Annotated in this window: 55 protein-coding genes (1 of these 55 running past the window's edge); 34 read left to right on the top strand and 21 right to left on the bottom strand. The window is 40.1% G+C overall.

The genetic code is table 11. The features are described from left to right. From fldA to AN394_RS14060, 4 genes are all read right to left on the bottom strand, one after another. Positions 1–250, bottom strand: the 5' end (the start) of a protein-coding gene (fldA, locus tag AN394_RS14075; protein WP_054553928.1) for a flavodoxin FldA. 278 nt of this gene lie to the left of the window's left edge; 250 of the gene's 528 nt are visible here — the first part of the coding sequence; its start codon is at positions 248–250; its stop codon lies off the left edge, out of view. Positions 251–264: 14 nt separating this feature from the next. Next, positions 265–543, bottom strand: a complete 279-nt coding sequence (gene ybfE, locus AN394_RS14070) for a LexA regulated protein (protein WP_004586673.1) — start codon at positions 541–543, stop codon at positions 265–267. Positions 544–545: 2 nt separating this feature from the next. Next, entirely contained in the window at positions 546–767 is a 222-nt protein-coding gene (locus AN394_RS14065; RefSeq protein WP_036968243.1) for a DUF2788 domain-containing protein, read from the bottom strand. 99 nt (positions 768–866) lie between these two features. Beyond that, complete coding sequence (locus AN394_RS14060) at positions 867–1,631, bottom strand: alpha/beta fold hydrolase (protein ID WP_054561420.1); 765 nt, start codon at positions 1,629–1,631, stop codon at positions 867–869. Positions 1,632–1,762: 131 nt separating this feature from the next. On the opposite strand from AN394_RS14060, the gene seqA reads away from it, so the two are divergent. From seqA to AN394_RS14030, 6 genes are all read left to right on the top strand, one after another. Continuing rightward, positions 1,763–2,365: a replication initiation negative regulator SeqA gene (gene seqA / locus AN394_RS14055; RefSeq protein ID WP_054561421.1), complete on the top strand. Its 603-nt coding sequence runs from the start codon at positions 1,763–1,765 to the stop codon at positions 2,363–2,365. A 16-nt stretch (positions 2,366–2,381) separates the two neighbouring features. Then, a complete protein-coding gene (pgm, locus tag AN394_RS14050) occupies positions 2,382–4,019 on the top strand; it encodes a phosphoglucomutase (alpha-D-glucose-1,6-bisphosphate-dependent) (protein WP_054561422.1) in 1,638 nt (545 codons plus the stop codon). A gap of 79 nt (positions 4,020–4,098) precedes the next feature. Continuing rightward, positions 4,099–5,154, top strand: a complete 1,056-nt coding sequence (gene astE / locus AN394_RS14045) for a succinylglutamate desuccinylase (RefSeq protein ID WP_055021822.1) — start codon at positions 4,099–4,101, stop codon at positions 5,152–5,154. 270 nt (positions 5,155–5,424) lie between these two features. After that, a complete protein-coding gene (locus AN394_RS14040; RefSeq protein ID WP_054561424.1) occupies positions 5,425–6,639 on the top strand; it encodes a thiamine pyrophosphate-dependent dehydrogenase E1 component subunit alpha in 1,215 nt (404 codons plus the stop codon). Next, positions 6,639–7,616 (top strand): alpha-ketoacid dehydrogenase subunit beta, encoded by a 978-nt coding sequence (locus AN394_RS14035; RefSeq protein ID WP_055021821.1) that lies wholly within the window; start codon positions 6,639–6,641, stop codon positions 7,614–7,616. The genes AN394_RS14040 and AN394_RS14035 overlap by 1 nt, the downstream gene beginning before the upstream one ends. Positions 7,617–7,624: 8 nt before the next feature. Continuing rightward, positions 7,625–9,196 carry a dihydrolipoyllysine-residue acetyltransferase gene (locus tag AN394_RS14030; RefSeq protein WP_055021820.1) on the top strand — a complete coding sequence of 524 codons (1,572 nt, stop codon included), beginning with the start codon at positions 7,625–7,627 and terminating at the stop codon, positions 9,194–9,196. A gap of 61 nt (positions 9,197–9,257) precedes the next feature. Here the strand turns inward: AN394_RS14030 and AN394_RS14025 are convergent, their stop codons facing one another. Then, positions 9,258–10,430 carry a putative manganese transporter gene (locus tag AN394_RS14025; RefSeq protein ID WP_054561427.1) on the bottom strand — a complete coding sequence of 391 codons (1,173 nt, stop codon included), beginning with the start codon at positions 10,428–10,430 and terminating at the stop codon, positions 9,258–9,260. Positions 10,431–10,501: 71 nt separating this feature from the next. Beyond that, the gene (locus AN394_RS14020) at positions 10,502–12,127 is read right to left on the bottom strand and encodes a M28 family metallopeptidase (protein ID WP_055021819.1); all 1,626 of its coding nucleotides are present in this window, start codon (positions 12,125–12,127) and stop codon (positions 10,502–10,504) included. Between the two features lie 110 nt (positions 12,128–12,237). Here AN394_RS14020 and AN394_RS14015 point away from each other — a divergent pair, with 110 nt between their 5' ends. The 4 genes from AN394_RS14015 (at position 12,238) to AN394_RS14000 (ending at position 18,247) form a co-directional block, all read left to right on the top strand. Beyond that, a complete protein-coding gene (locus AN394_RS14015) occupies positions 12,238–13,050 on the top strand; it encodes a DUF3025 domain-containing protein (RefSeq protein WP_055021818.1) in 813 nt (270 codons plus the stop codon). After that, positions 13,047–13,835: an ABC transporter ATP-binding protein gene (locus AN394_RS14010; RefSeq protein ID WP_054561430.1), complete on the top strand. Its 789-nt coding sequence runs from the start codon at positions 13,047–13,049 to the stop codon at positions 13,833–13,835. Before AN394_RS14015 ends, AN394_RS14010 begins: the two co-directional genes overlap by 4 nt. Beyond that, positions 13,828–15,036 carry an ABC transporter permease subunit gene (locus tag AN394_RS14005; protein WP_054553916.1) on the top strand — a complete coding sequence of 403 codons (1,209 nt, stop codon included), beginning with the start codon at positions 13,828–13,830 and terminating at the stop codon, positions 15,034–15,036. Before AN394_RS14010 ends, AN394_RS14005 begins: the two co-directional genes overlap by 8 nt. Before the next feature lie 172 nt (positions 15,037–15,208). Next, positions 15,209–18,247, top strand: coding sequence for an ATP-binding protein (locus AN394_RS14000; protein WP_055021817.1), 3,039 nt, complete (start codon positions 15,209–15,211; stop codon positions 18,245–18,247). Here AN394_RS14000 and AN394_RS13995 read toward each other — a convergent pair. From AN394_RS13995 to AN394_RS13970, 6 genes are all read right to left on the bottom strand, one after another. After that, entirely contained in the window at positions 18,244–19,077 is an 834-nt protein-coding gene (locus AN394_RS13995) for a UDP-2,3-diacylglucosamine diphosphatase (RefSeq protein ID WP_055021816.1), read from the bottom strand. The two genes, AN394_RS14000 and AN394_RS13995, sit on opposite strands and share 4 nt — an antisense overlap. A 142-nt stretch (positions 19,078–19,219) precedes the next feature. Continuing rightward, entirely contained in the window at positions 19,220–20,944 is a 1,725-nt protein-coding gene (locus tag AN394_RS13990) for a proline--tRNA ligase (RefSeq protein ID WP_055021815.1), read from the bottom strand. Positions 20,945–21,057: 113 nt separating this feature from the next. Next, positions 21,058–21,762, bottom strand: coding sequence for a tRNA (N6-threonylcarbamoyladenosine(37)-N6)-methyltransferase TrmO (tsaA, locus tag AN394_RS13985; RefSeq protein WP_054561434.1), 705 nt, complete (start codon positions 21,760–21,762; stop codon positions 21,058–21,060). Between the two features lie 98 nt (positions 21,763–21,860). Beyond that, complete coding sequence (locus AN394_RS13980) at positions 21,861–22,433, bottom strand: outer membrane beta-barrel protein (RefSeq protein WP_054561435.1); 573 nt, start codon at positions 22,431–22,433, stop codon at positions 21,861–21,863. A 239-nt stretch (positions 22,434–22,672) separates the two neighbouring features. Beyond that, complete coding sequence (locus tag AN394_RS13975) at positions 22,673–23,137, bottom strand: acyl-CoA thioesterase (RefSeq protein WP_054561436.1); 465 nt, start codon at positions 23,135–23,137, stop codon at positions 22,673–22,675. Between the two features lie 103 nt (positions 23,138–23,240). Further along, positions 23,241–24,887 carry an electron transfer flavoprotein-ubiquinone oxidoreductase gene (locus AN394_RS13970; RefSeq protein ID WP_054561437.1) on the bottom strand — a complete coding sequence of 549 codons (1,647 nt, stop codon included), beginning with the start codon at positions 24,885–24,887 and terminating at the stop codon, positions 23,241–23,243. A gap of 193 nt (positions 24,888–25,080) precedes the next feature. On the opposite strand from AN394_RS13970, the gene AN394_RS13965 reads away from it, so the two are divergent. Together AN394_RS13965 and AN394_RS13960 are read left to right on the top strand one after the other, a co-directional pair. Further along, on the top strand, positions 25,081–25,830 hold the full coding sequence (locus AN394_RS13965) for an electron transfer flavoprotein subunit beta/FixA family protein (RefSeq protein WP_055021814.1): 750 nt from the start codon (positions 25,081–25,083) through the stop codon (positions 25,828–25,830). Further along, entirely contained in the window at positions 25,831–26,757 is a 927-nt protein-coding gene (locus AN394_RS13960; RefSeq protein WP_055021813.1) for an electron transfer flavoprotein subunit alpha/FixB family protein, read from the top strand. A gap of 237 nt (positions 26,758–26,994) precedes the next feature. Here AN394_RS13960 and AN394_RS13955 read toward each other — a convergent pair whose 3' ends face one another. Continuing rightward, positions 26,995–27,927 (bottom strand): substrate-binding domain-containing protein, encoded by a 933-nt coding sequence (locus tag AN394_RS13955; protein ID WP_082401560.1) that lies wholly within the window; start codon positions 27,925–27,927, stop codon positions 26,995–26,997. A gap of 155 nt (positions 27,928–28,082) precedes the next feature. Further along, positions 28,083–29,480, bottom strand: coding sequence for an asparagine--tRNA ligase (gene asnS / locus AN394_RS13950; RefSeq protein WP_054553906.1), 1,398 nt, complete (start codon positions 29,478–29,480; stop codon positions 28,083–28,085). A 271-nt stretch (positions 29,481–29,751) separates the two neighbouring features. Here asnS and AN394_RS13945 point away from each other — a divergent pair, with 271 nt between their 5' ends. Continuing rightward, positions 29,752–30,186 (top strand): ATP-binding protein, encoded by a 435-nt coding sequence (locus AN394_RS13945; RefSeq protein ID WP_054561441.1) that lies wholly within the window; start codon positions 29,752–29,754, stop codon positions 30,184–30,186. Between the two features lie 34 nt (positions 30,187–30,220). On the opposite strand, the gene bioA is transcribed toward AN394_RS13945, so the two are convergent. Then, entirely contained in the window at positions 30,221–31,513 is a 1,293-nt protein-coding gene (bioA, locus tag AN394_RS13940) for an adenosylmethionine--8-amino-7-oxononanoate transaminase (RefSeq protein ID WP_055021812.1), read from the bottom strand. 98 nt (positions 31,514–31,611) lie between these two features. Between bioA and bioB the strand changes: the two genes are divergently transcribed. The 5 genes from bioB to htpX all read left to right on the top strand — a co-directional run bounded on the left by bioB (position 31,612) and on the right by htpX (position 36,313). Further along, entirely contained in the window at positions 31,612–32,652 is a 1,041-nt protein-coding gene (gene bioB / locus AN394_RS13935) for a biotin synthase BioB (protein WP_054553903.1), read from the top strand. Between the two features lie 7 nt (positions 32,653–32,659). Further along, on the top strand, positions 32,660–33,793 hold the full coding sequence (locus AN394_RS13930; RefSeq protein ID WP_055021811.1) for an 8-amino-7-oxononanoate synthase: 1,134 nt from the start codon (positions 32,660–32,662) through the stop codon (positions 33,791–33,793). Then, the gene (locus tag AN394_RS13925) at positions 33,790–34,581 is read left to right on the top strand and encodes a methyltransferase domain-containing protein (RefSeq protein ID WP_055021810.1); all 792 of its coding nucleotides are present in this window, start codon (positions 33,790–33,792) and stop codon (positions 34,579–34,581) included. Before AN394_RS13930 ends, AN394_RS13925 begins: the two co-directional genes overlap by 4 nt. A gap of 13 nt (positions 34,582–34,594) precedes the next feature. Next, on the top strand, positions 34,595–35,278 hold the full coding sequence (bioD, locus tag AN394_RS13920; RefSeq protein ID WP_055021809.1) for a dethiobiotin synthase: 684 nt from the start codon (positions 34,595–34,597) through the stop codon (positions 35,276–35,278). Between the two features lie 174 nt (positions 35,279–35,452). Further along, positions 35,453–36,313 (top strand): protease HtpX, encoded by an 861-nt coding sequence (gene htpX, locus AN394_RS13915; protein WP_055021808.1) that lies wholly within the window; start codon positions 35,453–35,455, stop codon positions 36,311–36,313. Between the two features lie 38 nt (positions 36,314–36,351). On the opposite strand, the gene AN394_RS13910 is transcribed toward htpX, so the two are convergent. Next, a complete protein-coding gene (locus AN394_RS13910; RefSeq protein WP_054561447.1) occupies positions 36,352–36,555 on the bottom strand; it encodes a hypothetical protein in 204 nt (67 codons plus the stop codon). Positions 36,556–36,635: 80 nt separating this feature from the next. Here AN394_RS13910 and AN394_RS13905 point away from each other — a divergent pair, with 80 nt between their 5' ends. The 4 genes from AN394_RS13905 (at position 36,636) to AN394_RS13890 (ending at position 38,381) form a co-directional block, all read left to right on the top strand. Next, positions 36,636–37,115, top strand: a complete 480-nt coding sequence (locus AN394_RS13905; RefSeq protein ID WP_055021807.1) for a GNAT family N-acetyltransferase — start codon at positions 36,636–36,638, stop codon at positions 37,113–37,115. 82 nt (positions 37,116–37,197) lie between these two features. After that, positions 37,198–37,629, top strand: a complete 432-nt coding sequence (locus AN394_RS13900) for a DUF3859 domain-containing protein (RefSeq protein ID WP_054553896.1) — start codon at positions 37,198–37,200, stop codon at positions 37,627–37,629. A 21-nt stretch (positions 37,630–37,650) separates the two neighbouring features. Next, positions 37,651–38,061, top strand: a complete 411-nt coding sequence (locus AN394_RS13895; RefSeq protein WP_054561449.1) for a GFA family protein — start codon at positions 37,651–37,653, stop codon at positions 38,059–38,061. A gap of 5 nt (positions 38,062–38,066) precedes the next feature. Further along, positions 38,067–38,381, top strand: a complete 315-nt coding sequence (locus AN394_RS13890) for an antibiotic biosynthesis monooxygenase (protein WP_055021806.1) — start codon at positions 38,067–38,069, stop codon at positions 38,379–38,381. 531 nt (positions 38,382–38,912) lie between these two features. On the opposite strand, the gene AN394_RS13885 is transcribed toward AN394_RS13890, so the two are convergent. Together AN394_RS13885 and AN394_RS13880 are read right to left on the bottom strand one after the other, a co-directional pair. Further along, on the bottom strand, positions 38,913–40,121 hold the full coding sequence (locus tag AN394_RS13885) for a porin (protein ID WP_055021805.1): 1,209 nt from the start codon (positions 40,119–40,121) through the stop codon (positions 38,913–38,915). Between the two features lie 171 nt (positions 40,122–40,292). Beyond that, entirely contained in the window at positions 40,293–40,814 is a 522-nt protein-coding gene (locus tag AN394_RS13880) for a TetR/AcrR family transcriptional regulator (protein WP_055021804.1), read from the bottom strand. A gap of 206 nt (positions 40,815–41,020) precedes the next feature. On the opposite strand from AN394_RS13880, the gene AN394_RS13875 reads away from it, so the two are divergent. The 7 genes from AN394_RS13875 to AN394_RS13845 all read left to right on the top strand — a co-directional run bounded on the left by AN394_RS13875 (position 41,021) and on the right by AN394_RS13845 (position 49,573). Further along, the gene (locus AN394_RS13875) at positions 41,021–42,607 is read left to right on the top strand and encodes an ABC-F family ATPase (RefSeq protein WP_082422998.1); all 1,587 of its coding nucleotides are present in this window, start codon (positions 41,021–41,023) and stop codon (positions 42,605–42,607) included. A 261-nt stretch (positions 42,608–42,868) separates the two neighbouring features. Further along, a complete protein-coding gene (gene purE / locus AN394_RS13870; protein ID WP_054561454.1) occupies positions 42,869–43,351 on the top strand; it encodes a 5-(carboxyamino)imidazole ribonucleotide mutase in 483 nt (160 codons plus the stop codon). A gap of 1 nt (position 43,352) precedes the next feature. Then, on the top strand, positions 43,353–44,501 hold the full coding sequence (locus AN394_RS13865; protein WP_055021802.1) for a 5-(carboxyamino)imidazole ribonucleotide synthase: 1,149 nt from the start codon (positions 43,353–43,355) through the stop codon (positions 44,499–44,501). 154 nt (positions 44,502–44,655) lie between these two features. Then, complete coding sequence (locus AN394_RS13860) at positions 44,656–44,886, top strand: DUF2798 domain-containing protein (protein ID WP_055021801.1); 231 nt, start codon at positions 44,656–44,658, stop codon at positions 44,884–44,886. Next, complete coding sequence (locus AN394_RS13855) at positions 44,883–45,815, top strand: YeiH family protein (RefSeq protein ID WP_082422997.1); 933 nt, start codon at positions 44,883–44,885, stop codon at positions 45,813–45,815. Before AN394_RS13860 ends, AN394_RS13855 begins: the two co-directional genes overlap by 4 nt. Further along, a complete protein-coding gene (locus AN394_RS13850) occupies positions 45,812–46,975 on the top strand; it encodes an endonuclease/exonuclease/phosphatase family protein (RefSeq protein ID WP_055021799.1) in 1,164 nt (387 codons plus the stop codon). The genes AN394_RS13855 and AN394_RS13850 overlap by 4 nt, the downstream gene beginning before the upstream one ends. 105 nt (positions 46,976–47,080) lie before the next feature. Beyond that, positions 47,081–49,573 (top strand): prolyl oligopeptidase family serine peptidase, encoded by a 2,493-nt coding sequence (locus AN394_RS13845; protein WP_054561459.1) that lies wholly within the window; start codon positions 47,081–47,083, stop codon positions 49,571–49,573. Positions 49,574–49,646: 73 nt separating this feature from the next. Here the strand turns inward: AN394_RS13845 and AN394_RS13840 are convergent, their stop codons facing one another. Together AN394_RS13840 and rrtA are read right to left on the bottom strand one after the other, a co-directional pair. After that, entirely contained in the window at positions 49,647–50,240 is a 594-nt protein-coding gene (locus AN394_RS13840; RefSeq protein WP_055021798.1) for a hypothetical protein, read from the bottom strand. Between the two features lie 50 nt (positions 50,241–50,290). After that, complete coding sequence (gene rrtA / locus AN394_RS13835) at positions 50,291–50,875, bottom strand: rhombosortase (protein ID WP_055021797.1); 585 nt, start codon at positions 50,873–50,875, stop codon at positions 50,291–50,293. A gap of 85 nt (positions 50,876–50,960) precedes the next feature. On the opposite strand from rrtA, the gene ggt reads away from it, so the two are divergent. From ggt to AN394_RS13820, 3 genes are all read left to right on the top strand, one after another. Continuing rightward, a complete protein-coding gene (gene ggt, locus AN394_RS13830; protein ID WP_055021796.1) occupies positions 50,961–52,718 on the top strand; it encodes a gamma-glutamyltransferase in 1,758 nt (585 codons plus the stop codon). A 174-nt stretch (positions 52,719–52,892) separates the two neighbouring features. Next, the gene (locus AN394_RS13825) at positions 52,893–54,587 is read left to right on the top strand and encodes an NAD-dependent malic enzyme (protein ID WP_055021823.1); all 1,695 of its coding nucleotides are present in this window, start codon (positions 52,893–52,895) and stop codon (positions 54,585–54,587) included. Positions 54,588–54,722: 135 nt separating this feature from the next. After that, a complete protein-coding gene (locus AN394_RS13820; protein WP_054561463.1) occupies positions 54,723–55,439 on the top strand; it encodes an SIMPL domain-containing protein in 717 nt (238 codons plus the stop codon). A gap of 6 nt (positions 55,440–55,445) precedes the next feature. Here the strand turns inward: AN394_RS13820 and AN394_RS13815 are convergent, their stop codons facing one another. Further along, positions 55,446–56,798: a DUF2254 domain-containing protein gene (locus AN394_RS13815; protein ID WP_054561464.1), complete on the bottom strand. Its 1,353-nt coding sequence runs from the start codon at positions 56,796–56,798 to the stop codon at positions 55,446–55,448. A 119-nt stretch (positions 56,799–56,917) separates the two neighbouring features. On the opposite strand from AN394_RS13815, the gene AN394_RS13810 reads away from it, so the two are divergent. Together AN394_RS13810 and AN394_RS13805 are read left to right on the top strand one after the other, a co-directional pair. Further along, positions 56,918–57,292, top strand: a complete 375-nt coding sequence (locus AN394_RS13810; protein ID WP_054561465.1) for an MAPEG family protein — start codon at positions 56,918–56,920, stop codon at positions 57,290–57,292. Position 57,293: 1 nt separating this feature from the next. After that, complete coding sequence (locus AN394_RS13805) at positions 57,294–57,608, top strand: hypothetical protein (protein WP_055021795.1); 315 nt, start codon at positions 57,294–57,296, stop codon at positions 57,606–57,608. Positions 57,609–57,671 lie beyond the last annotated feature (63 nt).

Here is a 57,671-nt window from a genome sequence, read left to right as displayed (position 1 = left end):
CAACAAGTTTACCTTCGAAGTCAACTTCTTCTAATTCAGGGAAGAAATCATCCCAGTCACATTGAGCTTCACCGTAGTACCAAGTTGGAATACCGAATAACAATAAATCGAATTCAGCAATCTCTTCTTTAGAACTTTTTGCAATGTCGTGAACCGCTACAAGCTTTTTACCTAATTCTTTTTGAATCATTTTAGCTACGTGTTCAGTATTGCCTGTGTCACTTCCGAAAAAAATACCTACGCTTGACATGGATTTAAAACCTTCTATCTATCAATAGCCAATCTTTCTTGTAAAATTGTTTCAATCAACGCGCTACGGCTAATATTCTGCGCATCTGCCATATCGCTTAATGCTTGATATAACTGTGATGAAACCTTAAATTCTACACGCTTTAAACCACGTGCTTTATCTCGCTTTATTTGATTACGTTTATTTACTTTTAATTGCATATCGCGAGGTAGGGGATTTGTTTTCGGCCTACCTGGACGCTTTTCGTATTCAAATAAATCGGGTGTTGTTCTATCTGTTTCTGACTTTGCCATGTCTAGCCCACACCTGCGCCTTGCCAGAAGACTTGAATAAGTCCTTTCGCTATAAACCCAGAACAGCCTAAAAATAGCACTAACCAAACGATGTATCGGCCAAATCGTGGTACATCACCTTTTTTAAGGACGTCTTGAATTGCCATTCCAATAAAAAAGAAAATACCGGCTAAGCCAAAATACAACCCTAAGGTATCAAATTCGTTAATTAACTGACTGACCATCAACGTATAAACCTTTAAATTAAACGGCGCGTACTATAGCACACAAATTTGTAATAATTTAGTGCGCACGATCAAAAACAACGAATTTTATCAGCCCAATTAATGAGCTAAAAAATCGCTGATTGCTTTATTTACAGCAAGTGGTTTTTGGGCATGTAGCCAGTGACCTGCACCATGAATAATTTTTGCTTTTGCATTAGGGAATAACGCCATAATAGCAGGGCGGTGTTCTGCTAAAATGTAGTCAGAATCATTACCTTTAATGAATAAAGTATCACATAAACAAGAATCATTTTCACTAACTTGCGCTAAAATATTTTCATATTGCTGGTATAAAACAGCTAAATTAAAGCGCCATTGATAGTGACCTTGATCATTTTTAGCAAAGCTTTTTAATAAAAACTGACGTACGCCCATTTCATCAATGTGCTTGGTAAGTATTTCATCAGCCGCTTTTCTATCTGTGATATTAGACTGTGCAACTTCGTTTAGGCCTGCAAAAATAGCGCTGTGACGAGGGTTATTAGCAACAGGAGAAATATCTAACACTACAAGCTTATCGATAAGTGCAGAGTGATTAAGTGCTAATTGCATGGCCACTTTGCCACCCATTGAATGACCTATGATGTGCGCTTTACTAATATTTAGATGTTCAAGTAACTCACTGACATCTTCAGCCATAGCGTGATAATTCATGGTATTGCTATGGAATGATTTACCGTGGTTACGTAAATCAATATTCGTTACACGATAATTTTCAGCTAATGCTTTTGCGATTACATTGAGGTTTTCAAGTGAGCCAAACAAACCGTGGATCAATACAACGTCTGAACCTTGACCCATTTGTTGGTAGTTTAATAGCATTTTCAACTCCTAATTTTAATGGCAGTATTTTGCCTAGTGAAATTACAAAATGCAAAACATAGAGAATTGCTGCGAGCTTAGGTATAATCATTGAGAACTTTTAAAATGTGACCCGTAAAGACAGGAATAACATGAAAAAAATCGACATAGACGACGAGTTATATCAATACATTGCAAGCAACACGCAAAGTATTGGTGAAAGTGCATCAACCATTTTGCGTCGTTTATTAAACCTCTCTGATGGCGCCAATGCCCCAGTTGAAACAACTACTAAAACTGAACAAGAAACCCCAGTTGTTGAAGTACAAGAACAAGCAGAACAAGAAACAAGCCCTGAACCAAGCGACGAAAATGTTGAAGAGGCTGCACAAACTGTCACAGCATCGACACAAGTGAAAGGTAATGTGTTTAATGTATTAAACAAAGAAGAGCTAGCAATGCAAAAAGGTGTTGTTGGTCGATTCTTATTTATACTAGCTGCTTTATATAGAACGCATAAAAAAGATTTTGTTAACGTGCTTGAAATTAAAGGCCGTGACCGTGTTTATTTTGCCACTAGCAAAGAAGCGCTACTGGAAAGCGGTAGCAGCATGAATCCAAAAAATATCACTGATACTGAGTATTGGGTGATGACAAATTCAAATACAACCAGAAAAAAAATGATGCTTCACGAAGTTGCACTGTGCTTAGGTTACAGTGCGGATGAAGCAGAAAAAATTCGTGATTACTTATAATCCATAAGGAAATAATATGGCGATTCATCCAGATGCAGGTAAACCTGCTCCGCAATCAAGCTTAGTGAATGTACCAAAACTGATCTCGGCTTATTACTTAAATGAACCTGACCTAGAACAAAACCCAGAGCATTGTGTTGCTTTTGGTACGTCTGGCCATCGTGGTTGTTCGTTCGATGTAAAATTTAATGAATCGCATATTTTAGCGATCACTCAAGCAATTTGTGATTACCGTAAAGAAAATAATATTTTTGGTCCACTTTTCTTAGGTAAAGATACACATGCATTGAGTGAAGCGGCTTTTAACTCTGCTATTGAAGTACTTGTTGCAAACGAAGTGCAAGTCATTGCACAAGAAAATGACGATTACACGCCAACGCCGGTGATCAGTCATGCTGTTGTTTGCCATAACAAAGAAAACCCAAATGAACTTGCTGATGGTATTGTGGTAACTCCTTCACATAATCCGCCAGAAGACGGTGGTTTTAAATATAACCCGCCAAATGGTGGACCTGCAGATACTGATGTGACTAAGTGGATTGAAGACAGAGCAAATCAATTACTTTTAGAAGACTTAGTTGAAGTAGAGTTATTTCCATATGCTAAAGCATCACGTTCTGGTTTTATTAAGTACCAAGACTTAATTACCCCTTATGTTGATGACTTAGTTAATATCGTTAATCTAAAAGCAATTAGCGATGCGAAAATCAAAATTGGTGTTGATCCACTTGGTGGCTCTGGTATCAACTTTTGGCCAGTCATTGCAGAAAAATATAATTTAGACTTAACGGTCGTAAATGAGTCTGTTGACCCAACATTTTCGTTCATGCCTTTAGATAAAGACGGCAAAATCCGTATGGATTGCTCTTCTCCTTATGCAATGACAAACCTTATTGCATTAAAAGATGACTATGATATCGGTATTGGTAACGACCCTGATTATGACCGCCATGGTATTGTTACGCCTGACGGTTTAATGAATCCAAATCACTTTTTAGCAGTTGCGATTGACTACTTATTAAATAACCGCGAATGGTCAAAAGATGTCGCAATTGGTAAAACACTGGTATCAAGCGGCATGATTGATAAAGTTGTTGCACGTAATAACCGTGAAGTAAAAGAAGTACCGGTAGGCTTTAAATGGTTTGTAGAAGGTCTAAGCAAAGGTACCCTTGCTTTTGGTGGTGAAGAAAGTGCAGGGGCGTCATTCTTACGTTTTGATGGAACAGTTTGGAACACTGATAAAGATGGTTTCATCTTAGGTCTACTTGCTGCAGAGATTTTAGCTGTAACAGGTAAAACACCTTCACAGCTTTATAAAGAACTTGAACAAGAGTTCGGTGCGCCTATTTATAAACGTATTGATGCGCCAGCTAGTGCTGAGCAAAAATCACGTTTAAAAGCGTTATCAGCTGATGATGTAACTGCAAGTACATTAGCGGGTGATGCTATTACGCAAAAATTAACCCATGCCCCTGGTAATAACGCTGCTATCGGCGGTTTAAAAGTTGTTACTGAAAACGGTTGGTTTGCTGCACGCCCATCTGGCACTGAAGACATTTATAAAATTTACCTTGAATCATTCAAAGGTGAAGAACATCTAGCATTATTAGAAAAAGAAGCGAAAAAGCTGGTTGATTCAGTAATTAGCTAATTTCTTTTTTACCTATTAAAACGGCTGAGATTCTCAGCCGTTTTTGTATTCTACTCTCACGCATTTTTAGGATAGAACAATGAGCTATTCAACTCCTTCATATCTCGAAGAATTAAAAAGTACTGGCGACTTTTTAACCTTGACCCGCAACAATGAATTTTCACTAGAACCTTGTGCATTTACCCTTACAAACGGTACTGATGTCACTGTTCACGACACGGGTATCATTGAGTTTCAACCTGCACAGCAAACAAACAAAGATATTGTACTTTCAAGTGCGGTACATGGTAACGAAACTGCGCCAATTGAAATTTGCGATCAATTAATCAAGTCAATCATTACAGAACAACTTACCTTGAAGCAGCGTGTACTGTTTATTTATGGTAATCCTAAATCTATTAATATCGGTAAGCGTTTTGTTGATGAAAACTTAAACCGTTTGTTTAATGGTCATCATACTGTTGAAGGCATTGCTTCTAACCCTGAGCGAGTTCGTGCAAAGCTACTTGAAGACGTGGTTACTGATTTCTTTGCTAGAGGCAACCAAGACAGTGAGCGTTTTCATTATGATCTTCACACTGCAATTCGTGGCTCTAAAAATGAAAAGTTTGCAGTGTATCCTTTCTTACATGGTAAACCGTGGAAAAAATCACAACTGCAATTTTTACTTAGCTGTGGCGTAAACACGGTACTAATGATGAAATCAGCGGCAACTACCTTCAGTTACTACTCGTCGTTTGTACATGGAGCTGACTCATTTACGGTAGAACTTGGCCAAGTAAAACCATTTGGCGAAAATGACATGTCGCGATTTGAGAAAACCAAACAAACCTTAACTGCATTAATTAGTCAAGAATCTGTTGAATCTAAAGAATTCAATGCAGAGGATTTCGAGTTGTTTTCAGTATATAGAACAATAAACCGTACTTGCGAAGACTTTAGTTTTCCATTTGCTGATGATGTGGAAAATTTCACCGGTTTCGCAAAGGGTGAATTAATGGCAGTTGATGGTCAGACCAGATATGAAGCGGAAGTAGATGGTGAAGCTATTATCTTCCCAAACGCTGATGTAGCCTTAGGTCAGCGCGCTTTGCTTACAGTTATTCCAATGCAAGTTGATAGCAACTTTATTTAAAATCTCTGCATTAACACCCATCTATATTTAGTTAACTATATGACTATAAAGAACTTATCTTGTTGTATAGTTAACTTTCCATGCGTTTTTAGCCATTTGTCATCTATTCGTCTATGATTAGTTGAATAACAACTTACGTTAACGTAAAGTGACGGCAGTTTAATTTAATTAGATTGAATATTGCGCAAACTTTATCCTTACAGCTCATGCTGATTAAAAATATAATTAAGGGCAGTAGCGTAGGTTTCTGACAACGAAAGAAGGTAGGTTATGAGTAATCCAAATAACGTATCGCTAAACATTAATCATGAACTGTCATTTATTGATGGTCACGCATTAACGATCCCTACATTAAGTATTCTTAATGAGGAAGGCGACATCTACGAAGGTGCAACCGCACCTGATATCGACAAAGCAACGGCAATCCGTCTATATGAAACAATGCGTTTTATTAGAGCACTGGATGAGCGTATGCAAGCAGCACAGCGTCAAGGCCGTGTTAGCTTTTATATGCAATGTCTAGGTGAAGAAGCGGCTGTAACAGCATCAGCTGCAGCGCTTGATCAAAACGATATGATCATGGCCCAATACCGTGAGCAAGCAGCTTTACGTTATCGTGGTTTTAGCCTTGACCAATTCATGAATCAAATGTTCTCAAATGAAAAAGATTTGGGTAAAGGTCGTCAAATGCCAATTCACTATGGCTCACGCGAACTTAACTACATGACTATTTCATCACCGCTTGGTACACAAATTCCGCAAGCAACAGGTTATGCATATGGCCAAAAAGTTCGTCATATTGATGCCCAAACAGGTGAGTTAAACAGCACTATTGATAACATCACTATTTGTTACTTTGGTGAAGGCGCTGCATCTGAAGGTGATTTCCATGCTGGTTTAAATATGGCCGCAGTTCATGAAGCACCGGTAATTTTCTTTGCCCGTAACAATGGTTATGCGATTTCTACACCTGCTGACGAGCAATTTAAAGGTGATGGTATTGCATCACGTGGTGTTGGCTATGGCATTAAAACAATCCGTGTTGACGGTGCTGATGCACTTGCTGTTTATGCAGCAACGAAAAAAGCCCGTGAAATTGCGACTACCAAAGGTGAACCTGTTTTAATTGAATCGATTGCCTATCGTTTAGGCGCTCACTCAACCAGTGACGATCCAAGCGGTTACCGTACAAAAGATGAAGAAGCAAAACATAAAGGCTGTCCAATCGAGCGTTTCCGTAAGTGGCTATTAAAGCAAGGTTGGTTAGACGAAGCGCAAGACGCAAAAGACAAAGAAACTATTCGTGAAGAAATTTTAGCAGCCCTTAAACGCGCTGAAAAAGTTGAAAAGCCAGCATTAGAAGACCTTATTTCTGATGTTTATGATAAGCCAATCCCATCACTGCAAAAACAATATGAAGAACTAAAAGAGCACATTTTGCAGCATCCTGATGCTTATCCAACAACTGCAGGGAGATTAAAGTAATGGCTAAAATGAACATGCTTCATGCAATTAACTCTGCCCTTGATATCACCATGGCAGAGCATCCAAATGCATGTATTTTCGGTGAAGACGTTGGTTATTTTGGTGGTGTATTCCGTGCTACATCTGGCTTACAAGAAAAATATGGTAAGCATCGTGTGTTCAATACACCGTTAACTGAGCAAGGTATTTTAGGTTTTGCTAATGGTTTAGCGGCGTTTGGTGCGCCTGCATTAGCTGAAATTCAGTTTGCAGATTATATTTTCCCTGCATTTGACCAAATCGTGAATGAATCAGCTAAGTTCCGTTACCGTAGTGGTAATGAATTTAATGTTGGCAATCTAACAATTCGTACACCGTACGGTGGTGGTATTGCAGGCGGCTTATATCACTCACAATCACCAGAAGCTTATTTTGCTCACACACCGGGTTTAAAGTTGGTGGTGCCACGTAACCCATATCAAGCAAAAGGTTTGCTTCGTGCATCGATTAAAGATGATAACCCTGTTATTTTCTTTGAGCCGAAACGTTTGTACCGTGCATCAACAGGTGAAGTTCCAGAAGAAGATTACAGCATCGAGCTCGGTAAAGCTGAAATCGTGCAAGAAGGTACTGATGTCACTGTACTTGCTTGGGGTGCTCAGATGGAAATTATCGAAGACGCCGCTAAAAAAGCTGCAGAGCAAGGTATTAGTTGTGAAGTGATCGACTTACGTACCATTTTACCATGGGATGTTGAGACCATTGCTCAATCAGTGACTAAAACAGGCCGTTTAGTGGTAAGCCACGAGGCACCAATCACGAATGGTTTTGGTGCAGAAATCGTTGCAAAAATTCAACAAGAGTGTTTCTTACACCTTGAATCGCCAATTGCTCGCGTGTGTGGTTTAGATACGCCATACCCATTAGCACTTGAAAAAGAATATGTGCCGGATGCACTTAAAGTGCTTGCTGCGATTAAGCAATCAGTAGAGTTTTAGGAGTCAGTATGTCTAAAGATTTTATCTTGCCAGATATCGGCGAAGGCATCGTAGAGTGTGAAATTGTTGAATGGTTAGTTGCAGAAGGTGATTCTGTAAAAGAAGACCAGCCTATTTGTGATGTTATGACCGACAAGGCGCTTGTGCAAATTCCTGCTGTTCATGATGGTGTGATCAGTAAGCTTTATTATGCAAAAGGGGATATTGCGAAAGTACATGCACCATTATTTGCAATGGATGTTGATGGCGAAGCACCAACACAAAGCGAAGAAGTGCAAGCTCCTGCAACTCCAACTGAAGCATCATCTGAGGCGGGTGAGCACTTAGAAGATTTCATTTTACCAGATATCGGTGAAGGTATCGTTGAGTGTGAAATCGTTGAGTGGTTAGTGAGTGAAGGCGATGAAATCGTAGAAGACCAAGCTGTGTGTGATGTAATGACAGACAAAGCATTGGTGCAAATTCCGGCTAAATACACAGGTAAAGTTGAAAAGCTTTATTATCAAAAAGGTGATATTGCAGCGGTTCACAGCCCATTATTCCAAATGAGCATTGCAGGCCAAAGTGCAGAGCCAGATGTAAGTTCTGCGGTAGTTAAAGCACAAACAAATGCAGCAACTAAACCTTCGCAGAAGTCTGCGACTTCAGCAAACTCTAGCAAACAACTGAATAAGAAAGCTGTTGCTTCACCTGCTGTTCGTCGTAAAGCCCGCGAACTTGATGTTGATTTAACACAAGTGCCAGGCTCTGGTAAAAATGGCCGTATTTATAAGCAAGATATCGAAGATTTCTTGAATGAAACACCAAGCAAAGCAGCATCACAACAAGCTGCGCCAAAAGCGGCAGAGCCTGTCTCAACTGTGGCGTCTTCTAGTGGCAGTCGCGTAGAGCCTATTAAAGGCATTAAAGCGGCAATGGCTAAGCAAATGGTTGCTTCAGTTTCGACAATTCCTCACTTTACTTTCTGTGATGAAATTGACCTAACTAAACTAATTGCAATGCGCAGTGAGCTTAAAGAGCAGTATAAGCAACAGGGCGTTAAGCTCACTATGATGCCGTTCTTTATCAAAGCACTGTCGTTAGCGATTAAGCAATTCCCAGTACTAAACTCGCAAGTAAATGATGATTGCAGTGAGCTAACTTACTTTGATGATCATAACATCGGTATGGCGGTTGATTCTAAGATTGGTTTACTAGTACCAAACATTAAATCATGCCAGTCAAAGAGTATCGTAGATGTTGCAAACGAAGTGACTCGTTTAACTGAAGCAGCACGTGATGGTCGTGTTTCACCGGATGATTTGAAAGGCGGCACTATTAGCATTTCTAACATCGGTGCGATTGGCGGCACAATTGCAACCCCGATCATCAATAAACCTGAGGTAGCTATTGTTGCTTTAGGTAAACTGCAGCATTTACCTCGCTTTGATGCACAAGGCAATGTCGTTTCAGCTGCTATTATGCAAGTAAGCTGGTCTGGAGACCACCGAGTGATTGATGGCGGTACAATTGCCCGTTTCAATAACTTATGGAAGTCTTACTTAGAAGACCCTGCAAAAATGATGATGGCGATGAGCTAACATTAGTAAGCATTAAAAAACCAGCCTCGGCTGGTTTTTTTAATTGTAAATTTTGTATTTGCTATTTTCCGTAAAAATACAACCCATAACCGAGCAACAGCGCAGGTATTGATGAATACACCGTCGCGATTAAGGCCGCTTTTGGTGCTAATGCGATAGCTGGGAATAGGGCATCGCCGTCATTTGAAATTGCATTGGCTGTCATCGCACTAAATGGAATAATACCCTGAATATAGAGTGTCATTACGACGATTTGTGGCCCGCAGCCAGGTAATAAGCCAATAGCCACAGCCACCAGCGGTGCAAGATAAGCATACTCAGAAAACCAGGCTGTTAAATCAACACCGACTAGGTTAACGAGAATTTCAAACAGCATAAAACTGGCAACAACCCAGGCAGTAACAAAGTGTGTGTCCATTAATACTTTCGTGAGCTTTGAGGGAGGTGTGCAAGGCGCTTCTTCACTGGTTACTTGCTTATAACTGCTGCCTTTAGAAGACAGAGACCACACAACCACGGTGAATAGCGCCATGATTGAGCCAAACAGGGTGACGCCAGTATTAACGCTTTGACTAAATTCGCTAAGGTCAGAATTGGTAGCTATGACAGAAGCAATAATCAAGCTTGGTACTAGGGTAAACTTCCAAATAGGGCGGCTAAATTTCAAAGCGCTTGGTTGGCATTGTGGCTGCTCAGTATATTCACTTGCTTCGTCAGGTTGAAATTTATCTGGGCTATGAAATGTATTAACTATCTGACCGCTAATAATACCTACAGCAACACCGATTAACATCATTAATAAACCATCAAGCGGGCGGGTTGCTAACAGTAAAAAGGCGGCATCGCCCATGGTTGCGGTTAAGACAGCAACAACAGAGCCAAAGCTAGCCTGCTTTTTAGTAAATTGGGTTACCACAATAATGGCACCCCCACAGCCAGGCAAAGCACCTAAAATAGATGCAAAGCTCACCTCTAGAATGCCTGATTTAGCACGTAAATAGCTAAGCTGTAATTGAGGAAGTCGATCAATAAGGTAGTAATAGATTAATAAGGTGGCTGCAACAAATACAGATACTTGAAAAAAAGCATCACTCAGCGCTTGTAGGGTGAATTCTCGGCTTGCAGGTACCGCTAAAGAAATCAGTAATAAAAGGGGTAAAATTAAGCGTTTATTATCCGTAATGTAACACCTCGCTTTATTAGGAATAAACCTCGTTTGTGTTAGTGAGAGCATACAGTGCAACCTAAAAATTAATCAGGTTACACTGTATTACGATTTTAAATGAAAATCAATCTCATTTGTATCTATTTGCGTTGGAACTCAGAAGTTGCATTCCAGGTCGGCCACTCTTTACGTTCTGAGATATCAAAACCTACTTGATAGAATAACTGAAGGTCCTGAACGGCACCTGATAAATCCCATTCATCACGGTAACGGTCGCAAGGCTGATGATAACAACCACGAAGCACTAAGCTCATACGCTTACGGTAATTTGCCGTTTCTTCGTCAAGAGCTTCACTACCACCACCGGCATACATTGCTGGTACACCCATGTTTGCAAATGCAAAGTGATCAGAGCGGTAATAACCACCTGAAGACGGTTTAGGATCACCAGATACTGTACGGCCTTGTGCTTTAGCAGCTGTTTCTAGCAGGCTATCCATTTCTGATTTACCAATACCAACAACACTGATGTCTTTTACTTTACCTAATAGGTTTAAGCTATCCATATTTATGTTAGCAACCGTTTGTGCTGCTGGGATCACTGGGTTTGCAGCATAATATTTCGAGCCAAGTAAACCTTGTTCTTCAGCAGTAACTGCTAAGAAAGTCATTGAACGGCTAGGGTGCTCAGGTAAAGTAGCGAATGCTTCAGCAACTTCTATTAAACCAGCAGTACCCGTTGCATTATCATGGGCACCATTATAGATTTGGTCGCCTTTGCGGGTTTTATCAGTACCAAGGTGATCCCAGTGAGCTGAATAAATGATGTGCTCGTCTGGCTTTTCGCTACCCGGTAACGTCGCGATAAAGTTATACGAAATTGACTTTTTGATTGTGTTATTTACTTCAACACTTGCTGTTAGGTCGCCCATATCAACATGGTAAGCGCCTTTTGCCGCATTAGCTTTCATTGTATCGAAATCTAAGCCTGCTTTTGTGAAAAGCTCTTTAGCAACATCAGTTGTTACCCAGCCTTCAACAGCAACACGGTCCATGTTGTTATTTTCTTTTTGGAAACCAAATTGCTCACCGCTCCAAGAGTTTTCAACAACTGACCATGGGTAAGAAGCCGGTGCGGTTTCGTGAATGATAATCGCACCTGCTGCACCTTGACGGCTTGCTTCTTCATATTTGTATGTCCAACGACCGTAATAGGTCATGGCATCGCCGGTGAATAAATCAGGGTTTTTCGTCGCAAAACCAGGATCGTTTACCAGCATAACAACTGTTTTGCCTTTAACATCTAGGCCTTCGTAGTCGTTCCAGTTGTATTCTGGTGCATTAACACCGTAGCCAACGAATACTAATTCAGAATTTTTAATGCTTTGCTTAGCACTAATACGGCTGCTACCCATTACCATATCTTTTTTGTATTGGTAATCTTTGCCGCCAATGGTAAGTACCATGTCTGAATCAGCTTCTAGTGAAACAAGCGGTACTTCTTGTAAGAAGCTATCACCGTTACCCGGCTCAAAACCCAATGCTTTTAATTGGTCGGTTAAATAGGCAAGCGTTAGCTCTTCACCTTTAGATGATGGTGCACGGCCACCGAACTCATCAGAGGCAAGCACTTTAATATGCTCTGCTAATTGCTCTGAATTAATGCTTTGATAGGCTTTTTCGACATCACTTGATGTGATACTTGTTGAAGCACAGCCCGCAAGGATGGCACTTGCAAGGACTGTCATTGGAAAATAGCGTTTCATAATAGCTCTTTTTTTGTTTTATGGTGGTATTAGTATATGAGGTTCTATTAATGAGAACCAGTTTTTACGGTAAACTACCCACAATACATCAAGAAGTTAAAAAATAAGCAATGAAACGATTTACTGCTCCCGAGCAATGGTCAACACAATACCTGACAACGGGTGCTTTTAGTGACCTAGCGACGCTATTTAATTTAGATAAACTGTCAGATTGGCCATCTTGCCAGTGGTTTAATCAATATCTAAATGCGAAAACTACACAGGGCAAAGCCATAACCTTTGTTGAAGATGAAAAGTTTGCTGATGAAACCCGTTATTATGAGCAAATCATATTTGAGACAGGGCAAGTACCAACAAGACAACAAAATTGGCATGACCTTTTTGGTGGCTTTATTTGGTGTTTATTTCCAAAAACCAAAGCGCTGATTAATCATCAGCATATCGAAGAAATTAAACTGCATGGTCTAAAAGAGCGTAGTAAACACCGAAATGCGCTTACTTTATTTGACGAATGCGGTGTGGTACTGGCAATTACTGAGCAAAGCTGGCAGCAGCAATTACGCGACCACCAATGGCAGCAAGCCTTTGTAGAACAACGTGAACATTGGGGTAAAAGCATTAGGCCATTTATGTTTGGTCATGCTAACTACGAAATGCTCACTCAGCCGTATATTGGTTTAACGGGTAAAGCATTATTTGTAATTGTTCCTGATGACATATTTTGTAAAGATTTAAGCGAGCAATATGCGTATCTAGATCAACGTCTTTATGAGATGATAAAGCTTGATGATTGTTTGCGTGATAATAAAAACTTATCACCCTTACCCTTGTTAGGCGTACCAGGATGGTGGACTGACAATGAAGATCCAGAATTTTACAGTAACACTGATTACTTTAGACCGAAACGAAGGAAACGCACATGATTGAAGTGGCAGGGCTTAAAAAGAAGTTTAAGCTAACAAAAGATCATAAAAAAAATAAAACGGACAACGTAGACCCCCGTGAAGATAAAGAGTTTTTTCATTCTGTAAGAGACGTCAGCTTTCAATGTAACAAAGGTGAAGTACTCGGTTTACTCGGCCCAAATGGTGCCGGTAAAACAACCACCCTTAGAATGATTTCAACAGCCTTAAAACCAGATGAAGGCAGCATTACCATCTCTGGTCACGATATCGTTAAAAAGCCATTGGTTGGCCGCAAATCAATTGGATTTCTGTCAGGTAGTACCGGCTTATATGGGCGTTTAACAGTTAAAGAAAACGTTGAATACTTTGCCCGTTTACATGGCATGAGTAAAAAAGCGGTAGCCGCTCGTTGTGATGAGCTATTCACCTTACTTGATATGCACAGCTTTATTGATAAACGCGCCGAAAACCTTTCAACAGGTATGAAGCAAAAAGCCAATATTGCCCGTGCTGTTGTTCATCATCCTGATGTGGTTATTCTTGATGAGCCGACAACTGGTTTAGATATTATGACTACGCAAACCGTAATTAACTTTATTCGCGGCCTTAAAGAGCAGGGCACACCAGTTATTTTCTCAACGCACCATTTAGATGAAGTTGCCTTACTTTGTGACCGTGTTGCAGTGATAAACCAAGGAATTAGTTGCTTTGATGGCACCTTAGATGAGTTTAAACAAACAGGTCAAAGTGAAGAATTAAACCAAGCGTTTATGAATATTTTAACGGAGAGCCGTGATGTTTGAAGTATTTAAAAAGGAATTAAAAGAGCTATTACGTGACCGTAAAACATTGATATTCGTTGTTGCACTACCGGTTGCTATCTTCCCACTTTTATTTGCTGTTATGGCCTTTATTAGTTCACAAGCGGCGTTAGAGGCAGAACAAGAGGTCCATACTTACGCTATTATCAATGGTAATTACGCGCAAGATTTTACAGATAAGGTGTTTTACCATAAGAGCTTTGCTTTATATAAAGGCGACGAAACCTTTAATACGGTAGAAGATCTCACTAAAGCGGTAAAAGCAGGCACCATAGACATGGGTATCTATTTACCGTCAGACGCTAAGCAAACGTTAGATGATGCAAAGCAAAGCGAATGGCAAGTTGTGTATAACGACGCAAAAGCAATTAACTTCCTATTTGACCGTGTAAAAGAACTGGCAAAAGAATATGGCGATACGCTGCGTACAAACAAACTATTAAGCTTTGGTGTATCAGAAGAGCAACAAGCTGCCATTATCGAGCCTATTAAAGTTGTGAAGGTCGACACTGCAGATAAACGTGAAAATCTTGGCGAGAAAATAGGTGGGTTTATTCCTTATCTACTTATTCCTCTGGTATTGATGGGCGCAACGTATCCGGCGATTGATTTAGGAGCTGGGGAAAAAGAGCGCGGTACCCTCGAAACCCTTCTACTTACACCAATCACCCGTACACAGCTGGTGTTAGGTAAGTTTGTAACCTTACTTGCTTCTTCTATTGCAACAACCACCATTACTGTACTCAGTATGGGTGTATGGATATCAGTGGCCATTGCATTTGTAGATTTAGCAGTTGTTAAAAACGCATTTAGCTCTTTAACCGTATTAGATTTAGGGCTGATTTTTGTGTTGTTATTACCTATTGCCGCAATCTTCTCATCATTAGCGTTGGCTATTTCAATTTATGCGCGAACCTTTAAAGAAGCGCAAAACTACATGGCACCACTTAGCATGGGTGTAATTTTCCCAATTATGGTTGCCTTGATGCCAAATGTTGAACTGACGAGCAAAACTGCTTTTATTCCTGTTACAAATGTAGCTTTGGCAATCAAAGAAATTATTAAAGGTACAGTTGATTACACACTCGTGGGTTTAATTTTCTTAGCGACAGTGATTGTGGCAGGTGCATTACTCGCGTTTTGCGTTAAATGGTTTAATAAAGAAGATGTCTTATTTAGATAAGAGATACTGATTTTACCTAATAATAAAGCACCATTTTGGTGCTTTATTTGTTTGTAAGGCAAGCTAAGTACCTGCTAATCCTTATTAATTAATATATTTTCTGTATACTCCGCTTTTATTACTATTCTCTCCTATACTCTAAAGCAGAGTAGAAAAGAAGGCTTTCGATTCAATGGATTCTGGACATTCAGCGCATTTCTATCAACGTCACAAATTACCAATACTTGCTTTTTGTATTCTCTTGCTATTGGCTATTTTTGTAACTGTAAAGTATGAATACGACCTTAGAGAGGATGTGTTCAGCCGCACCTTTGAACAGATGCAAAGAGAGCTCGACACTAAAGAAAGTGTACTAAAAACAAGTTTAAGAGAGAATATTTCTGCACTTAACTTTTTAGATTCAACGCCGCCAGTGCTTGCAATTATGCGCGCAACCAATGATCAAAATATAGATCCCGTTTTAGGCACGCCTATCTCGGCATGGAAAGATCGCCTAGCTAAAATCTTTACTGGTTTTATGACAACAGATAAAGACTTAGCTCAGGCTCGTTATATCTACATTGCTGATAACGGCAAAGAGGTTGTACGCGTTGATAGTGTGAATAAACAGGTCTTTAGAATTAGTGAGGAGGACTTACAACACAAAGGCCAACGTGATTACATGCAAATTACGGCAAAGCTTGAAAATGGTCAAATCTACTTATCACCAATTAACTACAACCGCGAAAATGGTCGTTTACAACAGCCTTATACCAGCACATACCGGATTGCAAAGCTGGTGAAAGATAACGAAGGTAAGCCCTTTGCTGTTCTTATCCTCAATTATTATGCAGAAGATCTTATTAACAAGCTAACAAGCAAATCATCAGATAAATTCTCTGTTTATCTGTTAAATGCTCAACAACAATTTATCTATCATCCAGAGGAATCATACCGTTTTAGTTTTGAGTTAGATGATCCACATTATTGGTCAGAGGAATTTAGTGCCGACCTCAAAATTAGTTCAGTTGATTTTTTTGACGTAGTAAACCTACCTGAAAAACTTTATCTAGATAAAATTATTGAGTTTAAAGATGGTGTACATATGCAGCCGTTTACACTGGCTGTCTCTATAAGCACTGATACACTGCTGAATGAAATACATCAAAAACGATTAAGGTTTATTGGCATTTTATGCTTAATCATTTTAGTTGTGCTGATGTTATTTATAATCTATCAACGTGACATCAACAGAAAAATTGAGCTCAGTTTTCTAAAAGAAAAGAACAGTAAAATTATAGAAAACTCAACAGATGCCATTATTATGGTTCAGCCAAATGGTGTTATTTGTAATGCCAATGAAACGGCACAAACGTTTTTTGGTATAACAGAGCAAACCACCCATTTTGATACCTTGTTTAATTATAACGATGAAGATTTTCAAGGGATTGCACAAGCCATTAAAGAAGGGCAGCGGTGCTCGTTTGAAGCGGTTCACATCAGCGAGCTAAGCACACATTATTTCTCGATTACCATGACACCTGTTTTTGATGCAGCAAAACAGCAATATCAAATAGCGGCAATACTACGCAATATTGATTCACTTAAGTGCGCTCAACATCAACTAGAAAAGCTTAATGTGACATTAGAAGAAAAAGTGAAAAGCCGCACAGCCGAGCTCGAAAAGGCCACCGAAGAAGCATTAGCTGCAAGTAAAGCTAAAAGTGAATTTGTCGCCAATATCTCCCATGAAATCCGCACCCCGATGAATGGTGTACTTGGCATGCTCGAAATGCTTGAAGAAGAGCCATTATCTACTCAGCAAATGCAATACTTACATTATGCAAATACCAGCGCTAACTCATTGATGACACTGATTAATGACATTCTAGATTTTTCAAAAATTGAAGCTGGTAAACTTGATTTAGATAGTCACGAATTTGATGTCGTTTCAGTGTGCAGTGATTTAATAACATCGATGGCTGTTCAAGGTCAGAAAAAAGGTATTGAGATACTGTTCGATGCGCATGATATTACTCAGCGAACCGTGATGGGGGATAGCCACCGCTTAAAACAAATTCTCAATAATTTACTCAGTAATGCATTTAAGTTTACTCATAAAGGTCATGTTAGTTTAACGGTTAAGGAACAGCTGCATACAGATAAGTCGCTTTGCCTAAGCTTTGTAGTTGAAGATACAGGTATTGGTATTTCGAAAGAAAACCAAAGTAAATTGTTTGAAGTGTTTACTCAAGAGGACTCAAGTACAACACGCCATTATGGTGGCAGTGGTTTAGGCCTTTCAATAAGCCGAAAACTCGCTCAGTTGATGGGCGGTGATATTATCGTTGAAAGTGAAAAAGGAAAGGGCAGCCGCTTTTGTGCCAGTATCACAGTGTCACTCAGTGCCTCATTAAAAGAGCAGGGGGCGATTACGTCTTTGAATAACAAACACATTGGTTGTGCAGTTTTATATGATCTGCTTGGTCAAAACATAGAAACCCAATTAGAGAAAACTTGTCAGCCTCAGCCATCGAATGTTTCTCGATTAAGTGATATACCTGACAATGTTTTCAATGAGTTAGATTTACTTATCATTGATCATAAACACCCAGAACTAAACAATGTGTTGAGTTTTGCAAATAAATACTCCGACACCTGTGTATTAATTTTAGGTGTTATGGCATCACTCAAACAAAAAGAAACATTACCGAACAATTGTACTGTTATTGCAAAACCTGTCACTCCTGATGAATTAGCCTATAAACTCGCTGTTTTATTTAATAACAATGATTCTGTTATTGAGCGTAAAAATACAGATACAAAAGAAATTATTGAGCTTGATTTAACATCTCGTTCAGTGCTGATCGTCGACGATAACATGATTAATATTGAGGTAAGCAAAGCGATTTTAAGAGATAGTCTTGTTCATATTGAATCAGCCAGCGATGGTCTTGAAGCAATTGAGGTATTGAATAACAGCGAAACTCAATTTGATCTGATTTTGATGGATTGCCAAATGCCAAACCTAAATGGGTATGACTGTACCAAAGCAATCAGGCAGGGCAAAACAGGTGAAAAATACCAAGATGTGGTGATCATAGCCATGACCGCAAGCGCGATGGCTGGCGATAGAGAAAAATGCCTCAGTGTTGGTATGAACGACTATATCACCAAGCCAATTAAACAAGCCACATTGCGTAAAAAGCTCTCAATGTGGCTGAAGACTTAAGCGGCATCACGATCTTTATTAAATGCAGGTTTAGGCGTTAATGTACTAATATCAGCAGAGTGAATCACTTTTTGTGTTTCACTCCAGTGCAATAACTCAATACGGCCAGAGCTGTCTTCAACTAATGCAGTGCAGCTCTCAATCCAGTCGCCATCATTGCAATACAAAATTCCATCAACCACTTTAACGGCTGGGTGATGAATATGCCCACAAATGATGCCATCGACGGCTTGTTTTTTTGCTTCGTGGATTGCCGCTTTTTCAAATGCGTCAATTGCTTCACGTGCTTTATGCACTCGCGCTTTTATCCAAGAGGCCAATGACCAATAATTACCGCCAAATAAACGGCGAATGCGATTAGTCCAACGATTTAAAAAAAGTAAAAAGTCGTATCCTGCATCGCCCGCAATACTGATTAATTTGTTGTAGCGGGTTGCTGAATCAAAATCGTCGCCATGCAACAGTAAAAACCGTTTGTTGGCTTTTGTGGTATGGATATATTGTTTATGTACTTCAATACCGAATAATGAATCATTGGCATAATGGCGAAAGGTTTCGTCGTGGTTACCCGGTATATAGATCACTCGAGTGCCATCTTTCGCTTTTTGTTGAATAAGCGCTAATACATCATAATGACTAGGGTGCCAAAAGAACTGTCGTTTCATCGACCATAAATCGACAATATCACCGACCAAATACAGAACATCGCATTCAATCGCATTTAAAAAGTCTAGTAAATACTGCGCTTGGCAGTCTTTATAACCTAAGTGAACGTCGGAAATCCAAACGGCAGGATAGTGGGTTTTACTACTGCAAGTGGTGTTATTCATGGCATTTACTCATGGTGTAATAAAGTAAATGCTAGGCAGAATCAATGACAGTTAAAAGACGCTTTAGCGAAACATCTATGACAATTAAGAAATACAAAAAAACCGCCGAAGCGGTTTTTTATATTTTGTTGAGCTGACTTAATTAGCCTTTAACAAGTGCGGCAATTTCGGAAACGGCACTGTCTAAATCAAGCATTAGCTTTTCACCAGTACGACGGTTTTTAAGCTCCACCTTATTTTCATCAAGGTTACGCTCACCAATAACCAGCGTGAAAGGCACACCTAATAATTCCATGTCGTTAAACATAACGCCAGGGCGCTCTTTACGGTCATCAAACAACACATCTAAACCTGCATCTTTTAAACCTTTGTAAAGGTTATCTGCAATATCAGGAATACGATGAGACTTATGCATGTTCATAGGTACAATTGCTAAATCAAATGGTGCGATAGGTTGCGGCCATTTAATACCGTATTGGTCGTTGTTTTGCTCAATAGCGGCAGCTACGATACGTGATACACCTATGCCGTAACAACCCATTGTCATTACTTGGTTTTTACCTGATTCACTTAATACGCCTGCTTTCATTGCTTCTGAGTACTTAGTGCCAAGTTGGAAAATATGGCCAACTTCAACACCACGTTTAATTTGCAGTGAACCTTGGCCACACGGGCTTGGATCGCCTTCCACGATATTACGGATATCAGCCACTTCGTAGTTTTCTACATCGCGATCCCAGTTGATACCGCTGAAATGTTCACCATCTTTATTAGCACCAGCTACAAAATCAGCCATTACGTTAGCTGTGCGGTCAACAATTATTGGCATTGATAGGCCGACTGGGCCTAATGAACCTGGTTTTGCGCCAATAGCAGCAACGATGTCTTCTTCTTTTGCCATTTCAAGCGGTGAGTCAACAAGCGGGTGTTTCTCAGCTTTTAACTCGTTTAGATCATGGTCGCCACGTAATACAAGGGCAACTAAACCACGTTGTTCGTTTTCATCTGGTGCGCCATACACGATTAATGTTTTTACACCGCGATGAGGTTTAACACCATAGTGCTTTTTAAGCTCAGCAATTGATTTTGCATCAGGCGTTGGGAACACTTTTAGTTCTTTGCTTGCAACTGGGCGGTCTTCAGTCGGTGCCAGTGCTTCTGCTTTTTCGATATTTGCAGCATAATCACTTGCATCACTAAATGCGATTGCATCTTCGCCTGATTCTGCAAGCACATGGAATTCATGTGACACGCTACCACCGATAGAACCGGTATCAGCGATAACAGGGCGGTAATCAAGACCAAGGCGCTCGAAGATGTTGCAGTAAGCTTTGTGCATAACTTGGTAAGTTTTCTCTAAACACTCATCACTTAAGTGAAAAGAGTAAGCATCTTTCATCGTAAATTCACGAGCACGCATTACACCAAAACGAGGGCGAACTTCGTCACGTACTTTTGTTTGTACTTGGTAAAGAGTAAGCGGTAATTGCTTATAAGAGTTTACTTCTTTACGTACAAAATCAGTGATCACTTCTTCGTGTGTAGGGCCAAGTGCAAATGGGCGGTTGTGACGGTCATTAATACGAAGTAATTCAGGACCAAATTGCTCCCAACGACCAGACTCTTCCCAAAGATCAGCTGGTTGGATTATAGGCATTAACATTTCGATAGCGCCTGCTTTATCCATTTCTTCACGTACGATGTTTTCTACTTTTTTAAGTACGCGTAGACCAGAGGGCAACCATGTATACAAACCCGACGCAACGCGGCGGATCATGCCTGCTCGTAGCATTAATTGATGAGAAACAATTTCTGCATCAGACGGAGTTTCTTTAAGTGTTGCGAGTATATATTGACTGGTACGCATCTCTATTCCAAGTAGTGTTAAAATTATTATCGTTTACTCAAGACGTTTGAGTAATAACAAGGCGCTAAGTTTACCAGTGGAAGCACTGACACTAAAGCGCTATATGCTAAAAACTAGCATTTTTCAATGCTGGTCACTGTATTATGATTGTCCTGAACATGCCACCTAATATTAAAATCATATAAGGTCATGCCGTAGCTTTGTTCTGAGTCACGTTGCTTTTTATAAGCTGGGCGAGGATCTTGCTTTAATACATTGCTTATAAACGCTTTTAATTCAGGTTGTTCGGTCTGTTTTTCGATAAACGCCAGGGCTTCTTCACTAAACTCAACGCTCATATCGGTTTCTGGTCGGGTATCGGCAAAGCCTGCGGTGGCATCGGTCATTGCGTCTGAGTAGGGCAAATAAGGTTTAATGTCTAAAATAGGTGTGCCATCGAGTAAATCGATACCTGAAAGCAATAAGCTTAATTGACCATTTTTATATTCAATGCCTTCAAGTTTTACAGCACTCATGCCTATAGCATTTGGGCGAAAGGTTGCACGTGTTGCAAATACACCTTTACGTTCATTACCGCCTAGGCGAGGGGGTCTCACCATTGCTGAATAGCCTTTATCTGCGGTTTCATGAAATCTGAATAGTAACCAAATATGGCTAAATTCATCGAGGCCGCGTACAAACTCTTCACGATTAAAATCGCTGCTGAATACCAGCTTTGCTTTAGCCTCAGGAACCAAACGAGGTTGGCGAGGTATGGCAAACTTTTGTTTATAAGGAGATTGAATATGGCCGACGGCAGTTAATTGGTATTCGCTCATTGTGCATTGTCGTTAAGAAAATCTGCCGACATTTTACATGCAAACGTAAAAAAAGGCAGTCGAGACTGCCTTTTAATATTTAGACTATGTAGTCTAAATTAAAACATGTATTGGAATGATACAGACGCTACATCCATATCTGGGTCAATATCATCTTCTAATTTATAGCGCTCATACTCTAAACGTACTTGCATGTTTGTTGTGAAAGCATATTCTACACCTGCACCATAAAATACATCACCACCGTCTGTATCAGCACTGATACTGCCAAGCTCGCCTAGGTCTTGCTCAATTTCAGCATCCCACTCTAGCCAACCACCTTTGGCATAAACAGAAAAGCTATCTGTAATTGGGGCTGCTAAGCGTGCTGCTAATGAAACACCGTCAATTTCGGCTTTAGAATCGATATCGCTTACTTCATCAAAATTTTGATAGGCAAGTTCAAGGCTCAAGTACTTGTTAAACTGAGTACCAATATAACCTTTCAGCATTTGTGAATCGTCATCAAAGTCAGTGTCATTTTCACTGTCTTCAAACTCAAAAGAATATTGGCCGTAGCCGATACCGGTATAAATACGCGGAGAATCCATTTCGGTAATATCTGCATGTGCAGCATTATTAAAACCTAGTAGTGCTAAAGAAAGTGCAGAAAGTGAAATTGCTTTAATCATTTAATAGCTCCTTTATAAAATAAATAAACGAATGTTTCGCGTCATTCACAAGGAGTATTGCAACGGCAATGCCAAGCTTAAAACAAAGCCTAAAGTATTGTTTTTAGGCTTTTTTAAGTGGTTTTTTGTGCAGTTTGTTGAAACTGTAATCAGGCATTCAGTTTGGCAGTCGTAACAATTTCAGGGTGCTCTGTAGAAGTTACTAGGTACGGTTTATAATTTTTTGTTGCTTTAAGCTTTTAGGCTTTTTGTAAAAGGGTTTCTGTTTCTATCGCGATCTCTTTCATTTTTATCGCATAGTTTTCGATTTTCTTTTCTTCGTCTGTTACGGCTGTATATGAAGGTACTTCGATTGGGTAGCCTGCTTCATCCATAGCAATAAAACTAATAACACAATGATTGGTTTCAACTAGGTTTTGGGTTTTAGGGTCGCCGCAGCGTACTTGAATAAAGATTTGCATACTGGTTTTACCTGTGTGTGCGATACTAGCTTTCACTTCGACTATTTGGCCAACCAAAATAGGGCGCTGAAACTTTACACCCGCAACTGAGACAGTTACGCAGTAATGACCACTCCAACCTGCAGCACAGGCGTAACCAGCTTGGTCAATCCACTTCATTACCACACCACCATGAACTTTACCGCCAAAATTGACATCAGTAGGTTCAGCTAAAAAACGAAAGGTTACACTTGAAGACGGCATACTTTACTCACTTTTATAAAACACGACATTTTCAGCATAGCCTAAAAAAGGGGCCGAAGCCCCTGCAATTTAGGATAAATTTTAATTAAATGAGTAACGTGCGTTACATATTAGGATAGTTTGGCCCGCCAGCTCCCTCAGGTGTTACCCAAGTAATGTTTTGACTTGGGTCTTTTATGTCGCAGGTTTTACAGTGCACACAGTTTTGTGAGTTGATCACAAACTCTTTTTCACCTTCAACTTCTTGTACTTCGTAAACTCCCGCAGGGCAGTAGCGTTGTGCTGGCTCATCAAATTGCGGTAAATTCACCTTAATTGGAATCGAGTTATCATTTAGCTTTAAATGGCATGGCTGTGATTCTTCATGATTGGTATTTGATAAAAACACCGATGAAAGTTTATCGAAACTAAGCTTGCCGTCTGCTTTCGGGTAATCGATTTTTTCGGCCTGGTCAGCTGCAACTAATGTGGCATGATCTGGCATGTTGTCTTCAAAGTTAAATGGTAAGTTGCCACCAAATAGGTTTTGATCGAGGGTGTTATAAGCACCACCTAAGAACTTACCAAGTTTATGCATAACAGGGCCAAAGTTACGCGATTGATAAAGCTCTTTGTACGCCCAGCTTTGTTCAAAGGCTGATTTATATTCAGTTAAATCGGCATTTTCTTTACCGTTGCTAAGGGCTGCAACGATCACATCAGCGGCAACCATGCCTGATTTCATGGCTGTGTGGTTACCTTTGATCTTGGCAAAGTTCAATGTGCCCGCATCACAACCTACAAGTAACCCCCCCGGGAAGTGCATTTTCGGTAAAGAGCGCAGGCCACCTTTGGCAATGGCTCTTGCGCCATAGGCTATACGTTCTCCGCCTTCTAAAACATCTTTAAAGACAGGGTGATGTTTCATGCGCTGAAATTCATCAAACGGGCTTAGATGTGGGTTTGAGTAGTTAAGGTCAACAATTAAGCCCACCACAACTTGGTTGTTATCGCTATGATACATAAATGCACCACCACTGGTATCACCGGTTAACGGCCAGCCTGTGCCATGAACTACTGTGCCTTCTTTGTGTTTACTCGGGTCGATTTGCCAAATTTCTTTGAATCCTAAACCGTAATGCTGTGGTGATGCATCTTTATCAAGGGCAAAGTGTTTGATTAGCTCTTTACCTAAATGACCGCGGCAACCTTCTGCAAATACTGTGTATTTAGCTCTAAGCTCCATACCCGGCATATAACCATCTTTTTCGTTGCCGTCTTTATCAAGGCCCATATCGCCAGTGATAATGCCTTTCACTGTTTCGTCTTCAATAATCAAAGAGTGAGCACTAAAGCCAGGGAATATTTCTACCCCTAAGTTTTCCGCTTGCTCTGCTAAAAAGCGACATACATTACCCATAGAGACAATGTAATTGCCTTCGTTATGGAATGTTTTAGGGCTAGCAAAGTGGGGGATGCTGGTGGCTTTTTCACTGTTATTGAACCAGTAAATATCATCTTGCGTTACTTTAGTGGTAACTGGAGCGCCTAATGACTGCCAATCAGGTAATAATTCATCTAGCGCTTTAGTTTCAAAAACCGCACCCGATAAAATGTGTGCGCCCACCTCAGAGCCTTTTTCTACCACACAGATCATTAATTCTTGTTGTTTTTCTTGTGCTTGTTGAGCCAATCTAATCGCAGTTGATAAACCTGCTGGGCCTGCGCCTACGATGACTACATCAAATTCCATGGTTTCGCGTTCGACCATATAAACCTCTTCTCGGTGACGGACCTGCTATAAAGAACCTTATTTCATACTTGCAAATGAAACGTTACAGGCTGTGAATACTTTAAGGTTATTTTAGGTTGACGTTTACGTCAACAGGAAGTAGTCTGAATTCATAAAATAAATAAGTTGACGTTTAGGTCAACTTTGAGAACACACAATTGATGGAGTCACGATGAAAGTCCTCGTTCCAATTAAAAGAGTAATTGACTACAACGTCAAAGCACGCGTTAAAGCCGATAAAACGGATGTTGATCTAGCTAATGTAAAAATGGCGATGAACCCATTTTGTGAAATTGCAATTGAAGAAGCTATTCGTTTAAAAGAAGCAGGAACTGCCACTGAGGTTGTTGCTGTAACTATTGGTAATAAATCATCTCAAGAGCAATTACGTACGGCCTTAGCACTCGGTGCTGATAAAGCCATTCATATTGAAACAGAAGAAAAGCTTGAATCTTTACATGTTGCTAAATTACTTAGCAAGATTGTAGAGCAAGAATCACCTGAGCTGGTTATTTTAGGTAAGCAATCGATTGACTCTGACAACAATCAAACCGGTCAAATGCTTGCTGCTTTAACGGGTCGTGGCCAAGGTACCTTTGCATCTAAAGTCGATGTTCAAGCAGGTACTGTTAATGTAACGCGTGAAGTAGACGGTGGCTTACAAACAGTCGCTCTTAAATTCCCTGCTATCGTAACCACAGACTTACGTTTAAATGAACCGCGCTATGCTTCTTTACCAAACATTATGAAAGCAAAGCGTAAACCTCTAGATGTAATTGCTGCTGACAGCCTAGGTGTAGACCTTGCGCCTCGCGTACAGCTGGTAGAAGTAAACGAGCCAGAAAAACGCAGTGGCGGTATTGTCGTTGAAGATGTTGCGACATTAGTAGAAAAGTTAAAAACAGAAGCGAAGGTGATCTAAATGAAAACATTAGTGATAGCCGAACACGATAAAGGTGTTCTAAAGCCTGAAACCAATAAAACGATTACTGCTGCTGTTAAACTAGGCTTTGATGTAGATTTACTACTTGCCGGCGAAAATTTAGCTGCAATGAGCGAGCAAGCAGCGTCAATTGCAGGTGTTAGCAATGTACTGATTGCCGATGATGCAGCTTATGCTAATCAACTTGCAGAAAACCTAGCTGATCTAGTTTTATCTTTAGCTGATAACTATTCACACATTGTCGCAAGCGCAACAACAACGGGTAAAAACTTTATGCCACGTGTTGCTGCACTTTTAGATGTTGCACAAATCTCTGAAATCATCGACGTTATTGATGCAGATACCTTTAAGCGTCCTATTTATGCAGGTAATGCAATTGCGACAGTTAAATCACTAGATAGCAAAAAGGTTATTACTGTTCGTGCAAGTAGCTTTGATATTGCACAAGAGCAAGCGCCAGTAGCTGTAACTAGTGTTACTGGTAAAGGTTCTGTTGGTCTGAGTGAGTTTGTATCAGAAGAACAAACTGAATCTGAGCGTCCAGAGCTTACTGCAGCACCTGTGGTTATTTCAGGTGGTCGTGGTATGCAAAATGGTGAAAACTTTGCGTTATTAAATGGTATTGCCGACAAACTAGGCGCAGCCATTGGTGCTTCACGTGCTGCTGTTGATGCGGGCTTTGTACCAAACGATATGCAAGTAGGTCAAACCGGTAAAATTGTTGCGCCAGATTTATATATTGCTGTGGGTATCAGTGGTGCGATTCAACATTTAGCAGGTATGAAAGACTCAAAAGTGATTGTTGCCATCAATAAAGACCCTGATGCACCAATTTTCCAAGTCGCTGACTATGGTTTAGTTGCTGATTTATTTGATGTGTTACCAGAGCTTGAAAGCGCTCTGTAATTCATAACGATTCTGGTTGTTAAAAGCTGTTCACCTTTTAGGTGCGCAGCTTTTTTTCGTTTTATACCAATCCGCTTAATTAAGTAGTCTATTTTGAGGCAATAAAACCTTGTTGATAACAAGGCAAAAATTTCGTTATTTAGTTGTTCTAAATGAGAAATTTTTAACGCAGTTAGCGACAGGTTTAATCCCTCAAAATGATTAATTATTATTGCGGGTTGGTATTATATCTTCAGGTCATTGTTTTACCGGAAGGTAACCAAACTCAAGCATTTTCTGTTGAATCTTGTTTGATTTAACAATCACAGCAAGTTTGTCGCCAATCTTTTTTGAGCGGGATGATTGTGTGTTTACAATTAGCACTAGCGGCCTAACAAAGGCATATTCGCCACTTTGAATTGATTCAACGGAAGGGCTTACACCGTCAATCTCAAGCAAAGTTACTCTGTTAATACGTCTGTCATTTTCTAATTTACTAATAGCGCCATATGAATCGTAAGCAATGGCATTTGGAATACGCTGCACTATACCCAATGCTTGATTGAACTGATCGTAAAGTTCTACTTTTTGTTTAGAAAATAAACCTCTATTACCCGCCATTTTTAAGCGTATGAAGTTACTGCCTGGTTCTTGAATATAATCTAAATTTAAATACTCTAAAAAGACATCAAAACTACCGTGACTAGTGCCTTTACTAAAAAGTAGGATCTCGTCATTTTTGGCACTGAGCTCAGGTGTATAAGGTGAAACTTCAGACCACGCCTTTAGTTTTCCTTGGTAGATATCGCTCAGCTTTTTAGTGGTAACTTCAGTAATGTTTAAGTTTTTATTTACAAAAAATGCGATTGCATCTTGGGCTATAATAATTTGCCTTAAAAAAGGCCAACGTTGTTGTTCTTCTTTTGTTAAATAACGAGAGCTGGTGCCGATATCTATAACATTTTCTGCAATGGCTTTAATGCCTTTATCACTGCCCATTGGCCTGATTTGTATGCTATTGCCAAACTCTTGGCTTAAGTCGGCTTTCATATCGATTAATAGTTCAGTGACAGTGGTTGAGCCTGCAATAAAAATAGGCTTCGAATTAATATTTTCTTCAATTGCATACGCACTATGTGCAGAGATAAGGGTTGTAGATAGCAAAAGGGCTTTCATAGAGCGAAATAGCATAGTAGACGCAAACTCCTTAATAGTTAGCTTCTTATCAATATAGGCAATATGTCTGGCTTTGCTAATTCTTTATACTGTAATTTTTTAAAACATTTAATGATTTACACACAAAAAAGCCGCTCGAAAGCGGCTTTTAGACAATGTAGCGTTTCTTATTAGTAAGTCGCGCTGCCTTTTGTACGAGGGAAGGCGATAACGTCACGTACGTTACCCATACCTGTTACATATGCAACTAAACGCTCAAAACCTAGACCAAAACCTGAGTGCGGTACAGTGCCGTATTTACGTAGGTCGCGGTACCAGCTGTAATCTTCTTTGTTTAAGCCCATTTCTTCTAGACGCTTATCTAGTACATCTAGACGCTCTTCACGTTGAGAACCACCGATGATTTCACCAATACCTGGTGCAACTACGTCCATTGCAGCGACTGTTTTGCCGTCTTCGTTTTGACGCATGTAGAAGGCTTTAATATCACGCGGGTAGTTTTTAATAACTACTGGCGCATTAAAGTGCTCTTCAGCAAGGTAACGTTCGTGCTCAGACTGTAAATCTACACCCCATTCAACAGGGTATTCGAACTTCTTACCACACGCTTTTAAGATTTCGATAGCATCTGTGTAATCAACTTGTGCGAAATCTTTAGTTACGAACTCTTCTAAACGAGAGATAGCTGTTTTCTCAACACGTTGTGCAAAGAATTCCATATCATCACGACGCTCAGTTAATACTGCATTGAAAACGTATTTAAGCATGTCTTCAGCAAGTTTTGCGATATCTTCTAAATCTGCGAATGCAACTTCAGGTTCAACCATCCAAAACTCTGCTAAGTGACGAGATGTATTTGAGTTTTCAGCACGGAAAGTCGGGCCAAAGGTATAGATTTTTGACATTGCTGAGGCATATGTCTCACCATTTAATTGACCAGATACTGTTAAGAATGCTTCTTTACCGAAGAAATCTTCACTGTAATCGATGTCGCCTTTATCTGTGCGTGGTAAGTTTTGCATATCTAAAGTAGACACACGGAACATTTCACCGGCGCCTTCACAGTCACTTGCAGTGATGATCGGTGTGCTGATCCAGTAGTAACCTTGCTCATGATAAAAACGGTGAATCGCTTGTGCTAAACAGTTACGTACACGGGTTACCGCGCCCATGATGTTAGTACGAGGGCGAAGGTGTGCGTGCTCACGTAAATATTCAATGCTGTGACGTTTCGCAGACATAGGGTAGGTGTCTGGATTCTCAACCCAACCTAATACTTCTACAGAGTTAGCTTGAATTTCGAAAGACTGACCTTGACCTGCAGAAGGCACAAGAACACCTGTTACAGATACAGAACAACCTGCAGTTAAACGTGTTACTTCATCATAATTATTGAGTGAATTAGGTACTACCGCTTGAATAGGATCAAAACACGAACCGTCATGAACGGCTAAAAATGAAATTCCTGCTTTTGAATCGCGGCGTGTACGGATCCAGCCTTTTACTGTTACTTGGCTGTCTACCGCAACCTTGCCTTTTAATAGCTCTGAAATCGCTAAATGGCTCATCTTCACTCCAATGATATAAGTTGCCTAATATAATAATGCTGTGCATTGCACTTGAATCGACTATCTTACCCTCGTAAATCAAATAAAAAAACTATTGAGGCGTACTCTTTAGTAGTTTTTCTTCAATTGAGTAAAATAGCAGCAATATTTTGCGTAAAATTTGCGTTTATTTAAATTCTCGCTGCGCTAATTGGTTATTTTGTGGCATTATTAACAATTCTCAATAGGATAACTGTCCTTTAGTCTTTAATTAAATTGTATAACAGGTGCTATGAAACAAGTTTTTATTCTTCGCGGCTTACCAGGCTCAGGTAAATCATATTACGCACAAAGCCTTGCTGATGAGTTGGTAGCTGGTAATGAAAGTGATTATGTCGTGTGCGCAACAGATGATTATTTTTACAATAGCGAAGGTGTGTATCAATTTGATAAGTACAAGTTATCTGAGTATCACAATCTAAACCTTGCACGCTTTATTAATGCCCTAGCAGAAGAAATCCCGTTAGTAATTGTTGATAACACTAATATTAAAAAGTGGGAATTTATCGCCTACGCACAAGCGGCCACTGCACTGGGTTATCAAGTAAAAGAAGTGATCGTTGGTGAAATTAAAGATAAATCATTGCAGCATCTTTACGCCAAGCGCTGTGAACATAAAGTACCGCTTCGAATGATCAGTAAAATGGCTTATATGTTTGAATGGTAAAGTTTAAAGGAAAAGGAAGCATTAGCTTCCTTTTTTAATACGCCTGTTGTTCAATGGCTGCATAAATAGCATTGCATAACTTAGTTAAGCTTTGTTCGTCGCTTATGTAAGGCGGCATCAAATAAATTAATTTACCAAACGGGCGGATCCACACACCTTGCTCGATAAAAAAGCGTTGAATTTTTGCTACATCTACACTTCGATTAAGCTCAACAACTCCAATTGCACCTAATGTGCGTACATCAACGACTGCATCAAGCGGCTTACATTTAGCAAGCTGGGTTGTTAGCACATCATTTATATGTTCAATTTGCTCTTGCCAAGGTTGCTCTAACAGTAAATCAATACTCGCGCAGGCTGTGGCACAGGCAAGCGGGTTACCCATAAAAGTTGGGCCATGCATTAATACGCCGGCTTCACCCTCACTAATGCCAACAGCGACTTTGCTAGTGGTTAATGTCGCTGATAGGGTCATCATGCCGCCCGTTAATGCTTTGCCAATACATAAAATATCAGGGTCTATGTTGGCGTGTTCAACAGCAAACAAGGTGCCGGTACGACCAAAGCCTGTGGCGATTTCGTCACAAATAAGTAAAACATCATACTTATCACAAAGAATGCGCAGGTGTTTTAAGTAATCAGGGTGGTAAAAATTCATGCCCCCAGCATTTTGTACAATGGGTTCAATGATAAATGCCGCAACATCTTGGTGGTGAGCTGCAAAATAGCTTTCAAGTGTATCAGCTTCAGCAGAGCTAAACTCGCCATTAAATTTAGCACTCGGCGAAGGTACAAAAACATGTTCAGGTAAAAACCCTGAGTACATGCTGTGCATTGAATTAACTGGATCGCAAACGCTCATGGCGGCAAAAGTATCGCCGTGGTAGCCCTTAAGCGGTGTCATTAACTTTTGTTTGCTGGTGTAACCTTGGCTAAGCCAGTACTGTAAGGCCATTTTTATGGCGACTTCAACACTCACAGAACCACTGTCGGCTAAGAACACCTTATCGAGTGACTTAGGTGTGATACTGACTAGCTTTTTACACAACTCAACAGCAGGCTCATGAGTTAAGCCACCAAACATGACATGGCTCATTTTACTAACCTGTGTAGTGATTGCCTCATTTAAAACAGGATGGCAGTAACCATGAATCGCACTCCACCAAGAGGCCATACCATCTATTAGGCTTTCGCCTGTTTCTAAGAAAATACGATTTGCATTGGCATGACTGACTGGGTAAACGGGAAGGGGCTGAGTCATAGAAGTATAAGGGTGCCAAATATGCTCACGATCAAAATCTAAATCTATTGGTTGCTTATTAATCATATGTAAACTTTATATCACTTCGATTCGTTGACAATGTTACGTCAAGTCGTAGACTAAGCCAATCAAACCGTCCCAATAATTTAAAAAAAGAGACTATTATGGAGCACGCAGTTGTCCGTCACGATTGGACTCACCAAGAAGTAAAAGCATTATTCGAAATGCCGTTCAATGATTTGTTATTTAAAGCGGCCAGTGTGCATCGTGAAAACTTCAACCCAAATGAAGTACAAATTTCTACTTTGTTATCGATTAAAACCGGTGCTTGCCCAGAAGATTGCAAATATTGTCCTCAGTCAGGTCATTATAAAACAGACTTAGACCGTGAACGTTTAATGGAAGTAGAAAAAGTGGTTGAGCAAGCACGTGTTGCAAAAGAAAAAGGCGCAACCCGTTTTTGTATGGGTGCTGCGTGGTCTGATCCGAAAGAACGTGACATGCCTTATATTTCAAAAATGGTAAAAGAGGTTAAAGAGCTAGGCCTTGAAACCTGTATGACGCTTGGCATGCTAGATAACGAAAAAGCCCATGCATTAAAAGACGCGGGCCTTGATTACTACAACCATAACCTAGATACATCACCTGAGTATTACCAGCAGATCATTACAACACGTACTTACCAAGACCGTTTAAACACCATCGATAACGTGCGTGATGCCGGCATGAAAGTGTGCTCTGGCGGTATTGTTGGTATGGGCGAGCAGGCAGCTGACCGTTTTGGTTTATTAATGCAATTAGCTAATTTGCCGCAGCAGCCAGAGAGTGTGCCAATTAATATGTTGGTTAAGGTTAAAGGCACGCCACTTGAAGATGTCGAAGACTTAGACCACTTTGAGTTTATTCGTACCATTGCTGTTGCACGTATAATGATGCCGAAAAGTTATGTTCGCTTATCAGCTGGTCGTACGGCGATGAATGAACAAATGCAATCTATGTGTTTCTTTGCTGGTGCTAATTCAATTTTCTACGGTGATAAACTACTGACTACAGAAAACCCTGAAGCAGACGCAGACATGATGCTGATTAAAAAATTAGGCATGAACCCAGAAACACGTGAAGATTATTCTGATGAAGCGGTTGCAGCATCACTTTCATCAAAAGTTGCTGATAAAGCAACATCAGAACTATTTTACGAAGCGTAATATTTAAATGGCTTTTGATTTTATTGCCGAGCATCTTGTTGACCGACAAGCAGATGCATTACTGAGAAAGCGACAACTTGTTGAGCAATCAAGTGGGCGCTTTATTCAGGTTGCAGGTAAACAGTATTTAAATTTTGCCAGTAATGACTACCTTGGCTTTGCTGATGATTTTATTGAAATACATGCGCAGCATCTAGGTAGCCACAGTTCAGCATTAGTGAATGGTTATAATAAACCACAACAACAGCTTGAGCAGCGTTTATGCGAGTTATTAGGCTATGAAAGCGCCATGTTATTTAATAGCGGATTTAGTGCTAATAGCAGCGTATTAAAAGCGTTGTTTCAAGATAAAAGCGTGGCGCAATCATCGGCAATTTTTCAAGATAAGCTTAATCATGCCAGCTTAATTGATGGCGGACTTCATTCTGCCGCTGCCATGGTGCGCTTTAATCATAACGACCTTAAGCACTTAGAGTCTCGGTTACAAAAGTCGAAAGCAAAGCATAAGCTCATAGTGAGCGAAGGGGTGTTTTCGATGGATGGCGATCAAGCCCCCATTGAAGCACTCTGTAAACTCGCTAAACAATACAATGCGTGGCTGATGATTGACGACGCCCATGGCTTTGGCGTATTGGGCGAGCAAGGCTTAGGGAGCTGTGAGGCAATCAAGCCTGATTTACTGATCATCACCTTTGGCAAGGCATTGGCAAGTAGTGGCGCTTGCTTGCTTGCATCAAAGCAAATGATTGATTACATGTTGCAGTTTAATCGTGAATACATATATTCAACGGCGATGTCACCACTGATGGCAAGTTGTACTCTTGAACGACTCGAAAAGTTACTAAAAGCAGATAAGAGACGCTCTCAGCTGACAGAGAATATTACCTACTTTAGAGCGCTAGCTAAAGAGCATAACTTAGCATTAATGGAATCAACAACGGCTATTCAGCCTTTGGTACTGGGCGATGCAGAACATACTCTTGCTGTTGCTAATAATCTTAAAAATAAAGGCGTGTGGTTAACTGCTATTCGACCTCCCACGGTGCCATTTAATACGGCACGACTTAGAGTAACCATAAGTAGCGCGCATCAAGCTGAGGATATAAAACAGCTGGTTTATTCGCTAGTGGAGTGTTTATGAGTGTTCAACTGCAAGCGCCTTTAAGCTTTCAACACAGTAATAAGCTAACAACACAAACTAAGTTCTCTAAAGCGGCTGCAAATTACGCGAGCCATGCTAATGTTCAAAAACAAGCGGCTGCGCACTTATTCAAAATGATGGCCAGTAAACATCAGCAGGGTACTTGCCTTGATTTAGGTGCTGGGCCTTTAGTTAACACGGCTATGCTTAAAACACACTTTGATACTGTATTGGCAATGGACTTAAGTCATTCCATGCTCAGCACAGAACAAAACCCGCATTGTTTAAAAGTGTGTGCTGATATGGACAACCTACCATTACAGCAAAGTTCGCTAGATTGTGTGTTTAGTAATTTTGCAATGCAATGGTCTGCTGATTTAGAGGCACTACTTAAAAATCTTTTTTCCGCATTAAAAGCGGGCGGTAAGGTTTATTTAAGCTGCGTGGTAGATGGATCGCTCAAAGAAATCAAACAGGCTTTTGCTTGTTTAGATGAGCAAAACCATATTAATCAGTTTCATTGTGCTAGTCACATTATTGAGTATGCAAAATTGGCGGGGTTTAAACTCAATTTTGCCGCTGATAGATGTTATATAGATGCCTATAACTCTCCTTTAGATGCGCTGCGGTCGATAAAAGCGATTGGTGCTACCTCATTGCAAACTAAGCAAAAACGCCAAGGGTTATTAACGAGGCAGGCACTTAATAGTGTTTGTAGGGCATACCCTCTGGTTGATGGGCATGCTAGAGTGAGCTATCAAGTTGTCCTTTTAGAACTAGAAAAATAGAATTAACTCAAAAATGAAAGAATTTTTTATCACGGGTACAGACACCGATGCCGGAAAAACCCATGTCACCAGTTTATTATTAAACTTACTAGCGCAACATAAACAGCGTGCGGTGGGTTTTAAACCCATTGCAGCAGGTGCAGAAGAAGCATTTGGACAGCTAGTCAATGATGATGCATTAACCTTAATGGAAAGCTCATCAATTGGGGCTAAATATAACATAGTTAACCCCTTTACCTATGAGCCACCCATTGCACCGCATATTGCAGCTGCCCAAGTAGGTGACAGACTGACATTTGATAAACTTGATGTTGCTTATGCAAATGTAAAAGCACTCAATACCGATTATATTCTTACAGAAGGTGCAGGCGGTTGGTGTTTACCTATCAACGAAACCGATTTACTCAGCGATTGGGTTAAATCACAAAACCTTAATGTTGTGCTAGTAGTAGGCATGAAGCTTGGTTGCCTTAATCACGCACTATTGACAGCTGCTCACTTTAAAGCGCTCGGTGTAAATTGTGTGGGTTGGATTGCAAATCATGTAGACCCAAACATGCGTGAACAAGACGCCAATTTAGAAACTTTAAAATCAGCACTACCTTTCCCGCTTTTAGCGATTAGTCCGTATACAGACGGCACCCCTAAATTAAAAATTTACAAAACCTTACTTGAAATTTTATCTATCAACCCATAATAATTGAGTTGTTACTTTTGACATACTCTGTCACAATTGGTTGCAATTAGTTCCTTGCAACCAATTGCATAAGCCCTAAACTGAGTTGGTAGAGCACCCAGATAATTTTATTAACTAACGATTTTTAACCATGTCGTTAGTTAATACAATTGGTATGTTTATTCTGAGGTTTTTATGAAGCGTGTATTTCTGTTTCTACTTACAAACTTAGCGGTAATGCTAGTGTTAGGTATTGTGTTGTCTATTGTGATGAGCGTACTGGGTATTAGCCATCGCAGTTTAGGCGGCATTTTAGTTGTTTCAACCGTGTTTGGTTTTGGTGGATCGTTTATTTCGTTATTTATGTCGAAATGGATGGCAAAAAAATCAACCGGTGCACATGTTATTGAACAGCCTCGTTCTGAAACAGAACAATGGTTGGTTTCGACGGTAGCTGCGCAAGCGAAAAAAGCAGGTATCGCGATGCCAGAAGTGGCTATTTACGATAGCCCTGAAATGAACGCATTTGCGACCGGCCCAAGTAAGAACAACTCGCTGGTGGCTGTGAGCACCGGTTTATTACACAACATGAATCGAGATCAAGCTGAGGCGGTATTGGCTCATGAGGTATCTCACATTGCAAATGGTGACATGGTAACGCTTACTCTTATTCAAGGTGTAGTGAATACCTTTGTTATCTTTATGGCGAAAGTATTGGCAGGTATTGTTGATAACTTCCTTAATAGTGATGAGGAAGAGGGCGGTAGTAGCTGGACATACTTCTTGTTCGATATGATTTTCCAAATGTTATTTGGTGTTCTAGCAAGTGTGATTGTTGCTTACTACAGCCGTAAACGCGAATTCTCTGCAGATGCGGGTGCAGCAAAACTAGTAGGTGCAGATAAAATGCGTAGCGCCCTTGAGCGTTTAAAACAAAACCACCCATCACAACTAGAAGGTTCAATGATGGCATTTGGTATTGCAAGCGGTAAAGGTGTTGCCGAGTTATTCTCATCGCACCCACCACTTGATGAGCGTATTAACGCATTACGTTAATTTTAAACACGAAAAAGCCAGCATCAAGCTGGCTTTTTTTATTGTTGATTTTTCTCTCGCTCGAGTTGTTGTGGTAATAATACCTCAACAATTTCACGGGCCGGTAAGGTATACCTTACGCCATCAAACATCACAGAAGTATGCTCATCGATACTGGTGATCCCTGTTAAGGTCCAGCCTTCACCGCGTTCTTTACAGTATACTGTGGTGGTAGGTTGAATTACTTTAAATTCTTCACTCATCGAACTTAATCTAATTGCTTGAAATTGCGTTTATAGTAAGACAATAATGCCAGCTCATAAAGCAAAAAGAAGAAATTAACGTGTCTAGCCACGATGACTTAGCCTTTGACTTACGCCCAATTCGTCATAGAGATTGCCAAGCGATATGGGATATTTTAAAAGATCCGCAAGTACAAACGTTTAATGATTACGGCGCTGATATAACTAAAGGTGACGTGTACGACTTTATTCAAGGCGACATAGAACGTTTTTATAATCAACAAGGCATTCGTTTAGTTATTGTTTTACGAAGTAGTGGGCAGGTTATTGGCAGCGTAGGCATATTTAACATAATTGACGGGCAGGGCATGTTGGGATTTGAATTGGCATCGCAATACTTTGGCAAAGGAATAATGCAAAAGGTACTAGATATGCTATTTGATAAACTGACGACCTTTGTACCTGCTCCGCTAAACAGTGTGTTAGCTTTAGTTAACCCAAATAATAGCGCAAGTATTAAACTTTTAACTAAATGTGGCTTTCAACAACATGACACTCACTGGGTAAAATACGTTAGCTAATTACTATAATAGTACAATCTTGTTCTGCTAGGGTTGCTACTATAAAATAGCGCCTCATTTTTAAAAAGGAGCGCTTGCAGCTATGGCAAAAGCCAAACCAATTACCAGTATTGAAAGTTACGGCATTTACAGTCATTGGGATGCAAAAGAAAAAGACCTGCCTCAAATCACCGAATTTACAACAGACGTTCCTGCACAGTTAGATATTGAATTTGGCTTTATAGTTAACATTAAAAAGGCCAAAGGACAAAAAATTAAATTTTGCGTTTACCACCCAGATATTCCGGATGAAGATGGCGAGATCATGCCACCATTTGAGGGCGAACAGTACGTTAAAACAAACGATTGGCAGTTTTATTTAGGTGATACGATATGGGCACCTGTTGATAACAAAGTAGGTATTTGGCGCATGACTATTGAGTTAAATGGCCATATAATTGCCGATAAATCCTTTAACTTATTAAAGGAAGCCGAAGGCACTGCTACTGAATTTTGGAAGCATCGCGGTTATTAATCTTTAAACCTGAGAGGGACTATGTATCAAGGAAGTTGTTTGTGCAGCAAAGTAAAAGTAACTATTGCTGGTGGCATAGACTCAATTATTCATTGTCATTGTTCTTTATGTCGTAAAAACTCAGGCACAGCCTACGCAACCAATGGCTTTATTCAACGAGATGGTTTTAACCTCACAGAAGGTAAGCAGCATTTAAGTGCGTTTGAATTTAAACCCGGCAGAATTCGCTATTTTTGTAGCTGTTGTGGCTCGCCTATTTATAGCGAGAATAAAGATGACCCAAGCCGCTTACGTATTCGCTTAGGTTTATTAGATAGCGATATAAACGAGCGTCCGATTAGCCATAACTTTGTAAGCTCTAAAGCAAATTGGGATACGTTTAACAAAGAAATCCCATGTTATGATGGTTTTGAACCAAGTAGAGGGAAGTAACAGCCATGATAGCGAATACACCAAAACCGCCATATTATGCCGTGATTTTTACGAATATCTTATCTAACGATACCACCGGTTATGAAGAAGTGGCTAATAGAATGGTAGAACTTGCAGAGCAACAACCTGAGTACTTAGGTATGGAGTCTGTTCGTGATGGTTTGGGTATTACGGTGTCGTATTGGCAAAGCTTAGATGCAATAAAAGCTTGGAAACAAAACGTTGAGCACTTAAAAGCCCAACAGCTCGGCAAAGACAAATGGTACAGTGCGTTTACAACGCGTATTGCTAAAGTAGAACGTGATTATTCATTGAAATAGCCATTAACCACAAAAGAACACATCATACTGATTTGAGGTTAATTTCAATCTCAGCATATCCTTAAATTTAAGCTTTTTAATAAGCAGGGTAAGTGTGTAGGATCTAAAAAGGAGCTCATGAAATAATTAGCCACAATCACATTATTTGGAAGCGAAGAGTCAAAAGGGTTTAAACGTTTGATTCCAAAAAACACTCAATACTTGTTTAACTTAAATGTGCTTAATGTAACTAGCATCACACCAATAGCAATGCCCATTACTAAACCACCTGACAAATCTGAACTAACACCAAATACCGTATCCGGTTCTCTGACATTTGTTAGCCAGTGAAAGAGCATGAACGAAACGCTAGATATTGATGAAAGTAGAATTAGCTTTACCTTGTTAGACACAACAACCTCAAATATTGACGTATTTTAGTTTTATGGTTGTTAAGTAATAGCAGACGTTGATTGATATTGCGAACAATCTTGAAAGTGTGCAATTGGATTAGAAAAAAGCCCACAATAGTAGGTTTAGTGTTTATCGTAACTACAAAGTGTAATTAAAACCAATGGCAATACCGTCATCTTCGGTTTGTGACATCTGTGCTTCTTGCTCTGCGTCATTACTCGAGAAGTCGCTAAAATCTTTACGAGCTTCAATATATAAAATGGTGTCTTCTGCCATAAAGTAGTGCGCACCTATCACAGCAAATTGGCGTTTAAACACATCTTCAGGGTCGGCATTAAAGTTTGGCTGGATAACATAGTCACTACCTGCATCAAATACGTTGTAAGCAACAAAAGTACGTATGTCATTATCAAAGCGGTAGCTTAAAATTGACTCTAAACCAACAGCATCTTTTATTAAGCGGCCTAAGTTGTCGGTATCGTGGTTTTCGTTTTTATTTATATTCGCTGATGCATACCAACCCGGTTTATAAAAATCACCATAGGTAATGCCCATACCATAAATTAAATCGTTTACTGATTGATTTCTGCCACCGGCATACACAATATCAAACTGGCCACGGTTAACACCGGCAGTAACTTTTAAATTAGGGCTAACCGAGTAGGTGAGTGCGGCCCCATAAGTCGAGTTAAATTCTACTTTTTGTGCAGCATTGTTTCCTTGGTTCCAAAGTACTTCACAAGAGTTTCTTGAAATATCAACGATGTCGCAGGTATAAAATTCATCAGACTTTAGCTGTGCTTGAAGTGCTAAATGAAAATCACCCCAGGTATTTCGATACTGCAGTACTTTATCGCCGCGGCCTGTACCATTCACAGCACCATCATCTTTATTGTAGGTATAAACACCTGCAGCGTTACCATCCCACACTAAGCTGTAGTTGGTGTTGTAAACAACGTCGTACCATGCGCCCCATTGTTTACCTAATGTCACTTGGCCGTAATCGTCATGTTTAAGGCCAACATAACCTAAGCGGTTATATAAAAACTCATCTTGAATAGATTCAAAGCGATTGCTGTAAACGATATCGCTACTACCAACAGGGTTTACACCCCATTCAAGCAAAGCAAACGCTTGCCAGCCGTTTTTTAATTGGCGCTTAAAATCAAAATTAATGCGTGATGCACCGTTTACTACCTCAGTTTCGCCTTGCGTATTAATCACCCTTGCATCGATAAAGCCACCAATAGTAACGCTATTGGTTTGATCGTTATAGATCTCGATGGCATTGGCTGTAGGTATGGCAAGCATGCCTGCAACAAATAAGGCAGTGTGTGTTCTTTTCATAAAGTACCTTGATTAAATATTGTCCCTAATAGGTATAATTTAGTTAAGGAACGGAGATTATCAAAGCTAAAATAGGGTCAAAAGTGAAAAATTATCATGCAACAAACCGACTTCGTGGAAAAATTATTCACTTTAGGTTCACTATATTGAATTATCAATGAGTTACTAAGCCTAAAAAATAGACACTTTCTGGCTTAGCGTTCTGAGCATAAGTTTAGTGTTTGGGGTTTCGGCGCCTAAGCCATACAACAAGGTCATAAAATAGCAGTCGAGCAATATAGCTGCTTTTACTTTATTAAATTGCGGTTGGTCGGCAAAAACCAATGATTGAATTAGCTCCATGTGTTGTTGCTGGAATGATTGCGAAAATAATCGCTGGCTAAAGAGCACTTTATAAAAGCGGTGATGTAAACAATAAAACTGATAAAAATATTGTGCGTAATGATTAATCTTTAAGCGAGCAGGGCGGTGTATGTCGGTTTCTTTTGCGCGCTCTAACACATCATTGAATTTATCTTCGAGGCAAGCTTCTAAAATAGCCACTTTATCAGCAAAATGATTAAACAAGGTGCCAACCGCTATGTTGCTTGCTGCTGAAATTTGCCGCGTAGAAGTATCGTTAAATCCTTGCTCAGTAAAGAGTCGCCAAGCCGCCTCTAAAATACGTTGGTGAGTATCGCCATGTTTGCTCATTTTTAACCTGCTGTTTTTATATGGTTATTTTAAAAGTGAGCGTGCTCATATAATTAAGTGAGCGCGCTCACTAAAGGTAGTCGTAAGTGTTGATCTTGTAAAATTAGCCTGTGTATTTAATTAAACTTTCATGGCGTGCCAAGCGGCTTTAGTTTAAAATTGCACGCAGTTTCGTTTTTACTTTTTACCCGCTGGAGGGTACCGCTATCATTAGTACAGCTAATATCACCATGCAATTTGGTGCTAAACCTTTATTCGAAAATATCTCAGCAAAATTTGGCGATGGTAACCGTTACGGTTTAATCGGTGCGAATGGCTGTGGTAAATCAACCTTCATGAAAATCCTAAGTGGTGAACTAGAGCCATCTTCAGGCAATGTCAGCACAGATCCAAACGAGCGTATTGCTAAACTAAACCAAGACCAGTTTGCTTACGAAGAGTTTTCTGTAATCGACACAGTGATCATGGGTCATAAAGAGCTGTGGGAAGTAAAAAAAGAACGTGACCGTATTTACAGCTTACCTGAGATGAGCGAAGAAGACGGTATGCGTGTAGCAGACCTAGAAACTGAGTTTGCCGAAATGGATGGTTACTCAGCAGAAGCTAAAGCAGGTGAGTTACTAATTGGTGTAGGTATTGGCACAGAGCAACACTACGGCCCTATGTCTGAAATTGCACCAGGTTTTAAACTGCGTGTGTTACTTGCGCAGGTGCTGTTTTCTGATCCAGATATCATGCTACTCGATGAGCCTACCAATAACTTGGACATTTACACCATCAAGTGGCTAGAAGACGTGCTAAACCAGCGCGACTGTACCATGATCATCATTTCGCACGACCGTCACTTCTTAAACTCAGTTTGTACACACATGGCCGACATCGATTACGGTGAGCTTCGTATTTACCCTGGTAATTATGATGAGTACATGTTTGCTGCAACGCAAGCTCGTGAGCGTCTACTAAGCGAAAATGCCAAGAAGAAAAGCCAAATAGCCGAACTTCAACAGTTCGTATCGCGCTTCTCTGCGAACGCTTCAAAAGCAAAGCAAGCCACATCACGTGCTAAACAAATTGATAAAATTCAACTTGAAGAAGTTAAAGCTTCTTCGCGTCAAAGCCCATTTATTCGTTTTGAGCAAGAAAAGCAGTTATTCCGTAATGCCCTAGAGCTAACAAACTTAGAACAAGGCTTTGAAGAGACGTTATTCAGTGGCCTTGAAGGCTTAGTTGAAGTAGGCGAGCGTATTGCAATTATCGGTGAGAACGGTGTTGGTAAAACCACACTATTAAATACTCTTGCTGGTCGTTTAGCACCAAAACAAGGTGAATTTAAATGGTCTGATAACGCTAATATCGGTTATTACGCTCAGGACCATGCTGACGAGTTCGAACAAGACATGAACTTATTTGAGTGGATGGAACAATGGCAACAAGAAGGTGACGACGAACAAGTTGTTCGTAGTTTCTTAGGTCGTATGCTGTTTTCACAAAACGATATCAAAAAGTCAGTAAAAGTGATTTCAGGTGGTGAGCAAGGCCGTATGCTGTTTGGCAAAATTATGATGCATAAACCAAACATCTTATTAATGGATGAGCCAACCAACCACATGGATATGGAATCTATCGAAGCGCTTAACTTAGCACTTGAAGCATACGAAGGGACATTATTGTTCGTATCTCACGATAGACAATTTGTATCATCGCTTGCAAACCGTATTTGGGAAATCAAAGACGGTAAAGTTATCGACTTTAAAGGTACATACACTGAGTACCTAGCAAGCAAAGAAGCTTAATTAGCTGATGAGTGATTAAAAGCCATGCATGTCATGGCTTTTTTGTGCTTCTAGAGTCGCATCTTGATGTGGTCTAAGAGCAATTTATACTGCGTTATCGATTTTAACAATAGAACCTCTATTATTTGCATCAACGCCTTGCAAAATCGCTTTTAATTCCAACTGAAACTCGCATCTTGATGTGAGTTAGGTATATAATACCCGCCACAAAATAAGGACAAAAGTCCGCTTTTTAGAAAACTATTTAACTGAGGTGTATTTATGACTGTTGGCATTATTATGGGTTCCAAATCAGACTGGCCAACGATGGAACATGCGGCGTTAATGCTAGAAAAATTCGGCATTGAATACGAAACTAAAGTTGTTTCTGCTCACCGTACCCCTCAATTACTTGCTGACTATGCAAGTTCAGCTGCAGAGCGCGGCATTAAAATTATTATCGCAGGCGCCGGTGGTGCTGCGCACCTACCAGGTATGGCTGCGGCGTTTACATCACTGCCAGTTTTAGGTGTACCAGTTAAGTCTAAAACACTTAATGGTGTTGATTCATTATTATCTATTTGCCAAATGCCTAAAGGTGTTGCGGTAGGTACTCTTGCTATTGGTGAAGCAGGCGCTGCAAATGCTGGCCTTTTAGCGGCACAAATTTTAGGTTGCCAACAGCCTGAAATCTTCGCAAAAGTAGAAGCTTTCCGTAAAGAACAAACAGACACTATCTTAGCTAACCCTAATCCTGCAGAGTAATATGAATATTCTAATTTTAGGTGCAGGTCAGTTAGCTCGCATGATGAGCTTAGCGGGTGCACCGCTTGATTTAAATGTTGTTGCCTACGATGTGGGTAGTGAAAAAATCATTCACCCATTAACTGGTGAAGTTCATAACAGCACATTACAACAAGCTATTGATAACGCAGACGCGATTACAGCAGAGTTTGAACACATTCCTGATGATGTACTTACATTATGTTGTCAAAGCAATAAGTTTTATCCGGGTAAAGCGGCAATTAAAACAGGTGGCGATCGCGCACTTGAAAAAGCATTACTTGATAAAACAGATGTTGAATGCGCGCCTTACCAGCTAATTACAGAAAAAGCGCACCTTGTTGCTGCCGTAGAGCGTTTAGGCAAGCCACTTGTGATCAAAACTTGCCAAGCAGGTTACGATGGTAAAGGTCAGTGGCGCTTAAAGTCTGATGATCAAATTGACCAAATCTGGTCAGAAATGGCAGATTTCATAGCATCAGGCACTGAAAGTGCGCCGCATTCTATTATCGCTGAAAAGATGATCCCATTTGACCGTGAAGTATCTATCATTGGTGCACGCGACAAAGCGGGTAACACCGTTATTTATCCATTGACTGAAAACCAACACACCAATGGTGTACTTACGCTTTCAGTTGCGGGTAAAGAAAAAGCAGCAATTCAAGAACAAGCAGAGCTGGCATTTAACAAGTTAGCGCAAGAACTTGATTATGTAGGTGTATTAGCAATTGAGTTTTTTGATGTACAAGGTACGTTATTAGTAAACGAAATTGCACCACGCGTTCATAACTCAGGTCACTGGACACAGCAGGGTACACATTGCTCACAGTTCGAAAACCACATGCGCGCTGTTGCAGGCCTACCATTAGGTAGTACAGAGTGTCTTCGTCCTACTGCTATGATCAACGTATTAGGTCAGCCTTCAATCCCACATTCAGTACTCGCAACGCAAGACGTTACTAGTCACTGGTATGGTAAAACGGCTAAACCGGGTCGTAAGATGGGTCATATCAATGTATCGGCCGATAACCTTCACCAATTAGGTGAGCGTTTAGCGGCACTGGCTGAAATTCTGCCAGAGCAAGACTACCCAGGTGTAGCAGCTACCAGCACTCAACTTATTTTAAACTAATCAGTTTAAATTCTTAAAAGCCGAGTTTATCTCGGCTTTTTAATCGCTATTATATATCCACAAACTTCGCTAATTTTGTACCTCTTGTCTCAAAGCACTTGCGTCAGGAACATCTTGCTATAGACTAATATTTTTATATTAATATTAGTTCGTTATGTTACATCCTCGATTTAGAACAGTCGTATTTGCGTTCTTTATGGCGCTGTTTATGTCTGGATTTATGTCTTTAGTGATCAGTATTTTTAACGTTGGTTTAATCGATAACATTGCAACCATTTGGCTTAAAGCATGGGCTTTTGCTTTTTGTGTCGCATTTCCTACCGTTATTTTTGTTGCACCTGTGGTGCATAAGTTAACCAATAAATTTATCAGAGCACCGTTGTGATAGCCGAACGCCCAAAGCAATTTCTTTTTATTACACTATTTTTAGCATCAGCCTTACCATTTGTTGGCTCTGCTACGGCACTTGTTGTTGGTGCTTTGTTTGCTATGGTTTTAGGTAATCCATTTGCTGCTCAGTCACAAAAAATTAGTAAATGGATGCTAAAGTTAGCGGTTATTGGCTTAGGCTTTGCTGTTGATTTTAGTCAAGTAATAGAAGTAGGGCGCAGCTCAATTGTACTTACTATTGTCAGTATTACCGCTATTATTGGCCTTGGTGAAATTTTATCTCAGTTATTTAAGTTAAATAAAAACACCGGTGTACTTATTTCATTTGGTACTGCCATTTGTGGTGGTAGCGCAATTGCTGCAATGGCGCCGGTTATAAAGGCCAAAGATCACGAAGTAGCTATATCACTCGCTGTGGTGTTTTTATTAAATGCCCTTGGCTTAGTGTTGTTTCCGATGATTGGCCATTACTTTGGCCTGACTGAGCAACAATTCGGTGTTTGGGCTGCACTTGCGATTCACGACACAAGTAGTGTAGTGGGGGCTTCCGCTGCGTATGGCGCATCAGCGCTTGCTATTGCCACAACCATTAAACTTACTAGAGCGATGTGGATAATCCCTTATACAAGTATTGCGGGTGTGTTTTGGAAATCAGATGAAAAAGCAAGTATCCCGTTGTTTATATTTGGTTTTTTAGCGGCGGCGCTGATTAATTCGAGCTTTCCTGAGTATCAAACACTGTGGCATACACTCAATGTTGGTGCTAAACAAGTGTTAGTAATGACCTTATTTTTGATTGGTAGTGGTTTATCTATTTCAGTCTTAAAACAAGCGGGCATTAAACCTTTTATCATGGCGATGATCTTATGGATCATTGTCAGCAGTATTATTTTACTACTTATAGTAGACGGATTTATTTCATGAAAAACGCTTTATTAAATTCTTCAATAGCAGTGGCTGTAGGCTTATTTGCTAACAATGTATCGGCTGCTGATCTACGTGTTGCTACCTTTAATGTGAGTATGGATGCAACCAACTATGCTAAAAAAGGCGAAGCAATAGATAAAGACGCTTTAAGTAAAGCATTAGCGAGCAACCACCAGCAAATTCGCAACATTGCCGAAATTATTCAGCGCGTAAGACCTGATGTAATTTTACTCAATGAGTTTGATTATATTGATGCCGACAAAGGCATTAAAGTATTTCGTAAAAACTACCTGCAAGTATCGCAAAATAAGCAGGTTGCCATTGATTACCCGTATTACTTTATTGCACCTGTAAACACTGGTTTACCTACTGAGTTTGACCTAGACAACGATGGTGTAAAGGGGCATTACAAAGGTGACGCACACGGCTTTGGCTTCTTTGAGGGGCATTATGCAATGGCAGTATTGTCGCGCTACCCAATCGATTTAGATAAAGCGCGTACATTACAAACATTCAAATACAAAGATATGCCAAATCCACAAATGCCTATTGACCCTAAAACAGGTAAAGACTGGTATTCTGCTGAAGAGTGGCAAGCAATTCACCTAAGCTCTAAATCTTTTTGGGATTTACCAATAGATGTAAAAGGCAAAACGTTTCATTTGCTTGCATCGCACCCAACGCCGCCTGTTTTTGATGGTGACGAAGACCGTAACGGTAAGCGTAACCACGATGAAGTACGCCTAGTTGCTGATTACATTAACAATACTAACTACATTTACGATGATAAAGGTCAAAAAGGTGGCTTAAAAGCGAAAAGCCGCTTTGTTATTGTTGGTGATTTAAATGCTGCGCCAGAAGGGGGTAAAGCACGCCCTAATACCACAGACCAAATTTTAAAAAATCCATTAGTGAATACTTCTTTTACGCCAACAAGCAAAGGCGCTAAAGAATCGTATAAAGAAGATTACGCTAAAAACTATACCGCTTATTGGCAGGCTCGTGCTGATTACGTTTTACCATCAAATTATGGTATTGAAATAAACGATGGTGGAGTTTTTTGGCCACAGAAAAACTCTGAACTGTTCCGTTTAATTAAAGATCGTAACGCATCATCTGATCACCGTATGGTATGGCTTGATATCAGCTTAAAATAAGCTGTAATTAAACGGAAAAGTTTGGCTGTTTATCCTATAAAAATTGCTATTTCATAAGTGCTTCTGCTTAAATAGGGCGAATTATAATAACCCGTAAGAAGCACTATGAAATTCAAAACCACTGCTAATAAAACGTTAGTGGCTCTCGCAGTCGCATCTAGCTTCATGCTAGCAGGTTGTCAATCAACCGCCTCAACGCCTTCTGAAGAACAAGTTACCAATGTAGCACCAGTTGTTGTTACTCCTGCTGATACAGGTTCAGCTGAAATCACGTTAGAGCAAGCAATGGCTCACCCTGATTGGTTAGGCCGTCAGCCTGAGCGTGCTTTCTGGAATGGTGATTCTAACAGCATCGTTTATGCACAAAAGCAACAAGGCAATGAGTTACGCGATTTATACGTTCAAGCGGTAAATAGCCAATCTGCATCACAATTAGCGTTAAACAAACTACACACTGTAGGCGCTAAAAATGCCGTTTATTCTGCAGATAAAAAGCAACAGGCTTATGCATTTGAAGGTAATATCTTCGTTAAAAACCTAAGCACTGGTCAAATTACACAAATCACTCACGACAGCGCACAGCAATCAAAACCACAGTTTTTAACTGATGGTAGCCTTGCATATCGCCAAGGTAATGCATTTTATAAAGTTGATTTAGCAACGGGTCGTCAAGTTGAATTAGTTAACTTACACCTAGACGATGCACCTAAAGGTGTACAAGAGCCAGACACTTACATTGCAAAAGAGCAGCACAAACTAATTGATTACATTGCGCTGACGCACAAAAACAAAAAAGATCGTGAAGAGCGTAAAGCACAAATTAACGAGCAAAACGACAGCATTGCTAACGCACAATTTTATTTAGGTAAAGGTAAGCGTTTAGCCGATGTACAGCTTTCACCAAATGGCCAAGCCCTTGTTGCAGTAACCACAGAAAGCCGTTCATGGCGTGATGAAGGCGATATAATGCCTAATTACATTGCCGATGATGCACGCGTAAAAGCAGAAAAAGTACGCCGTCGTGTTGCTGATGAAAAACCAATCAGCTCAGACGTTGTTTACATTGACCTTAAATCAGGCGAGCAAACAACCCTTGCATTCGATACCTTACCAGGTTTTGATGAAGACGTACTTGCAGCAGTTAAGAAAGAAAACTACGCTCGTGATGGCAAAACTTATAAGTCTGAAAAAGCACCACGTGCCATCAACTTAATGATGGATTGGGGCTGGGACCAAAGTGCAATCCAATGGAACACAGATGGTTCAAAAGTGGCTCTTATGCTTGAAGCATGGGACAACAAAGACCGTTGGTTAGCCACTGTTGATACACAAAACAACAAACTTGTTTCGCAGCACCGCTTACACGACGATGCATGGGTAAACTATGCATACAATGATTTTGGTTGGTTGAACAACTCAGACACACTTTACTATTTATCTGAAGAGTCTGGTTACAGCCACATTTACAAAAAGCCACTTAATGGTAAAGCAACGCAGCTTACTAAAGGCCAATTTGTTGTTTCTAACTTAACGTTAACGGCTGATAACTCAGCGATTTACTACAAAGCAAACGTTGAGCACCCAGGTCTTTACGAAATCTATCGTGTAAACCCTGCAACCGGTGAGTCTGAGCAAGTAACCAACCTTGATGGTATGACTGATTATCAGTTAAGCCCAGATGAAAGCAAACTATTGCTAACTCATTCAAAAATTATGTCGCCGCCTGAGCTTTATGTTGCTGATGCAAAAGCAAATACCCAAGCAACTCAGTTAACGCACACAGTATCTGACGAGTTCTTAGCGAAAAAACTAATTGCACCTAAGATTGTTGCTGTACCTTCAAGCCACACTGATCAGCCAATTTATGCAAAAGTATATTACCCAGCTGATTATAAAGAAGGTGAAACAGGTAAAAACCGTAAAGCGGTTATCTTTAACCACGGCGCTGGTTACCTACAAAACTCACACATGGGTTGGTCTGGTTACTTCCGTGAGTTTATGTTCCACTCACTATTGGCTTCAGAAGGCTACGTAGTAATGGACATGGACTACCGTGCATCGAAAGGTTACGGCCGTGATTGGCGTACAGCTATTTACCGTCAAATGGGTACACCTGAGATTCAAGATTTAGCAGATGGCGTAAGCTGGATGGCAGACAACGCAAACGTAGATACACAAGCTGTAGGCACTTATGGTGGTTCTTACGGTGGTTTCATGACGTTTATGGCGCTATTCACACAACCTGATTTATTCAAAGCAGGTGCTGCACTTCGTCCGGTAACTGATTGGGCTCACTACAATGGTCCGTATACGTCTAACATCTTAAACCACCCAGATGTTGACCCAATTGCCTATGAAAAGAGCTCACCAATTTACTTTGCTGAAGGTCTTAAGAGCCATTTATTAATTAACGCGCCTATGGTTGATGACAATGTATTCTTCCAAGACTCAGTTCGCTTAGTACAGCGCTTAATTGAGCTAGAAAAAGAAAACTTTGAAACAGCGATCTTCCCAGTTGAACCACATGGTTTTGTACAACCATCAAGCTGGTTAGATGAATACCGCCGTATTCATAAGCTATTTAAAGAAACGCTTTAATTAATAAGCGTAAATGAAAAACAGCCACTTTAAGTGGCTGTTTTTGTTTGTAATAGAATTTATCTAAAATGGGTTATTTGCAGTAAAATTCACTCACATCGAGTACAGTCTTGCTTTGCTCTAAGTCGTTTTCAAAAATTAAATTATCACCCTCTAAACTCATTTTATAGTCTCTCATCCATGATAGATTGGCTATTAACTCCAATTCATAGCGATTAAACGAAACAGGACACTTTAAATACACATAATGGTGAGCAGTTCCAAAAGCTCCAGGGTCTGATGTGTAGACATAAAAGGTGCGATATTCAAATGCCTGTTCTTGGTGAACGTAATCAGTATTTGAGTTAAATATGTTGTTGAATAATATAAGTAAGCCAATACCAAAGAACATTAAGCATGAATATAAAATACTAAGAATAAGGGTCAAATGAGCAATAATTTTATTCTTAAACGATTCTATAACGATACTGTATTTTGCTAACAACAGACAAAACCCAATACAAAGTGAGCAAAATACTATGGTGTAATAAATATTATCAAGGCTTGCCATAAACGTTGGTGAAACAAATTTTAAGTTTACCAATTGGCCAAATAGCCCAGCCAATAGAGGCCCGTAAAGACAGAATAGTATAATGCGAAGGTAAATATGTCCTTTATTTTCATTCATTTAAAGTTCCTTTTTCGAGTTAAAAGAGAATTTGTAAAAAGTGAGAAAGGTTACCCGCGCTTTTTTATTATTTTTATAAAGACAGGTAAAGCCAACAGTGTGCCGCCAATTGCGCCAATAAAGTGGGCATCAATAGCAACATTAGAGGCGATTAGCTGACTCACCGATTCACTCGGGCCTGCTATTTGCTCCCAAATCACTTTAGCCCAAGTACCAGCAAACAATAACCAGCCTGAAAACATGCCTGCTTGTACATCTTTAACTGCACCCCAAATGATCACACCGTGCAGTAGGGCACTTAATCCGGTGTAAATTTGGATATCTGGGCAAAATAGCCACACACCTAACCCACACCACAGTGCAAGAATGGCAATATTAAACGCATAGCGAGCAGGGCTTGTATGCTCAGCGTGAAGTGCCCAAATTAATAAAATTCCGGCACAATTTAAACCTAAATGGGGCCAATTTGCGTGCACAAATTGACTAGTGAAAATGCGCCAAAATTCACCATTTGCAACTAAGTCACGGTTAAATTCGAGATATTCATTTAAGTTAAAAGTAGCAAATAAGGAACTTAGTATTACTAAACACAATGGCGGCAGAATATATTCTAGTTTCAGGGGCAGGTTTATCATGTTATTTTTGTTGTATCTGAGATTGTCGCCTATTGTGCACGTTTAATTTTAAGATGCCAAATACACTACGGGATTAAGTTTATTTATGTTATTCAAAACCAAAGCGCTGTTAGCTCTGTCCACCTCATTAATTTATTCAACGGCTATTTTTGCAACCCCTGCAAAAATTGAAACTCGCGAACCTGAAGCTGCTACAGGCTTTGCTCATAAACAGGTTGTTAAAGGCGATAAATACATGGTCGCAGCAGCAAACCCTTATGCAGTAAAAGCTGGGCAAAAAATGCTTGAGCTAGGCGGCTCCGCAGTTGATGCAGCCATTGCAACGCAATTAGTACTGACACTGGTAGAACCGCAATCATCGGGCATCGGTGGTGGTACATTTATGATGTACTTCGACAGCAAAACCAAAAGCCTAACCAGCTTTGATGGCCGCGAAACGGCTCCAAGCAATGCTGATGAAACACTATTTTTAGATAAGCACGGTAAAGCCGTAAAATGGATTGAAGCCGTTGTAGGTGGTCGTTCTGTTGGTGTTCCAGGTATTTTAGACGCTTTTGCCACAGCCCATAAACGTTACGGTAAGTTAGAATGGCAAACCTTGTTTGGCCCTGCCATTGAATTGGCTGATAAAGGCTTTATTGTTTCGCCGCGTTTACATCAATTATTGGCTAAAGAATTAAACCCAGGGGTTACTAAGCTACCTGTTATTCGTGACTACTTTTTCCCTGATGGTAAACCACTCGCTGTAGGTACCGTTAAAAAGAACCCTGAACTTGCTGCGCTTTATAAAGATATAGCGAAACAAGGCATTGATGCTTTCTATAAAGGTGAAAACGCCAAAGAGCTTGTGCATGCAGTGCAAAACTCAGCAGTTGCACCGGGTACTTTAACGGTTGAAGACTTAGCTAATTACAAAAGTAAAGAGCGTGCACCTGTGTGTGTTGATTATCGCCAATACGAAGTGTGCTCAATGGCACCTCCAAGTAGTGGTGGTGTAGCTGTATTACAGATTTTAGCCTTACTTGAACATAAAGACATGGCAAAACTCAAACCAAACTCTGTTCAAGCATTGCATTACTTTACCCAAGCATCGCGTTTAGCGTTTGCTGATCGCAACGTGTATATGGGTGACCCTGACTTTATGCCAATCCCAACACAAGGATTACTCGATAAAGACTACCTTGCAGGTCGTGCAAAGCTTATTTCTGAAAAAGATGCTCACGCAGAAGCAGGCACACCGCCTAACTCACTTGCATACGCGCAAGATGATGCATACGAGTTACCATCAACCACCCATGTATCGATTGTTGATAGCCAAGGTAATGCGGTTTCGATGACCAGCTCTATCGAAATGGCGTTTGGTTCAACAGTAATGGTGAAGGGGTATATTTTAAACAATCAACTAACAGACTTTGCTTTATCGCCTACCAAAAATGGTAAGCCATTAGCTAATCGCGTTGAAGCGGGTAAACGCCCGCGTAGTTCAATGTCGCCAGTCATGGTGTTTAACAAAGACGGCAGCTTACGTTTAGTGGTTGGCTCACCAGGTGGTAGCCGTATCATTGATTATGTAGCTCAAGTGGTTGTAGGTGTGCTTGATTGGAACCTAGATGCGCAAACAGCTATTAACTTACCGCGCATTACTAATCGCAATAATTACACAAGCCTAGAAAAGGGCACTGAACTTGCCAATGCTGAAGCTGAATTTGTTAACCGCGGACACACAGTTCGTATCCTAGATTTAAACTCTGGTTTACATGCTGTTGAAGTTAAAGACGGTAAACTTTATGGCGCAGCCGATCCGCGCCGCGAAGGCATCGCTTTAAGTGATAAAAGCCACTAAAAACAAGCTCAGCAGCCTTAAAGCTGCTGTGTTTTCATGTATACTATCTGCTATGCTATTTAGAGCATAAAATTCATTTTCTTCAATGGTCTGACAAGGTGAATTGTCATTGCAATTTCGCCTTCAAGAGTAATAATGTCAGGTCATAATTATGACGCATCAAAGCTTGGAAATATGACTACAAATACCGATCCAAATTATCTTTATATTCCTTATTCAGGCCCAGGTCTGATCGAAACGCCACTATTAAATAAAGGCAGTGCTTTTTCACAAAAAGAAAGGGAAAATTTCAACTTAGCCGGTTTACTGCCACCGCGTTATGAAACGATCGAAGAACAAGTTGAGCGTTGTTACCAACAGTATTCAAGCTTTAGCGATAATTTAAACAAGCACATTTACCTACGTGCTATTCAAGATAACAACGAAACACTTTACTACCGTTTAGTGCGTGATCATCTTGAAGAAATGATGCCAATTATCTACACACCTACGGTAGGTGATGCCTGTGAAAAATTCTCAGACATCTACCGAAGTGCCCGTGGTCTATTTATCTCTTATGAAGATCGTTTCCAAATTGATGATATTTTACGTAACGCTACTAAAGGCAAAGTAAAAGTTATCGTTGTGACTGACGGTGAGCGTATTCTTGGTCTAGGTGACCAAGGTATTGGTGGTATGGGTATTCCAATTGGTAAATTATCACTTTACACAGCATGTGGTGGTATTAGCCCAGCATATACGTTACCAGTAATGATTGATGTTGGTACAAACAACGAAAAACTACTTAACGACCCTATGTACATGGGTGCGCGTCATAAACGTATTTCTCAAGAAGAGTATGACGAATTCTTAGATCTATTCATTAAAGCCGTTAAACGTCGTTGGCCAAGTGTGTTACTTCAGTTCGAAGACTTTGCACAACCAAATGCAATGCCATTACTAAAACGCTACCGCGATGAAATCTGTAGCTTTAACGATGACATTCAAGGTACTGCTGCGGTAACTGTAGGTTCTTTACTTGCTGCATGTCGTGTTAAAGGTGCGAAGCTTTCTGAGCAAAAAGTGGTATTTGTAGGTGCAGGCTCTGCTGGCTGTGGTATTGCTGAGCAAATTATCAGTACCATGGTTGCTGAAGGCATTAGCGATGAACAAGCGCGTTCTCAAATCTTCATGGTTGACCGTTTTGGTCTACTTACTGAAGGTATGGAAGGCTTACGTGACTTCCAACAAGCACTTTGCCAATCTAAAGAAGGCTTAAGCGAGTGGACTTACAGTGGTGAGTACGCATCGTTATTAGATGTAATGCACTGTGCACAACCAGACATCCTAATTGGTGTATCTGGCCAACCTGGTTTATTCACAGAACAAGTTATTCGTGCAATGCACGCATCTTGCCCACAACCGATTATTTTCCCGTTAAGTAATCCGTCTAAGCAAGTTGAAGCGCTTCCTTCTGATGTAATCGAATGGACAGACGGCCAAGCGATTGTTGCCTCTGGTAGCCCATTTGATCCGGTTGAGTATAACGGCCAAACGTTCCCAATCCCACAATGTAACAACAGCTACATTTTCCCGGGTATTGGTTTAGGTGTTATTGCTGCTAAAGCAACACGTATCACAGATGCAATGCTAATTGTATCAAGTGAAACACTGGCTGAGTCTTCACCACGTGCAAACTCTGGTAAAGGCAGCTTATTACCAGCATTAACTGAAATCCAATCGTTAAGTAAACGTATTGCATTTGCAGTAGCGAAAAAAGCGATGGAAGAAGGTGTTGCACTTGAGCTGAGCGATGAAGCACTATGGGCAGCAATCGAGAAAAACTACTGGCTTCCAGAGTACCGTAACTACAAGCGTCGTAGTATCTAAGCTATAACGCATTTAGTAATTGAAAAAACAGGCTTTTAACGCCTGTTTTTTTATATCTGGATAACAGGGGTTGTTCATATTGAATTAACCCTTTAAGGTGATAATGAACGGAGTTTTAAATTAAGGAACAGTATTATGCGTAAGTTAGTTTTTACCGCTATGGCCGCCGCGCTAAGTTTTAATGCATTAGCAGAAGCAACACCTGATGCGCCACATATTTATATTCAAGGTAACGCAACGGTTAAAGCAATCCCAGATAACGTTAAACTGACAGTAGGTATTGTTGAAGTAGATAAAGATTTAATTGCCGCTAAAAACAAAGCCGATGCAACCATGGCGAAAGCAATTAAGCTTGCTAAAAGCCAAGGTGTAGAAGAAAAGGGCATTTATGCCTCTAATATCTCAATTCATCGCCAAACAGAATATAACCGCGAAACAGGTAAGCAAAACTTTGTAGGCTACAGAGTAACGCGTAGTTTATCTGTTACGTTAACTGATATAAAAAAATACCCAATAATGCTTCAGCAACTAGTGAACTCGGGTATTAATGAGATTAATCAAACTCAGTTTGTATCAAGCAAGTACGAAGAGCTACAAAAGAAAGCGCAAAAACTTGCTATTAAAGATGCCCGTGCTGCTGCAAAAGAATTTGCCAGTGATTACGGGGTTGAACTTAAAGGCCTTTATACTGCATCAAGTAGCCCACTCGATACAGGTAGCCAACCTTATATGCGTGCCAGTAAAATGGTTATGGCAGAAGCAGCACCAGATAACTATGTACCTGATGCATACAACGGTGGTGAGCTTACGATTACCGCAAGCAGCTATGCGGTATATCTAATCGAAAACTAAATTCAGTTATTTTTTGCTGGCAAACCTTGCCAGCAATTTTTCACCCTGTTGCTCTGAAATACGAGCAATCGCTTTTAGCATATTAGTAATTTGTTCACGGTCGTACTCATTACTAATATGCGTATCTACATCTTCAATAATCGCCCCTAAGTAAACAAATAGACTATCAGTTGCTTTTTCGTTATCAGATGCCCTAAACAATATGTTTTTAAACGCCTCTAATACATTCACCATTACATAGGCATCATTTTTTGCGTAGTTACGAATTGGCGTAAAGTTATCATGCAGTAATTCATCGAATGACGTTTCGTGTATAAATAAGTGCGGTTGATTGTTCTCGCATCGTTTAAGCGAGTAGTTCACATCGTAAATGTCTAAACGCAATATGAGCAATATACTCAACATATCAATGGCTTTTACCGCAGTACCGGGATCGTTAATACCCGGGCTCATAGCTTTTACAGCGATTTCTGAAATTTGCGTCATACCGTAGCGGTAATGATCGCTAATATATTCTTCGATATAAAAGATAAAGCAGTCTAGTAATTGCTCTACTAGCTCAGGTTTGTCAGATAAGTCAGTATCACACTTTAAAAACGGATAACCTTTAACCGTAAAGAAACCTTGCTTAACCGAAATATAAATTTTTATACCGTGCTGTTGGCACAAGGCGCACAATTTGTCGGTATGAGCGCCCTTAAAGTAGCCTTCTGTTTTACTCTTAACACTATGCCAGTCATCAAACTCAGGAAAATGTTCAACAGGGTTTTCTTGTTGCATGTCAATTATGCATTTAAGCTCGCTTTTGGTATTTTTAAACAAGTCGTTTAGTACATTATCGACCTGAATGGCTTTTGAAATTGAGTGAATAAAAAACACAAAAAAGCCCAGCGAAATTAAACCAAACACCAAAGAAAAGAAGATACCGAGCGATGGGATCCCCATGTCGCCATCACCAATGGTACGTATGTTTATCAGCATTAAAATGGTGTAGATAATACTGCCAAGATAAAACCCTAGCACTAATTGGTGTGACTTACGGGTAATAAGCCCAGGTAATACACGCGGTGAAAGGCTGGCACTGGCACTATTAAGCACCACCATAACCATAGAAAAGCTAAAAACGGTTAATGAGATAATACTGCCTGCAAGTGTGCTGAGGATGGTTCGGGCGTTCTCTTCGCTATCGACCAGTAACACGCCAATCAGCTTTTTAAATTCCATTGATAAAGACGAATACTCGACTGCTGTGGTAACTAATCCAAATACTAAAAACACCACAGAGAGCATTGAAGGGTAAAAACCGATACTACTGATCATCTCGCGGTAGTTATCGGCGATTTTTCTTGGCGTAAACATGCACTTCCTTAAGAACTGTTAGACATTAAATATCATACTGAGCTAACCTAACTACTTACTTAACAGCCTAGCAATAAACAGTGCTAAGCGTCTAACTTTAAATAAAAATTGGAAAAACTGTGATTGTTTCAACGTTTGCTGCCATTTTGGCCATTTTATACATTCAACTTAGCTTTCGTGTAATTAAACTGCGTAAAGCAAAACGCATTTCACTTGGCGATGGTGGCGATGCTAGCTTACAAGCGGCAATACGCGCTCATGCTAATTTTATTGAATATGTGCCATTTTCCTTGATTATGCTATTTTTATTAGAGTACCAAGGTCTTCCAAGCCATTATTGCTATATTTTAGGGGCAATGCTCTTGGCTGGCCGTTTTTGTCATAGTTATGCACTCGCTGATAATCTGATGAAATTACGTGTATTAGGGATGATGCTAACTTTCTTAACTATGTTGATCAGTGCAGTGATGTTATTAGTTACACAGGTGTTCTAATATGCAAAAAGTTGTTTTCACACTATCTCTTCTGCTTTTATCAAGTATCAGTATGGCTAATGTGAAAACAATCAATGCTAAAAAAAGCATTAACGCTCCTCCTGAAACTCTTAGGGTGATTTACCCTAAGACGATGCCAAACCTTAATGAAGAAACACTTTACCCGCTCATACTCCTCCGTACCGCTCTTGAAAGAAGTGGTTATAAATTTACTCTCGATCCAGCATCTGAGCTGTTAGGTCAAAACCGAGTTATTAAAGAAATAGAGACAGGGTCAGGCATAAACGTAAACGTTAGTGCATCATTCTTTCTGTAATTTCGCCTGAGCTGGAAAAGGTGCAGGTCAAAGTTTATCCTTTTGATTTACCGACCAAAGTAA

Source organism: Pseudoalteromonas sp. P1-26, from assembly GCF_001401795.1.
GTDB lineage: Bacteria > Pseudomonadota > Gammaproteobacteria > Enterobacterales > Alteromonadaceae > Pseudoalteromonas.
This window is presented reverse-complemented; position numbering and strand designations above follow the sequence as displayed.

Coding starts and splice junctions, on each gene's coding strand:
- ybfE (WP_004586673.1), bottom strand. CDS start 543: ATGGCAAAGTCAGAAACAGATAGAACAACACCCGATTTATTTGAATAC.
- AN394_RS14065 (WP_036968243.1), bottom strand. CDS start 767: ATGGTCAGTCAGTTAATTAACGAATTTGATACCTTAGGGTTGTATTTT.
- AN394_RS14060 (WP_054561420.1), bottom strand. CDS start 1,631: ATGCTATTAAACTACCAACAAATGGGTCAAGGTTCAGACGTTGTATTG.
- seqA (WP_054561421.1), top strand. CDS start 1,763: ATGAAAAAAATCGACATAGACGACGAGTTATATCAATACATTGCAAGC.
- pgm (WP_054561422.1), top strand. CDS start 2,382: ATGGCGATTCATCCAGATGCAGGTAAACCTGCTCCGCAATCAAGCTTA.
- astE (WP_055021822.1), top strand. CDS start 4,099: ATGAGCTATTCAACTCCTTCATATCTCGAAGAATTAAAAAGTACTGGC.
- AN394_RS14040 (WP_054561424.1), top strand. CDS start 5,425: ATGAGTAATCCAAATAACGTATCGCTAAACATTAATCATGAACTGTCA.
- AN394_RS14035 (WP_055021821.1), top strand. CDS start 6,639: ATGGCTAAAATGAACATGCTTCATGCAATTAACTCTGCCCTTGATATC.
- AN394_RS14030 (WP_055021820.1), top strand. CDS start 7,625: ATGTCTAAAGATTTTATCTTGCCAGATATCGGCGAAGGCATCGTAGAG.
- AN394_RS14025 (WP_054561427.1), bottom strand. CDS start 10,430: ATGCTCTCACTAACACAAACGAGGTTTATTCCTAATAAAGCGAGGTGT.
- AN394_RS14020 (WP_055021819.1), bottom strand. CDS start 12,127: ATGAAACGCTATTTTCCAATGACAGTCCTTGCAAGTGCCATCCTTGCG.
- AN394_RS14015 (WP_055021818.1), top strand. CDS start 12,238: ATGAAACGATTTACTGCTCCCGAGCAATGGTCAACACAATACCTGACA.
- AN394_RS14010 (WP_054561430.1), top strand. CDS start 13,047: ATGATTGAAGTGGCAGGGCTTAAAAAGAAGTTTAAGCTAACAAAAGAT.
- AN394_RS14005 (WP_054553916.1), top strand. CDS start 13,828: ATGTTTGAAGTATTTAAAAAGGAATTAAAAGAGCTATTACGTGACCGT.
- AN394_RS14000 (WP_055021817.1), top strand. CDS start 15,209: ATGGATTCTGGACATTCAGCGCATTTCTATCAACGTCACAAATTACCA.
- AN394_RS13995 (WP_055021816.1), bottom strand. CDS start 19,077: ATGAATAACACCACTTGCAGTAGTAAAACCCACTATCCTGCCGTTTGG.
- AN394_RS13990 (WP_055021815.1), bottom strand. CDS start 20,944: ATGCGTACCAGTCAATATATACTCGCAACACTTAAAGAAACTCCGTCT.
- tsaA (WP_054561434.1), bottom strand. CDS start 21,762: ATGAGCGAATACCAATTAACTGCCGTCGGCCATATTCAATCTCCTTAT.
- AN394_RS13980 (WP_054561435.1), bottom strand. CDS start 22,433: ATGATTAAAGCAATTTCACTTTCTGCACTTTCTTTAGCACTACTAGGT.
- AN394_RS13975 (WP_054561436.1), bottom strand. CDS start 23,137: ATGCCGTCTTCAAGTGTAACCTTTCGTTTTTTAGCTGAACCTACTGAT.
- AN394_RS13970 (WP_054561437.1), bottom strand. CDS start 24,887: ATGGTCGAACGCGAAACCATGGAATTTGATGTAGTCATCGTAGGCGCA.
- AN394_RS13965 (WP_055021814.1), top strand. CDS start 25,081: ATGAAAGTCCTCGTTCCAATTAAAAGAGTAATTGACTACAACGTCAAA.
- AN394_RS13960 (WP_055021813.1), top strand. CDS start 25,831: ATGAAAACATTAGTGATAGCCGAACACGATAAAGGTGTTCTAAAGCCT.
- AN394_RS13955 (WP_082401560.1), bottom strand. CDS start 27,927: ATGCTATTTCGCTCTATGAAAGCCCTTTTGCTATCTACAACCCTTATC.
- asnS (WP_054553906.1), bottom strand. CDS start 29,480: ATGAGCCATTTAGCGATTTCAGAGCTATTAAAAGGCAAGGTTGCGGTA.
- AN394_RS13945 (WP_054561441.1), top strand. CDS start 29,752: ATGAAACAAGTTTTTATTCTTCGCGGCTTACCAGGCTCAGGTAAATCA.
- bioA (WP_055021812.1), bottom strand. CDS start 31,513: ATGATTAATAAGCAACCAATAGATTTAGATTTTGATCGTGAGCATATT.
- bioB (WP_054553903.1), top strand. CDS start 31,612: ATGGAGCACGCAGTTGTCCGTCACGATTGGACTCACCAAGAAGTAAAA.
- AN394_RS13930 (WP_055021811.1), top strand. CDS start 32,660: ATGGCTTTTGATTTTATTGCCGAGCATCTTGTTGACCGACAAGCAGAT.
- AN394_RS13925 (WP_055021810.1), top strand. CDS start 33,790: ATGAGTGTTCAACTGCAAGCGCCTTTAAGCTTTCAACACAGTAATAAG.
- bioD (WP_055021809.1), top strand. CDS start 34,595: ATGAAAGAATTTTTTATCACGGGTACAGACACCGATGCCGGAAAAACC.
- htpX (WP_055021808.1), top strand. CDS start 35,453: ATGAAGCGTGTATTTCTGTTTCTACTTACAAACTTAGCGGTAATGCTA.
- AN394_RS13910 (WP_054561447.1), bottom strand. CDS start 36,555: ATGAGTGAAGAATTTAAAGTAATTCAACCTACCACCACAGTATACTGT.
- AN394_RS13900 (WP_054553896.1), top strand. CDS start 37,198: ATGGCAAAAGCCAAACCAATTACCAGTATTGAAAGTTACGGCATTTAC.
- AN394_RS13895 (WP_054561449.1), top strand. CDS start 37,651: ATGTATCAAGGAAGTTGTTTGTGCAGCAAAGTAAAAGTAACTATTGCT.
- AN394_RS13890 (WP_055021806.1), top strand. CDS start 38,067: ATGATAGCGAATACACCAAAACCGCCATATTATGCCGTGATTTTTACG.
- AN394_RS13885 (WP_055021805.1), bottom strand. CDS start 40,121: ATGAAAAGAACACACACTGCCTTATTTGTTGCAGGCATGCTTGCCATA.
- AN394_RS13880 (WP_055021804.1), bottom strand. CDS start 40,814: ATGAGCAAACATGGCGATACTCACCAACGTATTTTAGAGGCGGCTTGG.
- purE (WP_054561454.1), top strand. CDS start 42,869: ATGACTGTTGGCATTATTATGGGTTCCAAATCAGACTGGCCAACGATG.
- AN394_RS13865 (WP_055021802.1), top strand. CDS start 43,353: ATGAATATTCTAATTTTAGGTGCAGGTCAGTTAGCTCGCATGATGAGC.
- AN394_RS13860 (WP_055021801.1), top strand. CDS start 44,656: ATGTTACATCCTCGATTTAGAACAGTCGTATTTGCGTTCTTTATGGCG.
- AN394_RS13850 (WP_055021799.1), top strand. CDS start 45,812: ATGAAAAACGCTTTATTAAATTCTTCAATAGCAGTGGCTGTAGGCTTA.
- AN394_RS13845 (WP_054561459.1), top strand. CDS start 47,081: ATGAAATTCAAAACCACTGCTAATAAAACGTTAGTGGCTCTCGCAGTC.
- AN394_RS13840 (WP_055021798.1), bottom strand. CDS start 50,240: ATGAATGAAAATAAAGGACATATTTACCTTCGCATTATACTATTCTGT.
- rrtA (WP_055021797.1), bottom strand. CDS start 50,875: ATGATAAACCTGCCCCTGAAACTAGAATATATTCTGCCGCCATTGTGT.
- ggt (WP_055021796.1), top strand. CDS start 50,961: ATGTTATTCAAAACCAAAGCGCTGTTAGCTCTGTCCACCTCATTAATT.
- AN394_RS13825 (WP_055021823.1), top strand. CDS start 52,893: ATGACTACAAATACCGATCCAAATTATCTTTATATTCCTTATTCAGGC.
- AN394_RS13820 (WP_054561463.1), top strand. CDS start 54,723: ATGCGTAAGTTAGTTTTTACCGCTATGGCCGCCGCGCTAAGTTTTAAT.
- AN394_RS13815 (WP_054561464.1), bottom strand. CDS start 56,798: ATGTTTACGCCAAGAAAAATCGCCGATAACTACCGCGAGATGATCAGT.
- AN394_RS13805 (WP_055021795.1), top strand. CDS start 57,294: ATGCAAAAAGTTGTTTTCACACTATCTCTTCTGCTTTTATCAAGTATC.